The 57,671-nt window shown below is 34.8% G+C and carries 51 protein-coding genes (1 of these 51 only partly in view); 21 read left to right on the top strand and 30 right to left on the bottom strand.

The genetic code is table 11. The annotated features are described in order from the left end of the window. On the top strand, positions 1 to 900 hold the 3' portion of the coding sequence (locus tag FLB_RS00535) for a tRNA dihydrouridine synthase (RefSeq protein ID WP_064714006.1). It extends 48 nt beyond the left edge of the window; only the last 900 of its 948 coding nucleotides appear in the window; its start codon lies beyond the left edge, outside the window; the stop codon is at positions 898 to 900. A gap of 343 nt (positions 901 to 1,243) precedes the next feature. Here the strand turns inward: FLB_RS00535 and FLB_RS00530 are convergent, their stop codons facing one another. After that, on the bottom strand, positions 1,244 to 1,831 hold the full coding sequence (locus FLB_RS00530) for a glutathione peroxidase (RefSeq protein ID WP_064714027.1): 588 nt from the start codon (positions 1,829 to 1,831) through the stop codon (positions 1,244 to 1,246). 141 nt (positions 1,832 to 1,972) lie between these two features. Further along, positions 1,973 to 5,164, bottom strand: coding sequence for a cytochrome c biogenesis protein (ccsA, locus tag FLB_RS00525; RefSeq protein WP_064714005.1), 3,192 nt, complete (start codon positions 5,162 to 5,164; stop codon positions 1,973 to 1,975). A 201-nt stretch (positions 5,165 to 5,365) separates the two neighbouring features. Here ccsA and FLB_RS00520 point away from each other — a divergent pair, with 201 nt between their 5' ends. The 7 genes from FLB_RS00520 (at position 5,366) to FLB_RS14090 (ending at position 10,702) form a co-directional block, all read left to right on the top strand. Then, complete coding sequence (locus tag FLB_RS00520; protein WP_064714004.1) at positions 5,366 to 6,127, top strand: Rossmann-like and DUF2520 domain-containing protein; 762 nt, start codon at positions 5,366 to 5,368, stop codon at positions 6,125 to 6,127. Then, positions 6,111 to 6,638, top strand: coding sequence for a KdsC family phosphatase (locus tag FLB_RS00515; protein WP_064714003.1), 528 nt, complete (start codon positions 6,111 to 6,113; stop codon positions 6,636 to 6,638). Before FLB_RS00520 ends, FLB_RS00515 begins: the two co-directional genes overlap by 17 nt. Positions 6,639 to 6,778: 140 nt before the next feature. Next, positions 6,779 to 7,705 carry a geranylgeranylglycerol-phosphate geranylgeranyltransferase gene (locus tag FLB_RS00510; RefSeq protein ID WP_064714002.1) on the top strand — a complete coding sequence of 309 codons (927 nt, stop codon included), beginning with the start codon at positions 6,779 to 6,781 and terminating at the stop codon, positions 7,703 to 7,705. Next, positions 7,698 to 8,279 carry a Maf-like protein gene (locus FLB_RS00505; protein WP_064714001.1) on the top strand — a complete coding sequence of 194 codons (582 nt, stop codon included), beginning with the start codon at positions 7,698 to 7,700 and terminating at the stop codon, positions 8,277 to 8,279. Before FLB_RS00510 ends, FLB_RS00505 begins: the two co-directional genes overlap by 8 nt. An 11-nt stretch (positions 8,280 to 8,290) precedes the next feature. Then, complete coding sequence (locus FLB_RS00500; RefSeq protein WP_064714026.1) at positions 8,291 to 8,827, top strand: mechanosensitive ion channel domain-containing protein; 537 nt, start codon at positions 8,291 to 8,293, stop codon at positions 8,825 to 8,827. 43 nt (positions 8,828 to 8,870) lie between these two features. Further along, positions 8,871 to 9,854 carry a hypothetical protein gene (locus FLB_RS14095; RefSeq protein ID WP_082923178.1) on the top strand — a complete coding sequence of 328 codons (984 nt, stop codon included), beginning with the start codon at positions 8,871 to 8,873 and terminating at the stop codon, positions 9,852 to 9,854. After that, on the top strand, positions 9,812 to 10,702 hold the full coding sequence (locus FLB_RS14090) for a hypothetical protein (protein ID WP_082923177.1): 891 nt from the start codon (positions 9,812 to 9,814) through the stop codon (positions 10,700 to 10,702). The genes FLB_RS14095 and FLB_RS14090 overlap by 43 nt, the downstream gene beginning before the upstream one ends. A 5-nt stretch (positions 10,703 to 10,707) precedes the next feature. On the opposite strand, the gene FLB_RS00490 is transcribed toward FLB_RS14090, so the two are convergent. Beyond that, positions 10,708 to 11,751 carry an alpha/beta hydrolase gene (locus FLB_RS00490; RefSeq protein WP_082923176.1) on the bottom strand — a complete coding sequence of 348 codons (1,044 nt, stop codon included), beginning with the start codon at positions 11,749 to 11,751 and terminating at the stop codon, positions 10,708 to 10,710. A 70-nt stretch (positions 11,752 to 11,821) separates the two neighbouring features. Here FLB_RS00490 and FLB_RS00485 point away from each other — a divergent pair, with 70 nt between their 5' ends. From FLB_RS00485 to FLB_RS00475, 3 genes are all read left to right on the top strand, one after another. Next, a complete protein-coding gene (locus tag FLB_RS00485; RefSeq protein ID WP_064714000.1) occupies positions 11,822 to 14,353 on the top strand; it encodes a PIG-L family deacetylase in 2,532 nt (843 codons plus the stop codon). A 120-nt stretch (positions 14,354 to 14,473) separates the two neighbouring features. Further along, complete coding sequence (locus tag FLB_RS00480) at positions 14,474 to 16,198, top strand: sodium:solute symporter (protein ID WP_064713999.1); 1,725 nt, start codon at positions 14,474 to 14,476, stop codon at positions 16,196 to 16,198. A 56-nt stretch (positions 16,199 to 16,254) separates the two neighbouring features. Further along, complete coding sequence (locus tag FLB_RS00475; protein ID WP_064713998.1) at positions 16,255 to 16,656, top strand: putative quinol monooxygenase; 402 nt, start codon at positions 16,255 to 16,257, stop codon at positions 16,654 to 16,656. Between the two features lie 80 nt (positions 16,657 to 16,736). On the opposite strand, the gene FLB_RS00470 is transcribed toward FLB_RS00475, so the two are convergent. From FLB_RS00470 to FLB_RS00450, 5 genes are all read right to left on the bottom strand, one after another. After that, entirely contained in the window at positions 16,737 to 17,582 is an 846-nt protein-coding gene (locus tag FLB_RS00470; RefSeq protein ID WP_064713997.1) for a DUF2911 domain-containing protein, read from the bottom strand. Between the two features lie 58 nt (positions 17,583 to 17,640). After that, positions 17,641 to 18,306, bottom strand: a complete 666-nt coding sequence (locus FLB_RS00465) for an HAD family hydrolase (protein WP_064713996.1) — start codon at positions 18,304 to 18,306, stop codon at positions 17,641 to 17,643. Between the two features lie 76 nt (positions 18,307 to 18,382). After that, on the bottom strand, positions 18,383 to 19,096 hold the full coding sequence (locus FLB_RS00460) for a ThiF family adenylyltransferase (protein WP_064713995.1): 714 nt from the start codon (positions 19,094 to 19,096) through the stop codon (positions 18,383 to 18,385). Positions 19,097 to 19,421: 325 nt separating this feature from the next. After that, a complete protein-coding gene (locus tag FLB_RS00455; protein WP_064713994.1) occupies positions 19,422 to 20,078 on the bottom strand; it encodes a TatD family hydrolase in 657 nt (218 codons plus the stop codon). After that, complete coding sequence (locus FLB_RS00450) at positions 20,079 to 20,681, bottom strand: DUF1684 domain-containing protein (RefSeq protein WP_064713993.1); 603 nt, start codon at positions 20,679 to 20,681, stop codon at positions 20,079 to 20,081. It lies immediately after the preceding gene. A 93-nt stretch (positions 20,682 to 20,774) separates the two neighbouring features. Between FLB_RS00450 and FLB_RS00445 the strand changes: the two genes are divergently transcribed. The 3 genes from FLB_RS00445 (at position 20,775) to FLB_RS00435 (ending at position 24,303) form a co-directional block, all read left to right on the top strand. Then, entirely contained in the window at positions 20,775 to 21,992 is a 1,218-nt protein-coding gene (locus FLB_RS00445; RefSeq protein WP_064714024.1) for an MDR family MFS transporter, read from the top strand. Positions 21,993 to 22,111: 119 nt separating this feature from the next. Then, positions 22,112 to 22,468 (top strand): BlaI/MecI/CopY family transcriptional regulator, encoded by a 357-nt coding sequence (locus FLB_RS00440; RefSeq protein ID WP_064713992.1) that lies wholly within the window; start codon positions 22,112 to 22,114, stop codon positions 22,466 to 22,468. A gap of 5 nt (positions 22,469 to 22,473) precedes the next feature. Beyond that, positions 22,474 to 24,303 (top strand): M56 family metallopeptidase, encoded by a 1,830-nt coding sequence (locus tag FLB_RS00435; RefSeq protein ID WP_064713991.1) that lies wholly within the window; start codon positions 22,474 to 22,476, stop codon positions 24,301 to 24,303. A gap of 204 nt (positions 24,304 to 24,507) precedes the next feature. Here the strand turns inward: FLB_RS00435 and FLB_RS00430 are convergent, their stop codons facing one another. The 3 genes from FLB_RS00430 to FLB_RS00420 all read right to left on the bottom strand — a co-directional run bounded on the left by FLB_RS00430 (position 24,508) and on the right by FLB_RS00420 (position 26,425). Next, positions 24,508 to 25,059 carry a hypothetical protein gene (locus FLB_RS00430; RefSeq protein ID WP_064713990.1) on the bottom strand — a complete coding sequence of 184 codons (552 nt, stop codon included), beginning with the start codon at positions 25,057 to 25,059 and terminating at the stop codon, positions 24,508 to 24,510. A 2-nt stretch (positions 25,060 to 25,061) separates the two neighbouring features. Further along, the gene (locus FLB_RS00425) at positions 25,062 to 25,766 is read right to left on the bottom strand and encodes a hypothetical protein (protein ID WP_064713989.1); all 705 of its coding nucleotides are present in this window, start codon (positions 25,764 to 25,766) and stop codon (positions 25,062 to 25,064) included. Positions 25,767 to 25,828: 62 nt separating this feature from the next. Further along, the gene (locus tag FLB_RS00420) at positions 25,829 to 26,425 is read right to left on the bottom strand and encodes a DUF2589 domain-containing protein (protein ID WP_064713988.1); all 597 of its coding nucleotides are present in this window, start codon (positions 26,423 to 26,425) and stop codon (positions 25,829 to 25,831) included. A 256-nt stretch (positions 26,426 to 26,681) separates the two neighbouring features. Here FLB_RS00420 and FLB_RS00415 point away from each other — a divergent pair, with 256 nt between their 5' ends. From FLB_RS00415 to FLB_RS00400, 3 genes are all read left to right on the top strand, one after another. Further along, complete coding sequence (locus FLB_RS00415; protein WP_064713987.1) at positions 26,682 to 27,110, top strand: hypothetical protein; 429 nt, start codon at positions 26,682 to 26,684, stop codon at positions 27,108 to 27,110. 749 nt (positions 27,111 to 27,859) lie between these two features. Then, complete coding sequence (locus FLB_RS00405; RefSeq protein WP_231891020.1) at positions 27,860 to 28,528, top strand: sensor histidine kinase; 669 nt, start codon at positions 27,860 to 27,862, stop codon at positions 28,526 to 28,528. Continuing rightward, a complete protein-coding gene (locus FLB_RS00400; RefSeq protein ID WP_064713984.1) occupies positions 28,512 to 29,156 on the top strand; it encodes a response regulator transcription factor in 645 nt (214 codons plus the stop codon). Before FLB_RS00405 ends, FLB_RS00400 begins: the two co-directional genes overlap by 17 nt. Before the next feature lie 275 nt (positions 29,157 to 29,431). Here the strand turns inward: FLB_RS00400 and FLB_RS00395 are convergent, their stop codons facing one another. From FLB_RS00395 to lon, 8 genes are all read right to left on the bottom strand, one after another. After that, positions 29,432 to 31,618, bottom strand: coding sequence for an OmpA family protein (locus FLB_RS00395; protein WP_064713983.1), 2,187 nt, complete (start codon positions 31,616 to 31,618; stop codon positions 29,432 to 29,434). Between the two features lie 11 nt (positions 31,619 to 31,629). Further along, positions 31,630 to 32,565 carry a type IX secretion system membrane protein PorP/SprF gene (locus tag FLB_RS00390; RefSeq protein WP_064713982.1) on the bottom strand — a complete coding sequence of 312 codons (936 nt, stop codon included), beginning with the start codon at positions 32,563 to 32,565 and terminating at the stop codon, positions 31,630 to 31,632. A 28-nt stretch (positions 32,566 to 32,593) separates the two neighbouring features. Continuing rightward, positions 32,594 to 35,233: a gliding motility-associated C-terminal domain-containing protein gene (locus tag FLB_RS00385; RefSeq protein ID WP_064713981.1), complete on the bottom strand. Its 2,640-nt coding sequence runs from the start codon at positions 35,231 to 35,233 to the stop codon at positions 32,594 to 32,596. 169 nt (positions 35,234 to 35,402) lie between these two features. Beyond that, positions 35,403 to 37,178, bottom strand: a complete 1,776-nt coding sequence (rpsA, locus tag FLB_RS00380) for a 30S ribosomal protein S1 (protein ID WP_064713980.1) — start codon at positions 37,176 to 37,178, stop codon at positions 35,403 to 35,405. Positions 37,179 to 37,574: 396 nt separating this feature from the next. Then, the gene (locus FLB_RS00375) at positions 37,575 to 38,951 is read right to left on the bottom strand and encodes a nucleoside permease (protein ID WP_064713979.1); all 1,377 of its coding nucleotides are present in this window, start codon (positions 38,949 to 38,951) and stop codon (positions 37,575 to 37,577) included. Positions 38,952 to 39,019: 68 nt separating this feature from the next. Continuing rightward, a complete protein-coding gene (gene cmk / locus FLB_RS00370) occupies positions 39,020 to 39,715 on the bottom strand; it encodes a (d)CMP kinase (protein WP_064714023.1) in 696 nt (231 codons plus the stop codon). Between the two features lie 78 nt (positions 39,716 to 39,793). Continuing rightward, complete coding sequence (gene porQ, locus FLB_RS00365; protein WP_064713978.1) at positions 39,794 to 40,819, bottom strand: type IX secretion system protein PorQ; 1,026 nt, start codon at positions 40,817 to 40,819, stop codon at positions 39,794 to 39,796. Positions 40,820 to 40,965: 146 nt separating this feature from the next. Next, on the bottom strand, positions 40,966 to 43,419 hold the full coding sequence (gene lon, locus FLB_RS00360) for an endopeptidase La (RefSeq protein ID WP_064713977.1): 2,454 nt from the start codon (positions 43,417 to 43,419) through the stop codon (positions 40,966 to 40,968). Positions 43,420 to 43,874: 455 nt separating this feature from the next. On the opposite strand from lon, the gene FLB_RS00350 reads away from it, so the two are divergent. From FLB_RS00350 to FLB_RS00335, 4 genes are read left to right on the top strand one after another with little or no spacing between them, the layout of a single operon-like run. Then, complete coding sequence (locus FLB_RS00350; RefSeq protein WP_064713975.1) at positions 43,875 to 44,429, top strand: RNA polymerase sigma factor; 555 nt, start codon at positions 43,875 to 43,877, stop codon at positions 44,427 to 44,429. Continuing rightward, positions 44,426 to 44,971, top strand: coding sequence for a hypothetical protein (locus tag FLB_RS00345; RefSeq protein ID WP_064714022.1), 546 nt, complete (start codon positions 44,426 to 44,428; stop codon positions 44,969 to 44,971). Before FLB_RS00350 ends, FLB_RS00345 begins: the two co-directional genes overlap by 4 nt. Then, positions 44,955 to 46,016 (top strand): hypothetical protein, encoded by a 1,062-nt coding sequence (locus FLB_RS00340; protein WP_064713974.1) that lies wholly within the window; start codon positions 44,955 to 44,957, stop codon positions 46,014 to 46,016. The genes FLB_RS00345 and FLB_RS00340 overlap by 17 nt, the downstream gene beginning before the upstream one ends. Positions 46,017 to 46,034: 18 nt before the next feature. Continuing rightward, positions 46,035 to 46,769 (top strand): head GIN domain-containing protein, encoded by a 735-nt coding sequence (locus tag FLB_RS00335; protein WP_064713973.1) that lies wholly within the window; start codon positions 46,035 to 46,037, stop codon positions 46,767 to 46,769. 34 nt (positions 46,770 to 46,803) lie between these two features. Here the strand turns inward: FLB_RS00335 and FLB_RS00330 are convergent, their stop codons facing one another. The 11 genes from FLB_RS00330 to FLB_RS00280 all read right to left on the bottom strand — a co-directional run bounded on the left by FLB_RS00330 (position 46,804) and on the right by FLB_RS00280 (position 57,446). Beyond that, positions 46,804 to 48,129, bottom strand: coding sequence for an MFS transporter (locus tag FLB_RS00330; RefSeq protein WP_064713972.1), 1,326 nt, complete (start codon positions 48,127 to 48,129; stop codon positions 46,804 to 46,806). A 135-nt stretch (positions 48,130 to 48,264) separates the two neighbouring features. Further along, entirely contained in the window at positions 48,265 to 49,080 is an 816-nt protein-coding gene (locus FLB_RS00325; RefSeq protein ID WP_064713971.1) for a M48 family metallopeptidase, read from the bottom strand. Positions 49,081 to 49,290: 210 nt separating this feature from the next. Beyond that, positions 49,291 to 49,713 carry a hypothetical protein gene (locus FLB_RS00320; RefSeq protein WP_064713970.1) on the bottom strand — a complete coding sequence of 141 codons (423 nt, stop codon included), beginning with the start codon at positions 49,711 to 49,713 and terminating at the stop codon, positions 49,291 to 49,293. A 73-nt stretch (positions 49,714 to 49,786) separates the two neighbouring features. Continuing rightward, positions 49,787 to 50,659, bottom strand: coding sequence for a succinate--CoA ligase subunit alpha (sucD, locus tag FLB_RS00315; RefSeq protein WP_064713969.1), 873 nt, complete (start codon positions 50,657 to 50,659; stop codon positions 49,787 to 49,789). An 85-nt stretch (positions 50,660 to 50,744) separates the two neighbouring features. Further along, entirely contained in the window at positions 50,745 to 51,107 is a 363-nt protein-coding gene (locus FLB_RS00310; protein ID WP_064713968.1) for a hypothetical protein, read from the bottom strand. A gap of 1 nt (position 51,108) precedes the next feature. Beyond that, positions 51,109 to 52,038, bottom strand: a complete 930-nt coding sequence (locus FLB_RS00305) for a UDP-3-O-(3-hydroxymyristoyl)glucosamine N-acyltransferase (RefSeq protein WP_064713967.1) — start codon at positions 52,036 to 52,038, stop codon at positions 51,109 to 51,111. Positions 52,039 to 52,212: 174 nt separating this feature from the next. Beyond that, the gene (efp, locus tag FLB_RS00300; RefSeq protein WP_064713966.1) at positions 52,213 to 52,779 is read right to left on the bottom strand and encodes an elongation factor P; all 567 of its coding nucleotides are present in this window, start codon (positions 52,777 to 52,779) and stop codon (positions 52,213 to 52,215) included. Between the two features lie 28 nt (positions 52,780 to 52,807). Then, on the bottom strand, positions 52,808 to 53,593 hold the full coding sequence (gene lpxA / locus FLB_RS00295) for an acyl-ACP--UDP-N-acetylglucosamine O-acyltransferase (protein WP_064713965.1): 786 nt from the start codon (positions 53,591 to 53,593) through the stop codon (positions 52,808 to 52,810). Between the two features lie 70 nt (positions 53,594 to 53,663). Continuing rightward, positions 53,664 to 55,052: a bifunctional UDP-3-O-[3-hydroxymyristoyl] N-acetylglucosamine deacetylase/3-hydroxyacyl-ACP dehydratase gene (locus FLB_RS00290; RefSeq protein WP_064714021.1), complete on the bottom strand. Its 1,389-nt coding sequence runs from the start codon at positions 55,050 to 55,052 to the stop codon at positions 53,664 to 53,666. After that, entirely contained in the window at positions 55,045 to 56,085 is a 1,041-nt protein-coding gene (lpxD, locus tag FLB_RS00285; RefSeq protein ID WP_064713964.1) for a UDP-3-O-(3-hydroxymyristoyl)glucosamine N-acyltransferase, read from the bottom strand. The genes FLB_RS00290 and lpxD overlap by 8 nt, the downstream gene beginning before the upstream one ends. A gap of 131 nt (positions 56,086 to 56,216) precedes the next feature. Beyond that, complete coding sequence (locus FLB_RS00280; RefSeq protein WP_064713963.1) at positions 56,217 to 57,446, bottom strand: HD domain-containing protein; 1,230 nt, start codon at positions 57,444 to 57,446, stop codon at positions 56,217 to 56,219. Positions 57,447 to 57,671: the final 225 nt, after the last annotated feature.

Raw genomic sequence — 57,671 nt, 5'->3', positions numbered from 1 at the left:
CGCTTTCGAAATGCACAACAAAAATATTTTGGCGGTATCGACACTTTTTATTCGCCTTACATTCGATTGAATGGAAAATTGGTTATCAAAAACTCCTATCACAGAGATTTACTTCCTGAGAATAATGATACGCTTGAAGTAATTCCGCAAGTAATCACGAACGATGCCGAAGAATTTTTATTTGTTGCCCGCTACGTAAAAGAATTAGGGTACAAAGAACTCAATTGGAATTTAGGTTGCCCCTACCCGATGGTGACAAAATCAGGTATGGGTTCTGGACTTATCAGCAATACCGAAAAAATCAATCACATACTCGACAGGGCGCATACCGAAACGGATATTATTGTTTCAATGAAAATGCGTTTGGGCTATGAATCACCACAAGAAATACTAGACGTCCTTCCTATTTTGGACCAATATCCTATAAAAAACATTGCCATTCACGCTCGTTTAGGAAAACAATTGTACAAAGGAGGTGTCGATTTGGAAGGGTTTCAAAACTGTATTGATAACACAAATCATAAACTATATTATAACGGAGACATCACTTCGGTGGCGCAATTTCAAAAGATGCAGCAACGTTTCCCAAGTATCGACCACTGGATGATTGGTCGCGGATTAATTGCAGACCCTTTTCTTCCCAATATGATCAAAAACAATACTTTGGAATACCCAAAAAACAAAATGGAAGTGTTTAGTCAGTTTCATGACACACTTTATGAAGGCTATAGCGAAACCTTGTCTGGGACTACTCATATTTTATTGAAAATGCACCATTTGTGGGAGTATTTTTCGGTGCTTTTTTCTAATCCCCAAAAAGTGCATAAGAATATCAAAAAAGCCAAAAGCATCAAAAATTATGAAGCTACTGTAAAAGAAATCATAGCTAAAGAGTCGTAATTTTACCGCAAATTCGCAAATTATATTGTGTTTCATTCGTTTAAAAATGGAATACGGATGACGCCATAGTAATCGCTTTTCAAAAAGTAGCCACGAATTCACAAATTGTTTCCATAATACCATCGAAATAGATGTAAAATTTCTCAAATAGTAGGGTTTTAAGAATTTGCGGAATTAGAACTTCATTAAAATCTGGGTTTAATTAGTGAATACGTGGCAAAAATAAAATTTGCGAATTTGCGGTAATTTTTTTTCAAAAATTTCTCTTTATTTCAAAAAAAAGAGCTTGCCAAAGCAAACTCTTTTTCAAATTAAATTACTAAAACTACTATATAATAACAAACTAACTTTTTATCCAATTTATAATTTTTGGGTCGGTTGGTAAGGTTCTAGGCGAAATAACCTCAACTAACTCCCCTTTTTCATTCAATAAGTATTTTTGGAAATTCCATTCAACTTCAGAATCTTTCAGTCCATTTTTAGCTTTTTGAGTTAAAAACTGGTACACAGCACACATATCACTTCCTTTTACTGAAACTTTGTCCATCATCGGGAAAGTCACCCCATAATTTTGTTGACAGAAGGTAGCAATCTCTTCTTTGGTACCTGGCTCTTGAGAGGCAAAATTATTCGCTGGAAAACCTACAATTACAAATCCCTTGCTGCTGAATTCTTTGTATAAGGCTTCTAAATCTTTGTATTGAGGTGTCAAACCACACTTAGAAGCGGTGTTGACGATCATGATTTTTTTTCCTTTCAACGTAGCGAAATCAAAAGTTTCACCAGATAAATCGGTTACTTTAAATTGATAAATGGTTTCTTTGGCAAGATTGGTAGTCATAACTGTAGAATTAACTTTTGAGGTTTGTGCTTGATTTTGACAACTAAAAAATAGTAATGCTACGCTTACTATGGAAACTAATTTTTTCATCTTATAATTTTTCATAAAAATAACCATTTATTTGTTTCAAAAAAAATCTTGATTAGATCAACAAAAGTTAATCTTTTATCAAAAAAAAAAAAAATCAGCTGATGGTAAAACAGCTGATTTTGAATTTAAATGGGAATAAGGTTATTTTTTATAAAACTTCTTATATTTTGGATAGGTCAAGGCTCCGATGAAGGTAATCGTTCCTAAAGAATACCAAATCCAACTCAAGGATTTTGCTTCACCACTTGCATAAGAATGTAATCCTACCAAGTGGAAATTTACACCGTAATACGTGAATAAAATGGAAAGAAAAGCAAACATACTCATCAAATTAAAAATCCATTTTCCTCTTAACGAAGGAACGAATCGCATGTGAATTACAAAAGCATACACCATTATACTGATCAAAGCCCAAGTTTCTTTTGGATCCCAACCCCAGTAACGTCCCCAACTTTCGTTGGCCCATTGTCCGCCTAAGAAGTTTCCTATGGTTAACATTATCAAACCAATAGTCAATGCCATTTCGTTGATGTACGTCAACTCTTGGATGTTCAAGTCCATTTTTGCTTTATTCTTTTCGTTGGTAAAGAAAATCAACAACAAAGAAACAAATCCTAGAATCATCCCTAGCGCAAACGGTCCATAACTCGCTACAATTACTGCCACGTGTATCATTAACCAATACGAATTCAAAACAGGTTGCAGGTTTGCAATTTCTGGATCAATCCAATTGGCATAAGCGGCAGCTAAAATCATGGCGGTAACAAAGGCTGATGAAGCTACGGTTAATTTTGATTTTCTATCAAAAGCCAATCCAAAAAACATGGTGGCCCATGCGATATAAATAATCGATTCGTAAGCGTTACTCCAAGGTGCGTGCCCAGAAATGTACCATCTCGCAATCAATCCTATTGTATGCACTGCAAATAAAAGCCCAATAAAAACATGGAACCCATTAATTATTATACGCAACGCCTTTCTGTCTTTAAAAATTTGAATGATGGTAAAAATTAACATCATAACTGCTGCAAATAAATACAAATACGGTAATTTTTGAAAGACATCGTATTTGTTATATGCAATTTCTAAGTCGATTTTTTCTTCGGTAGGTCTTACTTTTGCACCGAACTTCTTTTGAAACCCATTGATACTTTCTAGTAATTCATCCGAAGTGTCATAGGATTGGGTCTTGATAGCATTATTCAAGGTGCCAAAATACAGCGGTAAAATGCTTTTGGTATAGGTTGAATCCATTCCTTTTAATCCCGCTTCATTCAATTCAAGAAAAGAGACCCATTTTGAATTTTCATGATTAGGTATAGGGAAAATTTTCAAGATGCGTCCACTCAACGCTGATTCCAGCAAGTTGACTTTTTTATCCGTTTCGATAAAATCTTTTTCAAACTGATTCGGGTTAGCGGCTTTATAGGCAGCATCCAAATAAGGAGACAATTTGTAATTTCCTTTTTCGTCAAAAAACTTGATGAATGGAACTAATTTAGCTTTACTATCAACACCTATAATTTTGCGGATACTATCGTTTTTGGGGGTGATGTAAATCAAAGGTACCTCTAGCCAAATATTCGCAAATTGTGTCATTGACAAAAACACTTGATCCGAGTTCATCCCTTTAAAAGTATCATCGTGACTCACTTTTCGCAACAATTCAGACGAAAACGTATTGATCGGTTTCATCCTTCCGCCGGCATCTTGAATAATCAATCGACCAAATTTAGCCGCGTGTGCTGCTTTGACCGTATTGGTTTTCAAAAGCTTGTCTAATTCCGCTTCGGTTGGCGCTTTTCTAGTATGTATGGCAGATTGCTCAGCCTCATGCCCTTCACCAGGCGCGTGATTATGTCCTTCATGACTTTGTGCAAAACCTTGTAGTCCAAAAAACAACAAGAAGATAGAAAGTAATTTGGCTTTTTTATTCTTTACTATTTCTAATTTTCTTTTCAAATCTCCAAAACGAGAATGTTTGGTAAATAAAATGGCCATCATTGCAAAATATAATAAAAAGTAACCCAAATATGTAATGTTGGTTCCCCAGAAATCATGGTTTACTGAAAGAATAGTTCCTTTTTCATCAGGATCAAAACCCGACTGAAAGAATCGATATTGTTTGTGATCCAACACATGATTCATATAAATACGTGCATCAAAATTTTCTTTACCATCCAAAACAGTTACTTTACTTTCAAAAGCCGAATAACTCTTTTCTGTTCCAGGATATTTGGTCGCGATAAAATCGTTTAGTTTTACTTTGAAAGGTAACAGGTATTCTTTACTTCCGTAGGCGATGGCAAAATCCAATTTACCAATTTTAACCGTTTTAAAATCTCCTGTTTTTCCTTTAGAACCTAAAACGGTGATTTTTTCGGTTTTCCCTTGAGAAGTAATACTCAACTCTAATGCATCTTCATGCGTTTTGGCTTTAAAATCATTATTTGACTCATAAGCGATTACTCCTCTAACGGCTGGCTCAGGAAAAACCAAACGTTTTTCACCAATAGAATAAAGAGAACGCATCATCAAAGGTTGCACCACATCTTTGGCAACACTCCCTTCCAATTTATCCGCCATTCGCATAAAGTTTCCTTCAAATGGGGTTTGAATGGTGTATTCTTTTCCCGTAGTCGTAATATTGATCGCTCCTTCGGTATATTTATTCAAAGCATACAAAACGTTATGAATGTTTTGCACTTCGCCTTCTTTCAAGAAATGTTCTTCTCGCCCACCATCTCCGGCTTCCACAATTTTTAAGTACAAAATTCCTTTAGGATCGGGTTTGATGTATTCTTTGGCTCCCATGATAAAGTTTTCATAATTCACTTCAAAAGGGATTTCGTCAAAATTATCAGCAATAGAAAAATTATTGTTGGTTACTGGAGACAACAACACATTTTTCTCAAACGTACGACGTTTCATTTCTCCTTTGTATTCGCCATCTACGAAAACGGTGACAAACGTTTTATCAGAATAAATACGGTTTTCAGTAGCGCCTTCACGGATCGGCATCATACCCTCGTAACTAATATAACGCGTAATAAATGCCCCAATGATGATAAAAATAAAAGCCAAATGCAGCAATAAAGTTGCCCACTTTTCTTTTTTTAATAACTGATATCTTTTGATGTTTCCGAAGAAATTAATCAAGAAAAACACATGAATGGCTTCGAACCACCAAGCATTATAAATCCAAATTTTGGCCGTATCGGTGTTGTATTTACTTTCGATAAAAGTTCCGGTAGCCATGGCTACTGCATAGGCAATGAACAATATCGCCATCAAACGAGTAGAAAACAAAAAGGAGTAGATTTTTTTATCCATTTAAAAAGGAATTGAATTTTGGTAAAAGTGTAGCAAAAGTACTTAAATATTGTTGATTTGAAACGAACACACTTGTTAATTTAATCTAAAATTAAGCTTACAAATTAACTCCAAAAACGTTTGAAATTGTGCCTCCAAAACCAAAGTCTCCTTCAAAAACAATCCCTTTTATCACTATAAAAAAATCACTATTTTTGCGGGATGATCAAAGTAACACTTATTGGCGCTGGCAATGTAGCACAACATCTTATTTCGACCTTTCTAACCGCAACGGGCATAGAAATCGCGCAAGTGTATTCCAGAAATTCAACAACCGTAATCCCTGGAATTAGTGCAAACAAAATCGTTTCTAATTTTAGCGATTTGAAAGAAGCTGATGTCTATATCATTGCCGTTTCTGACGATGCCATAGCCATTGTTTCATCACAATTGCCTTTCGAAAACCGCTTGGTCGTTCATACCTCAGGAGCTGCTCCTTTAGACGCTTTGAATGACAACAATCGAAAAGGGGTTTTTTATCCCTTGCAAACCTTTACGAAAGGAAAACAGGTAGATTTTAAGAAGATACCCCTGTGTTTAGAAACATTAGAACCTCAGGATTATTTTATAGTAGAGAAAGTGGCAAGAGCTATTTCAGATGATGTTCATGCGATTAATTCCCATCAACGAAAAGCATTGCATGTGGCGGCAGTTTTTGTAAATAACTTTACCAACTATTTATATCAATTAGGTCATGAAATTTGCATAGAAAACCATGTTCCTTTTGATATCCTAAAACCTTTAATTCTGGAAACGGCCGAAAAATTGTTGACATTATCCCCAAAAGAAGCCCAAACAGGACCTGCCAAGCGCCATGATGTTTCTACCATTCAAGCGCATGAATCTTTTTTATCCAATGAAAATCAATCGACTATATATAAAATCTTAACCCAATCTATACAAAATCATGGCAAAAAGTTATAAAGAAATAATGAATGATATTACTACGTTTGTGTTTGACGTTGATGGCGTACTTACTGATGGCTCTGTATTTGTAAACACCACAGGCGAAATGCTAAGAACGATGAACATTCGTGATGGCTACGCACTAAAAGCAGCTGTAGACAACGGCTACCATGTTTGTATTATTTCTGGCGGTAGCAATGAAGGCGTTCGAGTGCGCTTGAGAAATTTAGGCATCACCGACATTCATTTAGGTACCCCCGATAAAGTGGCTACCTTTGATGAATATACCGATGTCTATAATATTCTGCCTGAACACGTTTTGTACATGGGAGACGACATTCCTGACTATCACGTGATGCAATTGGTTGGATTACCTACTTGTCCTCAAGATGCAAGTCCAGAAATAAAAGCGATTTCAAAATACATTTCTCATAAAAATGGCGGTAAAGGAGCCGTTAGAGATGTCATAGAACAAGTCATGAAAGTACAAGGAAAATGGATGGAAAGTTTTGATGGGAAACATGATTAAAAGTAAGATGTTAGAAGTGAGATGTTAGAAGTGAGATGTTAGAAGTCAGAAAATAGAAGATAGAAGCTATAAAAAATAATTCTGAAGTTTCGGAATCAAAATCTAATCCAAGATTATAAAACTAAACCCATCCAAAAACAATGAAATACCTTCAATTACTACGTTATCAAAACTTACTTTTATTAGCTTTAATGCAATTGATTTTGCGTTTTGGTTTCTTAAAAGAACAGGATTGTAGCTTGGCTTTATCCAACTTTCAATATGTTTTGTTGGTTTTAGCTACGATTTGTATTGCGGCAGGTGGCTATGTAATTAACGATATTTTTGATCAAGATACCGATGCTATCAACAAACCCGAGCAAGTACTTATTGGCAAAACCATCCAAGAAAGTGTAGCATATAATTTGTATATTGGACTGACCGTAACTGGGGTATGCCTTGGTTTTTATCTTTCAAACGTGATTGACAAACCTAATTTTGCCGGATTGTTTATTTTAATTGCGGCTACACTTTATTTTTATGCTACCACACTAAAACAACTGCTTTTGATTGGGAATATTATTGTCGCTTTATTATTAGCCATAAGCGTATTAATTATAGGCCTTTTTGATTTGCTACCAGTAACTTATGCTGAGAATCAAAGGCAAATGATACCAATTTTCAGCCTATTGATAGACTATGCCGTTTTTGCTTTTCTGTTACATTTTATTCGAGAAATCACGAAAGACGTAGAAGATATTGAAGGCGATCAGCACCAAGGGATGAATACCTTAGCGATTCGTTTAGGTCTTTCGAAAACGACCAAATTACTTGCCGTTTTGAGTCTTATCCCGATTGGGTTACTTCTTAATTATATGTATCGCTATTTTGTTTTGAACGATTTGCAACTGATTACGATTTACAGCCTAATTTTTATCATCGCTCCTTTTTTGTATTTTACCATAAAAATTGCAGCAGCTACAACCAAATCTGAGTTGCATCACTTGAGTACTGTTCTCAAATGGATTGTCTTTTTTGGACTCTTTCTATTACCCCTACTCACCTACAATATTCATCACCATGCTTAAAAATAAACTAGCGCCATATCGTATTATTCTGGCTTCGGGTTCCCCTAGAAGGCAGCAATTTTTTAAAGACTTAGATTTGGATTTCGAAATTCGACTCAAAGAAGTTGAAGAAATTTTTCCCATTACGCTAAAAAGAGAAGAAATTACTAGCTATCTTTCTATCCTTAAGGCCAATGCTTTTGAAGGCGAATTACGGGATAACGAACTCCTGATTACTAGCGACACCATTGTATGGCACCAAAATCGCCCCTTGGGAAAGCCGAAAGATGCTCAGGAGGCCTTCGAAATTTTGCAATCCTTATCAAACAACACCCATGAAGTCATCACATCGGTATGTTTTAAAACAAAACACAAAACAGATGTCATTTCCGAGACCACAAAAGTCACCTTTAATGCCTTGAGTGATGAAGCTATTCGCTATTATTTAGACCATTACCAACCTTTTGACAAAGCAGGAGCTTACGGAATTCAGGAATGGATCGGTTTTGTAGGAGTTTCTAAAATAGAAGGTTCCTATACTAATGTTATGGGAATGCCAACAGACAAAGTGTTTGCGTATCTTAGTCAACTTTAAAATTAATGGATATGAATTTTTTTGATCAATATCTCAAAGAAGAAATCAGTACAGGAATACTTTTATTGCTTGTGTTTCTTATAAGAACCTTGGTTGCTAAACTCGTTAGAAGATATGCTAAAACGAGCGAAATTATTGAGAGAAGAACGAATTTGGTCATCAAATACATTAACATTTTGATTACTATCTTAGCCCTTATCACCATAATTTTAATTTGGGGTGTACAAGCCAAGGATATTTTCATCACCATTTCGTCTATAGCTACGGTGATTGGTGTTGCTATGTTTGCGCAATGGTCCATATTAAGCAATATTACCGCTGGAATTATTTTATTCTTTTCGTTTCCGTTCAAAATTGGTGATGTTATTTTAATCCATGACAAAGAATATCTCGTTGAAGGAGAAATTGAAGATATTGGCGCTTTTCATGTAACCATCCGATCCAAAGAAGGGGAAATGGTAATTTATCCCAATAATTTATTTTTTCAAAAAGGCATTTCAATCCTCAACAAGAGTTCCACCGATACGACTAATGAATTTACAGATTAGGCAAAGTTTATATCATTGAATTAACATAAAAAAAACAGGCAACATGCATCAAAAAAAAGCTTTTACTGTACTAGTCGTTTTGTTTTTTTTATCTCAGTTTGCTTTTTCCCAACAAGAAAAACCAAAGGCAGATAGTGCCAAAATTTATAAAAACATCCAACAGTTTTCACAAAGGAAAAAAGTAACAAGTTTTTTGCACCGCCTGGTCTTTAGACCCATTAAACCCAACCTTCCTGCCAAAAAAGTTTCCAAAATAGATTATCGTCCTTATCAAGGCAAAATAATCCGAAGTATTTCGATCATTACTCTTGATCCTTTTGGGAAAAAAGCACAGCAACTTGAAACAATTACGCCTCAAAAAAAACTCAATACAGTAGAAGAATGGGGAAACAAATTACATATTAAATCCAAAGACTATACGATTCGAAAAGTTTTATTACTTAAAGAAAATGAACCGTTAGATTCGTTATTGGTTAAAGAAAGTCAGCGTTTGATTCGAGCACAACGTTTTGTCAATAGTGTGGCAATCCATATAGAAATTGTAGCCGAAAACACCGATTCAGTAGATGTATTTATTCAAGTTTTGGATTCTTGGAGTTTAATTCCAAATGCCTCTTTTAGCAATACCGAAACCACCCTAAAACTTAAAGAGCGTAATTTTCTTGGTCAAGGTCATGAAATTCGAGGGGAATACACCAATCGTTTCAAAGAAAGTCAAAATGGTCATTTGCTTCAATACACGGTCAACAATTTTCGAAAAACCTTTATCAAATTACAAGCGACCCATCAAAAAGATGTAGACAATAATTATAACCGAAGTTGGGAAGCTTCTAGAATGTTTGTGTCGCCTTTGACCAAATGGGGAGGTGGAATTCTCTATGAACAACGTTTTAAACAGGATAGTTTGGCTGATAAAAAGGTGTTTTTGCGCAACAGCGCTTCAAATTCAATACCGATGATTACTGGCTTGGCCACGCTTTTTCGTTGGATAACGACAATTCAGAAAAAAGCAAAATTACCAACTTGATTGTGGCCGGTCGTTTCTTAAATATCAATTTTTTAGAAAATCCGAGTGTAGCTTATGACAGTGTTGGATTCTATACAGACCAAAAACTGCTACTCCTGAGCGTGGGGATCAACGCCAGAAACTTTGTCCAAGAACGCTATTTGTTCAACAACGGGATTATAGAAGATGTACCTATTGGAAAAACCTATAGTCTAACCACAGGTTATCAGCGAAAAAATCATACCGGGCAGTTGTATTTAGGCACAAGGGCTTCATTTGGAAACTATTACCGTTGGGGATTTTTTAGTATGAATGCCGAGTGGGGCAGTTTTTTTCAGCATTCCAAAACGGTTCAATCCGCTTTTTCATTTCAAGCCAATTATTTTACCAAATTATATGAGATTGGCGATTGGAAAATTAGACAGTTTTTAAAACAACAAGTTGTTTTTGGCAACCACCGATTGGCTGCAACTGGGGATCGACTCACCTTAAATGGTGAATATGGAATCCCTGGATTCAACAATGCTTTATACGGGACAAAAAAAATGGTTTTTAGTGCGCAAACGCAAAGCTATTCTCCATGGAATCTCTGGGGTTTTCGTTTGAATCCGTTTTTTAATTATACCCTTGGAATTATTGGAAATGACAAAAAAACCAAGCTTAAGAATCAAACCTACTCTAGCATTGGATTGGGGTTAATTATCAATAATGATTATTTGGTGTTTAGTTCGTTTCAATTGTCGTTTGCTTATTACCCGACTACCTTTGGCCCTGATGATAAGAATCTTAGAACAAATGCTTTTGAAACCAGTGATTTTGGTTTATTGGATTTTGAATTGAATAAACCTCGAACGGTGATTTATAAATAAACAAATCATTTTATAATTTGTGCCAACCACTCAAACAAAACAAGATATACACGTTCACGAACCCGAAGGGGTGACAAGATCAGATCATGCATACCCCCATGAACTTCGTGTATCTTACGTTTAGGCGCAAGGATCCTTTCTGCACCTGCTTTGATGTCTTTTACATTCAAAATGGCATCTCCTTCAAAAAAAGAAGCCTTCCAATCCTTGCTATAAATCGATTGATTTGAATGCATTACCAAAATTGGGCGAGTTAGAATTATTCCCTTTTTTATTTGGGCATGCCCTTGATATATCGCGTTGATCCATCCTGCATTTAAAGCGGGAACCAAATGCGGTTTCCATGCCAAGTTATAGTCCCACTCTCCTTTCTTTGCACTATGCAAGCTGTGGCCATACCATTCTGAAATCTTTCCAGGAAGTAACACCTCAGGAAAATACTTTCCGAAAAGGGCCACCAGTGGCAGCAGCAAGCGCTTTTGATAGCCTGGCATATTCATAGCATAAAACGGACTATTGCAAAAAATGGCTTCGAATTTTTCTTTCCCGATGCGTTGCGCTGCATATAAAGTCACCAATAAACCACCTGTAGAATGACCCGATAACACCACTTGTTTATTGCCCTCTTGCTCCATTATCTCTAAAGCAGCGTCTAAATCTTCAAAATATTCTATTAAGCTGCGCATGTTATTGCTCTTTTGATGCGGCAAAATAGAACGACCATATTTGCGCAAATCAATCGCATAAAAATGAAAACCTTGTTCATTAAATTTATGAGCCATTTCCGACTGAAAAAAATAATCATTAAAACCATGTACATACAAGACCGCTTTGGTACTAGGCCTACTGCTCTGTCTTCTAATTATTGTTGCCACTACTTTCCCCTCATAATCATCGGGTTGAGCAATAGTCGCATATTCAAATCCATTTCCTAAATAATCTGATTGATATATTATTGTTTTCATAGCATAAATAAGAAGTAACTCTAAAGTAGTAATATTATAAGTAAAAACATCAGTGTAGCTCATAAAATCATAAAAAATCTGCATTAACAAAAATTAACAAAAATTACCAACTCTTAATTACTATTTTTGAAATGTATCCATAACAAAAAATTCTATGCAGCAGTCAATAGTTAAAACGGCCTTCCTTTTATTACTATCCACTACCCTAGCTTTTGCACAAAAACCTACAAAACCTAACTCGGTTGAAATTTACAACCAAATTCAAAAACTTAATTTTCTGGGTTCTGTACTTTATGTAGCGGCTCATCCAGATGATGAAAATACCCGATTGATTTCGTATTTAGCCAACGAAACCAAAGCTAGAACCGCCTATTTGTCGCTAACTCGAGGTGATGGTGGACAAAATCTAATTGGAGCACAATTACGTGAACTGCTTGGAGTTATTCGTACGCAAGAACTTATAGAAGCGCGAAAAATTGATGGCGGAGAGCAACTTTTCTCTAGAGCCAATGATTTTGGTTTCTCCAAAAATCCTACCGAAACTTTAGCCATTTGGGACAAAGAAAAAGTCCTAGCCGATGTAATTTGGGCGATTCGTAAATTCCAACCCGATGTAATCATTAACCGTTTTGACCATCGTTCTCCAGGAACCACTCACGGACATCACACCGCTTCGGCAATGTTGAGTGTAGAAAGTTTTAATCTTACCAATAATCCTTCTGTTTATCCTGAGCAACTTAAATATGTTCAACCTTGGCAAGCCAAACGCCAATTCTTTAATACCTCTTGGTGGTTTTATGGCTCCCAAGAAAAATTTAATGCCGCGGATAAAACCAATCTACTTGCGATGCAAACTGGGGTTTATTATCCAAACCTTGGGAAATCGAATCAAGAAATTGCTGCTTTAAGCAGAAGTTCCCATCAATCACAAGGATTTGGAAGTACAGGAACTCGAGGTGAAGAAAAGGAATATTTAGAATTTTTAAATGGCGAAAGAGTCCCTACAAACGGTTCTCTTTTTGATGGCATTGATACGAGCTGGAATCGTGTCAAAGGCGGAAAAGCTATTGGAGAACTCCTTACTTCGATTAGCAAAGAATTCAATCATAACAACCCTGCGGCTAGCATTCCAAAGCTAGTTAAAGCTTACCAAATGATGTTGCAATTAGACGAAAATCATTGGTCAAAACAAAAAGCAGCCGAAACCAAAAAAATTATTGCAGCCTGCGCTGGATTATACCTAGAAGCCGTTGCTCCAACACAAGAAACGACACCTGGAAGTAGTTTAAAATTAAAAATAGAAGCCATCAATCGTTCTGCAATTCCGATGGTTTTAAAAAGTGTGACTACATTGCCCAACCAAATCTCAACGGTACAGAATACACCTTTACAATCCAACAAATTACTCAACTTTGCCCTTGATTTGCAACTACCAGAAACAATTGCTTACACGCAACCCTATTGGTTGGCAGAGGAAGCTACTGTGGGCATGTACAACGTGAGCAATCCTACTGAAATTGGACTTCCCGAAAAAGAAAGAGACGCAAAAGTGGTGTTTACTGTAAGTATTGAAGGCGTTGAAATTCCCTTTGAACGTACTGTAGTTTACAAATACAATGACGATGTAAAAGGCGAAATGTACAATTTCTTGGATATCGTTCCCGAAGCCACCTCAACGTTTACTGAAAAAGTTTTGTTGTTTACCAATGAAAAAAGTAAAACCGTTGGCGTGAAAGTCAAAGCTGGTAAAGATGCGGTTAAAGGAATCGTTCAGTTGGAATTAGGAAAAGATTGGAAAATAAATCCCGCTTTTATTGAAGTCGATTTGGATAAAAAAGGAAGCGAAAAAACCGTTTATTTTACCGTAATTCCACCTAAAAAAAATCAAGAAATTGTAGCCAAAAGCATCGTGGTTATTGGTAACAAACAATTCAACAAAAGCCAAATCACTATCGATTTTAATCATATTACCAAGCAACAGGTTCTAAAAAACGCTGAGGCTAAGTTCTTACGTGTAGATTTGAAAACCAATAATGAAAAAATAGCTTACATTATGGGCGCTGGTGATGAAGTTCCTGCAAGCTTAGAGCAAATGGGGTATCAAGTCACAATTTTGAAACCCGAAGAAATTACTCCTGAGCATTTGGCTACCTTTGATGTGGTGATGACTGGGGTTCGAGCTTACAATACCGTTCAGGCTTTGGCTAATAAACAAGCGCTTTTATTTGAATTTGTCAAAGAAGGTAAAACTATGATTGTACAATATAACACCACCGATGATTTGGTGACCCCTAACCTAGCTCCTTATCCGCTAAAAGTTTCTCGTGATCGCGTAACCGAAGAAGCTGCCGAAGTTCGTTTCCTAGCTCCTAATCATCCGATTTTGAATTATCCTAATAAGATTACTGCTAATGATTTCAAAGGTTGGAAACAAGAACAAGGGTTGTATTACCCCAATACTTTTGATCCCGCCTTTACACCTATCTTGTCTACTAATGACAAAGGCGAAACACCAAAAAACGGCGCTTTGTTAGTAGCTCCTTACGGAAAAGGCAATTATATTTACACAGGATTAAGCTTTTTTAGAGAACTACCCGAAGGCGTTCTTGGTGCTTTTAAATTGATGGCCAATACCATTTCTGTAAAATCAGAAACTAAAATGCCTGCTCCAAAAATTAACAACTAACCCCGCACTATGGAACCCAATAAAGAAAAAATTTGGAAAAAGGACTACACCTATGTATTGGTGGCCAATATTGTCTACATATTGATTTTTTGTCTCATCATGAATTTATACGCCTAACTCATGCAACTATTTGATTGGATTATTTTATTGTCTACCCTTTTATTCATCGTCATATATGGCGTATGGAAAACCAAAGGAAGCAAGAACGTTGAAGATTTCATTTTAGGGAATAACGAAACGCCTTGGCATGTGGTAGGGCTTTCGGTCATGGCAACACAGGCAAGTGCTATTACTTTCTTATCCACTCCTGGGCAAGCGTATCATGATGGTATGGGATTCGTGCAATTCTATTTTGGGTTACCCATTGCAATGGTATTAATATGTGTGACCTTCATTCCTATATATCATAAATACAAAGTCTATACAGCCTACGAATATTTAGAAAAACGATTTGATTTAAAAACACGTTCCTTAGCGGCAGTTTTGTTCTTAGTACAACGCGGATTAGGTACGGGATTAACCATCTATGCACCTGCTATTATTTTATCGGCTATATTGGGTTGGAATTTGACCTATATGAACATTTTCATCGGAATTTCGGTGATTATTTATACTTTTTCTGGAGGAACCAAAGCCGTAAACGTGACGCAGAAACAACAGATGTTTGTCATTATGTTAGGAATGTTCAGTACCTTTTTCTTGATTTTACACTATTTACCCAACGATATGACTTTTTCTAGTGCCTTGCATATTGCGGGAGCTAATGACAAAATGAACATCGTAGATTTCTCTTTTGACCCAGAGCAAAAGTATACGTTTTGGAGTGGAATTACAGGAGGCTTTTTCTTGGCTTTAGCTTATTTTGGAACTGACCAATCACAAGTAGGACGTTATTTGTCTGGAAAATCGGTTCGAGAAAGTCAGATGGGATTAATTATGAATGGGTTACTCAAAGTGCCCATGCAATTCTTTATTTTATTGACTGGTGTAATGGTTTTCGTCTTTTTTCAATTCAACCCTGTTCCGCTTAACTTCAATCCGAATAACAAAACGGTGATTGAAAATTCGAAATACAAAAAAGAATATCAAGCCTTAGAAAACAAGCTCAATGCTTTGTCGGAAGATAAAAAAGTCATCAATTTATTGTACATCGATCAACTGAATCAGGATTATGACAATCCCACTTTGAGAAAGGAATTGGTAGCTTTATCTAATAAAGAAAAAGATTTACGCGACCGAGCCAAGGACATTATTACCAAAGCCGACCCCGATAGCGAAACGAATGATAAAGATTATGTCTTTTTCCATTTTGTACTCAACTATCTTCCCAAAGGTTTAATTGGTTTGTTATTAGCGGTTATTCTTTCAGCAGCTATGTCTTCGACTGCTTCTGGATTGAGTGCTTTGGCTTCAACTACGGCAATTGACATTTACAAACGTAATCTCAAAACCGAAAAATCAGAGACCCATTATTTGAATGCAACGAAGTTTTTCACTTTGATGTGGGGCGTAATTGCTATTCTATTTGCTTGCATTGGTACCTTATTCGAGAACTTAATTCAATTAGTAAACATTATTGGTTCTATATTTTACGGGACAGTGTTGGGTATCTTTTTGGTTGGTTTTTATCTGAAAAAAGTACAATCACAAGCCGTGTTCTATAGTGCAGTGATTAGTCAAGTTACCATTTTTATCATTTATTATTTTGCCATTTACATCTATCCAAGCGACGAAGAAAAATTAGGGTATCTGTGGTTGAATTTTATTGGTGCGCTATTAACTATTGTACTATCTATTTTGATTCAAATGTTGTGCAAAAAGAAAATAGCCTTTGAGGCTGAATAACTAAATGATATAAAATCATTGAAAGCTATACTTTTTATAAACTAAATTCCCTACAGATGAAAGCTATCATAAAAAGGAAACTATTAGTAATAAGCATAGTCGTACTGTTTTTGGCTATGGCTGAAAATATTAGCGCCCAAGAAAAAAAGCAAATGGTTCGAATAGCAAAAATAAAAGTGAACCCAATATATCTTGATGCTTATAACAAAGCCTTAAAAGAACAAATGAATACCGCTATTCAACTTGAGCCAGGTGTACTTACTTACTACGCAGTTGCTGATAAAAAAACACCAACAAGCATTACCATATTAGAAATATACGCTGATACAATTGCTTATCAATCTCATATTGAAACCGTTCATTTTAAAAAGTATAAAACTACTGTAAAAGATATGGTACAATCGTTAGAACTCGTAGATGTTGACCTTATTGCAGCAGCAGTAAAAGATAAGAAATGAATTTTTACAGCAACTTTAAAAGCAAAAAAATCCCGTTCTATCTTCAAGAACGGGATTTTTTATAAGATAACAATTGCAGCTTATTTTTTACTCCACTCTGCAATACTGTCTTTATTCATTTTTACATAATCTTGATTTTTAGCAGCCTCAGCTGCTGCAAGAGATTGTTTTGCTGTTTCGATAGCCCCAGCTTTGTCTCCTTGTTTGGCTTGAATCAAGGATTTCAAACGCAAGAACCAAAATGGTTTTTCTGGGCTTAATTCTAAAGCTTTGTCAACATAAGTTCTTGATTTTACTATATCTCCATTCGCTTGGAATAAATATTGTGCAGATGAAAAATAATCATTAGCTGTTGGACCCGCTAATACTTTTTCAATACTTGCCGTAGCTATTTTTTGAGTAGGTACTTCAAATTTCATAGAAACAGAAGAATTTTCCCAAGCCATATCCAAATGACCTGAATTCAAATCTAGATTATTGATTCCGATAGTGAAAGATTCCACTGCTTTTGGCAAAGCCTCTTCTTTTACAGTAGTTCTCAAAGCCACATTCGTTTCTTTGAATTCTTCTGGTAATCCCCAATTATCGGTAGTGGAATAGAAAATGATCTCCCAACTCTCAATTTTTGGAATGGTGTACAAAGCATATTTCCCTTTTTTCAAAGTTTTACCATCAATTACTACATCATCTGAAAATGAAATGGTAGTATTGGCATTTGCCCCAGTTCTCCAAAGCTTTCCAAAAGGAACTAAATTCCCAAAAACAGGTCTTCCTTTGGCTGCTGGTCTTGAATACACCACTTCTACATCCGTTAAACCCACTGTTTGCATAATGGTTGCTTTCGGACTAGGAGCTGGTGTTTTTACTTGTGCTTCGATAGTGAAATTGGCAATAAAAATCGCTAAAGCAAGAATAATTTTTTTCATATGTGTTTATTAAGTTAGTGGCTCAAATTTACAAATAAGATTCAGATATTTTCACCAATTACTTGTAAAAACCCAATTTTGAAACCGTTTTCGCGTTCAATTCATTAAAATCTTGAATAATACAATCAGCGGTTGCTAAATTTTGGTCTTTGGAATGAAAACTCTGGTACCCTACACAAAAAATTCCAGCGGCATTCGCTGCTTTTACTCCATTGGTACTGTCTTCGATCACCATACAATTTTCTTTTGGAGCTTTTGATAAACTGGCCGCGTGCTCAAAAATAGCTGGATGCGGTTTGGATTGTGGAAAATCTTCACCACTAACAATATGAGAGAAATATTGATGCAAATTGAAACGAGTAAACACCCTATCAATCGTAACTTTTGAAGCTGAGGAAGCAACAATTAATTGCTTTTCATTTTGGTGAAGATCTTTGATTAAATTTTCAACACCGGCCAACAATTCCAAATCTTCTTTGGTATCGAAAGCATCATTAAAAAGGTTCCGCTTACGTTGGATCAAATCCTCTACTTCATGGAATAAACCAAATTCATTTTTTAAAAACTGAAAAGTATTACGTGTTGAAAAACCTGTAAAAGAAGTATACATTTCCTCGGGAACGGTAATATTTAATTCATCAAATAATTGGTAATAGGCATAACGATGAACAGGTTCTGTGTCTACAATTACCCCATCCATATCAAAAATCACAGTTTGTATCATATTTTTTTTAAGTTGCTAAGTAGCTAAGAAGCTAAGTTTCTGAGTCGCTTGTTTGTATTGAACTAATTACTAAGGACTAATTCTTCAGTAAATAACGAATTACAGTTTCGGCGGCATGGAGGCCAAAAAGACCTGGCATATAGCTGTTAGTTCCGTAAAATGATTTTTTAAAATTGGAGCCATCTGTTAATTTCAAACTCGTAGGATCTTGAATTTCTGAAGAAAACACCACTTTCAATTTGAATAAATTATGTTCTTTCAAACGTCTTTTGATGGTACGAGCAAAACTACAATTGATGGTTTTAGAAATATCAGCCACTTTTACTTTTGAAGCTTCCATTTTGCCACCGGCTCCCATACTGCTGATGATTTTTACTCTATATCTTTTGGCTCCTAATATTAAATTTATTTTTGGGGTAACGCTATCAATACAATCTAAAACATAGTCATAGTCATTGTTTACAATTTCGAAGGCTCTCTCTGGTGATAGAAACTCTTGCACTCGGGTAAGGTTAAGTGCTGGATTGATGTCCATTAATCGGTCGCCGACCACGGTTACTTTGGGTTGCCCTACAGTGGAATGTAAAGCTGGTAACTGACGATTGATATTGGTAATATCTACCACATCGCCATCGACAATGGTCATAGTTCCTACGCCAGCTCTAGCCAAAAACTCGGCGGCAAACGAGCCTACTCCTCCTAGTCCTACGACTAATACCTTAGCGTTTTGTAATTTTTGTAATCCTTCGGGTTTAAATAAAAGCTCGGCTCTTTCGGTCCACTCTGCCATATTCTTTGTTTAAAGTTATTCTTTGTTATTTGATTATTTTATAAACATTTGAGTCATTTTAGTTTTTACTACTTATTATTTTAAGCACAGTGAAAGTGCATAAAAGTTAAACTTTCAATGACTGATATGTTTCTTTATTTTTATTTGAATCTATTTTTATTTTTTTAAATGTTTCCAAAAAATCACCAATCTTGCCTTCTAGCCCCGGTAGGAGCGGCATCCTTTGCTTTTTTTCTTTAAAAAAGCAAAGATATAGCGGATAACGGGACTTTGCTGGCTAAAATGCCTATTTTTTCTGCTCCTAAAAAATCATTTTATTCTAAAATCAATCGAGAGTTAGTCCAAAAACTCGCTTTATGTTTGCGTTGATTTGCTGCTGAATGGCTTTGACAGTTGTGTTTTTGTATTGGGCGGCCAAAACGTAGACTTCTTCTATCTCGTTTTCGATGGTATCGGTTTCTAAAAAAAAACGATCGTCTGGCACTTTTTGAAAAACACTTTTCAAGGCTGGATTTTGAACCAAATACTTCCCAAAAGATAGATAAAATCCATTGTTGAGTAACGATTGCGCCACGGTTTCGTTCTTTGAGAATCCGTGAATTAGTAATGGAACGCTGATTTTTAGCTTTTTACTACAAGCAATTACTTCCTGATAGGCCGCCACACAATGAATCACCACGGGTTTGTTGTACTTTTGCGCTAGCTGCAATTGTTGCTCAAAAACGGATTGTTGTACGTCCAGCGGAATGGCAATTCGTTTGTCTAAACCGCACTCTCCCAAAGCCAAACAATTGGGGTCTTGGAGTTGTTGTTCGATGATTTCTAAATCGCTTGCTATCCGTTCCTCCACAATATACCAAGGATGAATGCCTATGGAATAATAGGGAAAAGAGTCCCTAAACTCATTAGGATACTGATTGACCAACTCGATTCGGTTGGGATTTTGGGTGGCTTTGTGCGTATGTAAATTGAAATACTTCATTTAGTCGTGAAACTTTTTTACTCCCGCATTTATGGCTACTGGCAAATCATTTTCAAGCGGTACTTTCGGACAAGAATACTTGTGATTGTAGGCGCAATAAGGATTGTAAGCCGTATTGAAATCGATAAAAATGGTATCGCTTGTTGGGATTTTCAAATCGATGTAGCGTCCGCCGATGTAACTTTCTTTGCCACAAGTCAGGTCAGAAAAAGGTAAAAACAAGTAGTCTACATATTCTTTCTTTTTGGAAAGTTCGATGTTTTGATAAATATTGAGCACTACATCTTTCCCATCGATTTTGAAATGGGCTTCTCCGAATTTAACATACAAAGGTTTTCTTGTCGTAGAGGTTTTCATTTCGAACACCTTTTCATTCGGTGTGCGAACGAAACGAGCTTCCATTTGCAAGTTGGGATTGTAAGGAAAAAAATCCAAGCTTTTGAAAACGGCTAAATCCTCTTTGAGCAAAGGACTTTTTTCAGGGGAAGCATATTCTGCATTGAGTCCTTTTTGGAATTTTTCGACCATTTCAAAGCCTTTTTGAGTTTGTCCGAAAGTCCAATTACAGAAAATAATCATCAATACAAGCAGTGCTTTTTTCATCTTTAATTCGTTTTTGGCAAAAATAACTTAAAGTTATCAGCCAGCAAAGTGCTTCCGATCAAAGTTAGTACCTTTGGCAAAACGAAAAAAAAGATGCTGACCACTGCCATTCAACGCTATTTTGATAATTACCGAGGTTTTTCGAGAGAAATTTGGATCCTTACTTTGATGACTTTTATCAATCGAGCTGGAACGATGGTGTTGCCTTTTTTGTCCAAATACTTGAAAGAAGACCTTGGTTTTTCGTTTGGTCAGGTCGGTTGGATTATGGTCTGTTTTGGTTTGGGCTCTATGCTTGGTTCTTGGCTAGGGGGCAAATTATCTGACAAAATAGGCTTTTATAAAATCATGCTTTTCAGCTTGTTTACCACAGGTGTTTTGTTCTTTTTTATGCAATATGTGACTTCTTTTTGGGGACTGTGTTTTAGCATGTTTTTTATCATGTCTATAGCCGACATGTTTCGCCCTGCTATGTTTGTCTCCCTCGGTACTTATGCCAAACCTGAGAATAGAACTAGAGCTTTGACGTTAGTTCGTTTGGCTGTAAATCTAGGACTTGCCGCTGGCCCTGCGCTAGGTGGCTTAATTATTATGGGAATGGGCTATCAAGGGCTGTTTTGGGTGGATGGCGCTTCGAGTATTATTGCTATTTTGATATTTGGACTGATGGTAAAAGAGAAAAAAACGACTATCGATCATGAAAAAATGAAAGAAATCAATGCTACCCGTGTTTCCGTATTTAAGGATACCATCTTTTGGGTTTTCTTGTTTGTATGTTTCATTACAGCCGTTTTATTTTTTCAATTGTTTACTACTTTGCCCCTGTATCATAAGGAACAATTTGGATTGACTGAATTTCAAAGCGGATTACTATTGTCTTTGAACGGGTTGATCATCTTTTTTCTTGAAATGCCTATCGTAAGTGTCGCCCAACGAAAAAATGTGAACAAGCTCAAAATCATTCTTTGGGGTTCTATATGTATGTCCATCAGTTTCTTGGTATTGTTGTTTCAATTTTGGGTAGGTTTTTTAGTACTCAGTTTATTGTTGATCACTTTTGGTGAAATGTTCATTTTTCCTTTTTCGAATTCATTTGCATTGAGTCGAGCTCCCAAGGGGCACGAAGGTCGTTATATGGCACTTTTTACGATGAGTTTTAGTTTAGCCCATATCGTTAGTTCCAAAACTGGAATGGATATCATCAGTCGATTTGGTTATCAAAACAATTGGATATTCATGAGTATTTTGGGTGGAATCTCGATTATTGGTTGCATTTGCGTGGTACAATTGGTTCGAAAAGAAAACGAATAACTCCTTCTTTTCTTAGATTTTAAATCAAAACTTGTTTTTTAGTTGAATAACTATAAAAATAGTTTGTAAACTAAAAAAATAGTTGTAGGTTTGTTTTGTCATTAACTAAAACAATAGCAATGCAAAAACTAACCAACAAAGAGGAAGAAATTATGCATATTTTATGGAAGCTTAAAAAAGCTTTTGTAAAGGAAATTTTAGCAGAAATCACCGAAGAACAACCCCACTACAATACCCTTTCTACCATTGTCAGAAATTTAGAAGAGAAAGGTTATGTATCGCATACCGCTTTTGGCAACACCCATCAATATTTCCCAGTCGTTAAGATTGAAGACTATCGCAAGAAATTCATGTCGAATGCTATAGAAACATTTTTTGGCAGTTCCTACAAGAATATGGTATCGCAATTTGCGAAAGAAGAAAAAATATCAGCTGAGGAGTTACGAGAAATATTAGCCATGATCGAACAAAAATAAGCGCTATGGAAACCCTCTCTCCCTACTTACTAAAAGCAAGCGGTTTGATTGCTTTATTTTATTTGGCTTACTATTTCTTGTTACGAAAAGAAACTTTCTTCACAGCCAATCGCTTTTTCTTACTCGCTGGATTAGGAACAGCTGTGGTGCTTCCGTTATTTTACATTACAAAAATCGTTTGGGTAACCCCTACTCCACTCACTTTTCCGATTTCAGAACTGCCATTACAACAAGCCGCTCCTGAGGAAACCTTTGAAATAAATTGGTATTTGACTGCCATTGTGATTTATATTGTAGGTTCTGCTTTGTTTTTTATCAAATTCGGAATGGATTATTGGAGTTTGAATCGCGTGTTATATAAAACGAAAGCACAACAACAAGCCGACTTCAAACTGATTGATGTTCAAGAAAAGATAGCGCCATTTTCGTATTTCAACACGATTGTTTTCAATTCTTCTTTGTATTCGCCATCAGAATTGCAAAGTATTTTAGAACACGAAAAAGTACATAGCGAACAGCATCACACCATAGATGTTTTGATTATTCGCTTTTTTAGTATCGTATTTTGGTTCAATCCCTTTATTTGGCTATACCAAAGAGCCATACTACAAAACCTTGAATTCATTGCGGATAGCGAGGCTACTAAACGACTTAACGACAAAAAGGCCTATCAAATGGCACTTGTAAAAATAACAACACACGAAAATTGTGTTGCCCTTACCAATCATTTTTATCAATCATTAATCAAAAAACGAATCGTTATGTTAAACAAAAATCAATCAAAAAAATGGAATTCGTGGAAGTATGTGCTGATACTTCCTGTATTAGTTGCCTTTGTCTTTATTTTCCAAATCAAGGTTTTGGCGCAGGAGAAAACAATAACAAACACCACAACATCCAAATCAACAACAGAGGACATTATTTTGGTCATAGACAAAAATACTTCTGATGCCAAGTTAAAACAAGAAGCACAATTACTGAAAGACCTACACGGCATTAACCTAAAAGTGTCTAAAATTAATCGTAATGCTAATCAAGAAATTACAGGAATCAAAATACAATTTGATGACAATCAAGGAAAGAAAGGAACAAGTCAATTTCGTGGAGACAAACCAATTGACCCTATTACTTTTTCAAAAAGCACAGACAAAAATGGAAAAACTAGTATTGGACTATACACAGGCAAAAACAAACCAAATGCTAAAATCAATAAAAGAATAGTACTGAATTCTTCAGACGACGAAAAATCTAACTTTGCTTTTTCTTTTAGTGGTGACGAAGATGATTTAACTCCACCTGATGTACCAAGTATTCCTGATGCAGAAGATGCCCTAGACGCTCCAGATGCTCCAGATGCTCCAAACGTACCAAAAGTTCAAATCCAAAAAAGGGTAATTGTAACCAGAAGTAAAAATGGTGAAAAACCAATAGTGTACATCAATGGAAAAAAAGTGGATGTCAATATGGAAGAATTAAATTCCAAATTAGATCCAAATTCAATCGAAAGAATGGATGTTTACAAAGGAGACGTATCCATTGAAAAATATGGAGATGATGGCAAAAATGGCGTAATCGCAATTACGACTAAAGACGGAAGAACTGAAGTCAATGTTGACAAAATAATCAAAAGAGCTCAAGCAGATGTAGAGCGATCTTTTAACGAAAGAGAAAATATGCAGGCCGAAATGGAACGTGCTAGAAAAGAAATAGAGTTATCAAAAATTGAAATGCAAAAAGCAAAAGCCGAAATTGAAAAAGCCAAACAAGAGATCCTAAAAGCAAAAAAAGAAATAGAAAAAGCTAAAGCTGAAAGCCAAAAAAAGCAAAAAATCTAACAAAATCATGCTATTCTTCATCAATGAGCTCGAAAATATCGGGCTCATTTTTTTTGCATCAATAATAGCAAGCAAAAAATCAAAATTGTAAAAAAAAAAAGACAACCCCAAAATAGTTTTTTATTTTGGGGTTGTATAACTTTTACAAACGTAACGTAGTGTCTTCTTTTTCATTCTTTTCTATAAAAATAAATTAAATTACCATCAAAAATCTTCAAGATTAATTTCCTCTGCAATAAGCATTTGAATATCGGACATAATTAACATCGTTTTCAATTTTATTGCTCCCGCCTTTAATTGTTCATTCGACAGGGTAAACTTCCAAATGGTATCGACAAAATTTTCAAATGGTAGATTGGCATCGTACTTTACCACTTGTGCTTGACTGATGATCAATACTATCTGCTTGACTAATTCTCTACACTCCTCCACTTTCAATTCAAAGGGTTTCAAAACGGTCAATACCAAGCTTTGTAAATCATATAATATCTCCGAAGCGGCTTTTAATTGCGCTTTCTTGAAAGAAATATTTTTAGTATCAGAAAACCTTGGAATCAACAATTTGCTATACAATCCCGACAATTCTGAAACCTCGCTAATGGAATACGTGCTAAATATTTCTTCGTTTTTTTGGATCCATACCCCTAATTTCTCAACAAAAAACGGATCCTTATGTTCTAGACTTCTAGTTATTTTTGGGAATTCCAACAAATTGTTTTTTAGAACACTAACTAGATTCAATGTTGATTTTTTCATCGCTATTCAGGTAATAATTTTGATTCGATTTCTCCATTTGCATTTTCAGATCTACTCCACTCCATACCATTTTCAGAAATTTTTAATTTAATGAAGATTAAATTTTCAGACTTAAGTTCTCTTAATTTATTGGCCTCAACAACAATATTAAGATTGGCCAAAGCTTCAACTTCTTTATAAATAGTAATTTCTTTAGTTACAACAGCAATCAAATCTTTACTAATCAAATCAATATTCATTTTGGCTACTACTTCTTTGTTCACCAAAGCATATTTTTCGATTATTCTTAAATAAAATACTACGATTTCTTTTGAAAAACCCGAAACAGGATCGTGACTATTGGCTAGTTTGATTTGTTTTTCTAAAAGACCAACTTGTTTCGCTGTTTCCGTTTGTAGCAATTTGGCGGGTTCTTTTGTGATTTTTAAGACTCCTAATTTTTCTAATAGAAAACTATAAACCAACGTGTTAATCTTTGGACTATCAAAACCAATTACTGGAGGCTTTGAGATGTTTTCAATTTCATCTAAGGCAATTGGAATTGTCATTTCAACATCGTCAATTCGCATTCTTGGAATTGAAAAATGTTTTAAATAATCGTGTTTTGCATATTCTTCAGCCAATTTTACAGTTTGAAGGTCAGACATTATTTTAGCATTGGTAAAACTAGCCACAATACTTCCTAGGTAATCATTCAATTTTATCATAGTTTTTTATTTTTTAAATAGATTGGCCACCCAACAAGACAGCCAATCTATTTTAATAATTGTTACTCGTTTACACTCGTAATGCTATCTTCTAGCATAGTTAAGATTCGATCCAATCCAGCTGGAATTTCATCATTTACAGCACGAACGTGAACCCCTAGATTATAGGTTTTCTCAACATTAGAACCTGTAACCGAAGTTCTCTTGTAAGAAGCAGAAGCTTTGAAATTGACAATTTTGTAATTAATACCCAGTTCAGCACTTGCAGCAAACTCACTAGAAACACTTTTGGTCTCAGTAGAAGTAAGTTTGGCATTGAAATCAATGGTCATTTCCTCAATTCTGATACTTGGAATAGACAACATCGTCAAGAACGGAACTTTAATTTCTACTTCTTTCTCAAGAAACTTAATGCTATTAGGACCGGTTGTTGCCGTAGCATCATAATCCGGATTTGGAACTGATTTTGAGTAGTTAAAATCTACATAACGTAATTTTTTTGGATCAGTAGGAGAAGCGCCCTCTTCAAAACCTATAGATTGAATAAAATTAACTTGAGCCATAGAGGCTGCGTTTTGCGCTTGAACAGCTGCTTGCAATGGTCCACCGATGTAAACACTAAAATCTAAACTATTTAATTCTGCGACTAAATTTGACATACTTATAATTATTTAAAATTTAACTCTTACTCTCTTACTAAGGTTTTTCAGATTCCACCTCTCCATTTTGTGCACCAAATGGATTGATACAAAGTTGAGTCATAACAAGCTGGCACAAAAGAGTAAACACACCCTATTTTTCGTTTTGAATTTACCCTAAAAAAAAGGGGAAATTTCCCCTTGTCCTATCTCAAGAATTAAAATAGTTTTGTATTGTAACCTTTTACTATAAAATAACCTTAACTAAAAAAACATTATGGAACAAAAACAAGGAAAACCAAAACAACTTATTACGAAGGAATTTGCTAAATTGCTAAATGAAAATTACAACAAGACCAGATATCCTTTGATTAAAGAAGCGATCAAAAAAGAAGATGCCAATGCTATTTGGTTTTCTATCGAGGAATTAGAAAACTATATTGCTTATATCAAAGCTGAAGCAAAAAAGCAAAAAGGCGAAATCGACGGAATACGTTTTCATTTTGGCGCTTATCCTGAAGACAAAGCCTATGCTGAAAAAGCGGGATTAACCACAATCTTTTTAGCACCAACTGGGAAAAAGAAAATTAAAAAAACAACTGAGATAGCCAAAATGGAAAAATCTGCAGAAAGTGATGATTCCTTGAATATTGCGCCATTAAACTATGGCTCCATTGGTAACCCTCCTCCAATCACTTATAACTAATAGATGTTTGAAGATTTAAGATTTTATATTATTTATTTAGCTTTATTATCAAGTTTAGTAGGATTTCGATTCTATTATAAATTACCTAATAATAAAGCTAAATTTGTATTGTATATCATTGTATTCTCGTTTTTAACAGAATTTATAGGCAAGTATTTTACTTCATGGACAGGATTAGTCAATTTTCCTGTTTATAATTTCTATATGCTCGCTAGTTTTAGTGCCTACATCCTATTATTGTATGCACTCTTACAAAAATTAGCTTGCAAAAGAATTGCTATTAGCTTCTTAATCCTCTTTTATTTTTTCTACTTTTTTAACCTTTACTATTTTCAATACCAAAACGATACGGTTTTAACCAATAGTTTTGCTCTTGGTGTAATTTTTGTTTTGCTTTTATCGTGTTGTTTCTTCGTAGAAATCTTTAATTCCGAAAAAATACTTAATTTCAAGAAATCCATTTACTTTTGGTTTATCCTTGGAATTTTACTTTTTCACGTCCCTTTCTTACCTTTTATGCTGGCCATAAAATGGTTTTTAATAAAAAATGATGAATCAATATTTAGCCTAGTGCTTTTTATATTGAATCTATTAATGAACAGCTGTTTTATCATCGGATTTTTATGGAGCGAAAAGAGATACAACTATTAATTATTTCACTAAGTATAGTATTCTTTACTTTAATTGTAATACTACTGACTTTGTTCTTCTATTTTTCAAAGAAAAAGAATTCTTTTTTGATTGAACAAATGAAGTCCAAACACTACTTTCAATCCGAACTAGTAAAAACAAGGATAGAAATCAAAGATCAAACCTTATCCGAAATCAGCAAAGAACTCCATGATAATATTGGTCAAATTTTATCTGTGGCCATAATGCAACTTAATTTATTTCTACATAATGAAAAAAAGATTGTCAAACCCAAAGAGCTCAATGATCTGAAAGACCTTATTGCCAACGCATTAGATGAAATTAGAATTTTATCAACAATAATAAATAAAGAAAATACCTTACAATACAATTTTATTGAGGCGATTCAATTAGATTTAGATAAAATTAAAAAGTTAAAAAAAATCAAGTGCATCTTGAACTGGGATGGTCTTTCACCACCAATAAATTTCGAGCACGAATTATTTATTTACCGTATTTTTCAAGAAGCCATTCACAATAGTTTAAAACATTCGCATAGTGAAACTTTTGAAATCACCATTCAAACTTCAAAAGATTATTTCCTGTTAACCTTAACAGATTTCGGAATTGGATACGATACCAATGAATTATCTACTGGTTCTGGATTGAACAATATGAAACTAAGAGCCCAGCTTATTGGCGCATCAATAGATATAAATTCCAACAATAATGGCACCTCAATTAAGTTAATGTATCCTTTATCCCCAAACCATGAAGACTACCAATAAAATAATCATTGTAGATGATCATCTCCTCTTTTCTCAATCTTTAAAACTCTTAATCAATAGTTTTGATGATTTTGAAGTGGTAAACAGCTTTGAGAATGGTAAAGAATTTATCAATCATCTTCAGGAAAACCCCGATACCATTGTCGATTTGGTTCTTTTGGATGTAAATATGCCCATTTTAGATGGGTTAAGCACCATTAAATGGATAAAGGAAAACCAGCCCAACCTGAACGTTATAGCGCTCTCAGTAAAAAATGACGATGAAACCATCATAAAAATGATAACCAATGGAGCCAAAGGATATTTACTAAAGGATACCAGTCCAAAAATCTTTCAAGAAGCAATTATTACGGTAATCGAAAAGGGCTATTATTTCACCGAGTTGGTTTCCTCTATTTTGATTAATAAAATTGATAGTGACAGTAAAAAAATCACCTTAAAAGAAAAAGAACTCATTTTTATTAAATTGGCATGTAGCGAAAAAACATACAAGGAAATTGCTAACGAAATGTGCCTTAGCCCAAAGACAATCGATGGCTACAGAGAATCCCTATTTGAAAAATTAGAAATTAAAACTAGAATTGGATTAGTCCTTTATGCTATAAAAAACAGAATTGTTTTCATCTAAAGGAGTTCGTTTTTTTGGGTAATTTAGAGAGGTTTTGTTGACCTGTTTCTTTTCAAAAATCTGAACACGAATGAGTTTGAATTTTCGAGCTTCTTTTTGTACCAATAATTGCATCCTAAAAATCCAAATGGGAAAGAAAAAATAACCCCAAAATAGTATTTTACTTTGGGGTCATAAGATCTAAGCCAATTTCCTATATTATCGATTCTTTTCCTCTTTTTTACAATTATATAGCCAATTCCTTTTAAAATGAAAAATTAGGATTTCTGTTTTTATTATAAATTTTTAATCACAAATTCGCTTCTTCGGTTCAGTTCATGTTGTTCCTCATCACATGAATCTTCGGGGATACATTTCACTATAGGAACCGATTCACCATAGCCTTTTGCCGTAATTCTATTTTTAGAAATTCCTTGTTCTATTATGTACGCTTTGGTAGCATCAGCTCTTTTTTGAGAAAGCTCAGCATTAAATATCTGGTTTCCACGATTATCAGTATGCGAACCAATTTCTACTACCATTTCTGGATATTTCTTCATTAATTCAACCACACGATTCAATATTTTTTTTGATTCTTTTCGTATATACCACATAGTATAATCAAAATATATTGGATCCGTCTTGATCATTAATCTATCTTTTTCTTTTACAACATCTTTTTCTGCTGCAATAATAGCGGCCATTTTTTCTTTTTTCTTAGCAATTGCAAGTTTAGTAGCCTCTTTATCTGCTAATTCTTTATCCTTTTTCAATTGAGAAAGGGCTGCCAAATCTTCCTTCTTTTTATTTTCGAGTGCTATAGCCTCTTCTTTTTTCTTTTTTGCTAAGGCCACTAGTTCAGCCGCTTTCAATTGTTGTGCGATTAATAAATCATTTGCCTTTTTCTGGTCAATCATAAGTTGTTGTTCTTTTTTGATTGCTTCCAAAGAACGAATAGTCATAGATCCATCATTGCTCTTATTTCTTTCCGCAGTGCTCGATAAATTTCTAGAATTTTCAGTATAGTTTTCTTTTGTCACTTCTATAGAATACTTAGATTCACATTCAATGGTAAAACTAAACTTACCATCTAACGAAGTAGTAACTCTTTCTAATTCATTTTTATCCGCATTTTTAAGGATCACGAGCGCATTTTCGAGTACAAGATGCGAATCTTTATCAGTAATCGTTCCTGCAATATACTGTTTGCAATTCTCTATCAGTAACTCTTTGGTTTCTTTAAAGGAATATATATCATCTTTTCCTTTTCCACCGGGTCTATCCGAACTAAAATAGCCTTCTTTTGAATCTGAATTGATGTAAAAAGCAAAATCATCATAACCAGAATTGACTGGTAGCCCAACGTTCGAAGCTTTTAATAAACTAGCACTCAAATCAGAAACAAAAATATCTAAACCACCATATCCTTCATGTCCATTCGAAGAAAAATATAATTTATTATCATTGGAAACAAATGGAAATTGTTCTCTCTTAGCAGTGTTTATTTGTCTCCCAAGATTTACAGGTTTTCCATAAGTTGTGCCTTCAATAGTGACGCTAAAAATGTCTAAGGATCCCAAAGTTCCAGGCATATCTGAAGCAAAATACAAGGTTTTATTATCTGGACTCAGCGCAGGATGCTCTACGGAATACTCAGGACTATTAAATGGTAAAGATTGGATATTGGTCCATTTATTATTTACAAAATCAGCTCTAAAAATTTGAATATTCGAAACCTTAGCACTGTTTTTAACTCTCTTTCCATTTTTTGAATTGTTTCTAGTAAAATACATTGTTTTTCCATCCTTTGTAAAAACAGCATTCGATTCATGCAAGGCAGATTTTAAATCTTTAGAAAAATAATTCACTAAAGCTTCTTTTGAATTGACGTCAGCCAATGGAATACTCACCAAATTAAGATACGATTCGTTGTTCCATTTGTAGGTTTTGTCAAAAAGGTTTGGTTTTAATTTAACCGCAGCAAATACAAAATTATCGTTCCAAACCACACCTCCAAACTCAGAGTTCATGGTATTTAGAGCCAAATTCTTAATTACAAACCTTTCGCCTAATGCGGTTACGTTTTTTAGCTGTTTAATACCTTCGTCTAATTTTACAATGGCAACAGCATCATTGGCATTGGTATAATATTGGCGCAATAAAGAAGTGGCGTCAGCATATTTTCCGATGGCTTTTAAAGTTTGCGCATGTTTAAAATAAAACTCTTCAGTTAAAGCATTGTTTTTCGATAAAAGAGCATATTGACTTTCTGCTTTATCGTACTGATTCGTATAATAATAACAATCTCCCAATTTCTGAATCACTTCATTCGTTGGTCTTTTTTTGCTTATTTCTTCAAATAAAGGAATTGCGGCACTATAATAGGTTTTAGTAAACAAAATGTTAGCGCGTTGCAATTCTTGTTGTTGACCAATCGCAAATTGATATACTAACACGATTAGAATTATATAGATATTTTTCATGTTTGTATTATTTAAAAGAATCTAGGTGATTTGTCATAGCCTTTACCTAATAAATTGAGATTATACAAGAGTACAATTTCGTGTGAACCCGAATTAAATTGACTCAGACTAGAAGTAGTGTAATCATAAGAATAACCAATTCTAAGGCTAGGCGTAACATTAACATTCATCAAAAGACTTACCGAATCATTAAAACGGTAGGCTGCTCCTAATTCAAACTTTTCGTTGTACAAAACATTTGCCGTTAAATCTACAGATACAGGGGCTCCTTTCACAAAAACAGCCATAAAAGCAGGCTTAAATTTAAATGCTTCATTAATATCAAGCACATATCCGCCCGTAAAAAAAGTATGGATTTCTTGTGGACCAAAGGAATTTATAGTGGGTCTAAATTTGATATGTTCCGCAGAGAGCAAGTTGGGTATCGACAGTCCAACATAATATTTGTCCCCAAAAAAATAAGCGCCAACTCCAATATTAGGAACCGTTTCATTTATATTTTCAGCAAATGCATTATCAGTAGTGCTATTGCCACTATTTAATCGGAATCCATTAAAATTTGTAGTAATAGTGCTGACTCCCGCTTTAACGCCAAACGCTATTCGTTGCCTTTCATTCAATTGAAAGTTATATGCAAAATCTGCAAAAAAATTGGTTTCCTTCTTAGCTCCATCTCCAATATCATCTGAAATCAAAGAAAAACCACCTTCTAGTTTTTCGTAGAAAGGCATATGCGCAAATAAAGTTATCGTTCTTGGGGCTCCTTTAATTCCTGACCATTGATAGCGGTACAAACTTCCTAAATTGAGTACAGAAGCATTTCCTGTTGTATAAGCTGGATTAATCACGCTCATATTAGTCATATATTGAGTAAAATGGGGATCTTGCTGCGCAGAGGCTTTTGTTATAAAAAATAAAAAAAACACAAAAAGTATTATTTTTTTCATTGAATTTAGTTTAATGGTAAAGTATAAATTATCGATTTAAGTAAAGTTGTCCTTGTGTAGGAGGCAAATTATCTTTATTATAATGAATACTATAAAAATAAACTCCAGTTGCTGATTCGCCACTTATAAAATTGGAATTTTCATTTTTTCCGTCCCAAGCAGGTTTATTCACATCTCCTTTGAATACTATATTTCCATAGCGATTAAAAATTTCTATAGTATAATTGGGATACACAAATTCAATATTTTGAATTTGAAAGAAGTCATTTATCCCGTCTCCATTGGGAGAAAACCCATCTGGGATAAAGAAATTATCCGGTGTTGGGGTACAATCTTTTAGTGAAACCGTTACAACCAATGGACTTGAAGTACAATTTGTAGCATTATCAAAATTAAAACCATAATAAGTAGCCCCTTCTGAAAGCAATTTAGAATTCTCTAATAAATTTCCATTATTTAAAGCATCATACCATTGAATGGTTCCCGAAAAATTTGTCTTATTAGCTAAACTTAAAATAGTTGGTTTATCTATGCCACAAAAATTTTGTCCATTTGCGGCTAAAACTGGAATTGGGACATTAGTAATGATGACATTGACCAATGTTGGATTAGACTCACAACCGGAAACATTTCTTTCTCTTACATAGTATTTCCCTGTCATCAATTTTGTACTTATAACTAAGGGTTGTGTACTGGTAGGAGCATCATACCATATATATTGATTTCCTTTTGGAATTAAATTCCCCAAGGTTGCATTATCATTAGTACAAAAAGGCTGACTATTTGGCGCTAATGGTACTGATGGAATTAAATTAATGCTAAACGACTTAGAAAATGACGCTACAGTGGAACAACCCGTCGAAGCGTTTGTTACATTAGCAATGGTTATAGTTGTTGTTCCTATATTTGTTATCTCGGATGATGGAATAGTAAAACTTACAGCGCCGGCTATGACGTTTAATGAAATAGTTTTTGTTGCAACTGTATTAGATCCTGATATGGTATAGGCAAAGGTAGTTGCTAACAAATTTTCTAATCCCGTTAGTTTTACACTTGTGGGAGAACCTTGACAAACATCATTTACCGTCATAACCAAATTAGTCAGTATTGGTAAAGAATTTACAATAAATTCTTTTTTTAGGGTTGTACTATTGCTACAATTAGAAATTTTATTTACAATTTTAGTAATAGTGATGGTGGTGGTGCCAGCAACTGGAATCAAGTTGGAAGGAATAAGAAAACTTGAAGTCCCTCCTACTACATTGATGTCGGTTGAAATAGAAGTTGCTCCATTCAAACCACTTAAATTATATAAAATAGCATAAGTACCATTGGTAAGATTAGAAATCCCGGAGATTACAACTGTGGCATTTTCGCCTTGGCAAATGGGATCAATTTTGAGAGTAGCACTATTTATATTTGGTATTGCATAAACATGCAAAATATCTTCAACCGTACCAATATTAGCCTTACAAATGTTTGTGCTTGTCACTTGCTTAATCTCTTCTATTTTAACAGTATAATCATTAACATTTTGAAAATTGGTGCGTTCAATTGGAAAAACCAATTTGCCTCCAACAAAAGGTTGTATGGTTTTGATTGCCAAATTACCCGAAACGCTATAGGTAACTTCATAATTACCATCAGGAATTGGATTATTACCTTGTGTTAAAGTTGCAGTATAAGTAGCTGTAGTAATTTCATTTTCACAAATATCTGAGTTCACAAGTAAAGTAGTACCAGTATAATCACGTTGCTTTTCAATTGTAATTTCTACTTCTGATTTCTGATCAGCACAAACATTACTTTTAGATAACACCGTATAGGCAAAACGATAAACTCCAGGACCAAACTTGTTATAAATTGCTAGCAAATTCACCTTATTATCATCATCATCACTTATTTCTGAGGTTCCAAATTCAGTCCAGGTACCATCGTTATCTTCACCAACTAATAGATTGTTTAAGTTAAAATTGGTATTGGCACTTAATTCATTCGAACATAAACTGATATTTGTAGGTACTCCAGAAATTGGTGAACGATATATGGTTACAAAAACTGTCACTGGAGGTGGCACAGGGCAATTACCAACAACTGGAATTGTATAAGTATATGAATAAGTACTCCCTGGGTTTAATACCGAAGCATCTAATAAATTATCATTCAATCCTAGATTAGTTGTATTCCCTTTCCAAATACCTCCGGTTTGAGGCGATAAAAAATTACCATCAAATACTTGAAATAAATTAAAAGCAAGTTCGGTATTGCAAATTGAAGAATTTGGAGCAGGAACTCCAGCATAACCACCAATTGTTACCGTTAGCTCTGCTGTATTATCTGCGCAACCTGTAACATTAGGTACGGTATAGCTAAAATGATAAATACCGCTTTTCTTTACTTGTTGTGCGTTTAGAATCCCTGTAGTTTTGTCAAAGCCACCTGATTTATCAACATCCTTCCAAACGCCACCCGCTGACGGGTTTCCACTTAGCAAATTAAAAAGATTAACTGAGGCACTACTAGGATCGGTTATATTACAAATTTCTACAGCATTATCACCACCTGCACATTGTGCTTTAGCACTAGTAGACGATAGAAAAATGAATAATAAGGCTAAGAAAAAATAAACACTCCGAAAAGACGAAGAAAAAAGTAGCTTTTTTATCATAAAATTATTTTTTATTTATCAAAAATAAACATTTTCATACAAAAAATAAACAATTACTTGATTATTAATAAAAAACAGAAAAAATAAAAAAAGCTATGAGATTTATACCTAAAAAAAAATCCTGCCTTGTTTTACAACAAGACAGGATTTACATCATAAAATCAAGAAATTATTTTTTCTCAGATTTTTCCATTTTAGCTTTCAATGCAGCTAACACATCATTGTTATCTCCTAAAGTTGCAGCTGGTGCGTTAGTAGAAGCAGATGAAGTATTTTCAGTTGCAGCTTTCACATTTTTCTCTTCTTCTTCACGGAAGATAGCAGTGTGAGAAGCCACTACTCTTTTGAATTCTTTATTAAATTCAATTACTTTGAAATCTGCAGATTCACCTTTTTTCAATTTCTTACCGTCTTCTTTTTCCAAGTGACGAGTAGGAATGAAAGCAACGATATCATCTCCAAATTCTACAGTAGCTCCTTTGTCAACGATTTCAGAAATTTCACCATTATGGATCGTTCCTACAGCGAATGAATCTTCGTATTGATCCCAAGGATTAGCAGTAGTTTGTTTGTGACCTAAAGATAATTTACGTCCGTCAACATCTAATTCTAATACAACTACGTCTAATTTTTCACCAACATTTACAAATTCAGATGGGTGTTTGATTTTCTTAGTCCAAGAAAGATCAGAAATGTAGATTAATCCATCAATTCCTTCTTCTAATTCTACGAAAATACCAAAGTTTGTAAAGTTTCTAACAATACCTGTATGTTTAGAACCTACTGGGTATTTAGAAGTAATGTCAGTCCAAGGATCTTGAGTCAATTGTTTGATACCTAATGACATTTTACGGTCATCTCTATCCAAAGTTAAAATAACTCCTTCAACGACATCTCCTACTTTTACGAAATCTTGAGCAGAACGTAAGTGAGTAGACCATGACATTTCAGAAACGTGGATTAAACCTTCAACACCTTCAGCTACTTCAATGAAAGCACCGTAATCAGCGATAACTACTACTTTACCTTTCACTTTGTCACCAACTGCTAAGTTAGCATCTAAAGCATCCCATGGGTGAGCGTTTAATTGTTTCAATCCTAATTGTATTCTTGTTTTCTCATCATCGAAATCAAGGATTACAACGTTTAATTTTTGGTCTAATTCCAGCACTTCACTTGGGTGGTTGATTCTACTCCAAGAAAGGTCAGTAATGTGAATTAATCCATCTACACCACCTAAGTCAATAAACACACCATAAGAAGTAATGTTTTTAACCACACCTTCTAATACTTGTCCTTTTTGTAATTGACCGATGATTTCTTTTTTCTGTACTTCAATATCCGCTTCGATAAGCGCTTTGTGAGATACTACAACGTTTTTGAATTCGTGGTTGATTTTTACCACTTTGAATTCCATGTTTTTGTTTACGTATACATCGTAATCTCTAATTGGTTTCACATCAATTTGAGATCCTGGTAAGAAGGCTTCAATTCCGAAAACATCAACGATCATACCACCTTTAGTTCTGCATTTTACAAAACCGGTAACGATTTCACCTGTTTCGTTCGCAGCAATAACTCTATCCCATGATTTAATAGTACGAGCTTTTCTGTGAGATAATACCAATTGACCAGTTTTGTCCTCACGGATGTCAATTAATACTTCTACTTTGTCACCTACTTTTAAATTTGGGTTGTAACGGAATTCATTTAATGAAATAACACCTTCCGATTTAGCATTGATATCAACGATAACGTCTCTATCTGTAATTCTAACAACTACACCTTCAACAACTTCTTCTTGGTCTGTAGCGATGAAAGTTTTTGATACTAGTTCTTCGAATTCTAATAAGTTTTTCTCATCTACTGCATCGATCCCTTCTTCGAAGTTATGCCAGTTAAAATTTGCTAAAAACTCTTCTTGTGATTTTAATTGTTCAGACATGCTGATAAAAAATTTGTATTCTGTTTATCTTGAGTTTCTTAAAGCGAGAGAAAAAACAGAAGTTGTTTTACATAAATAGTTGATACCTAAAGGAAACTCTTATTCACCAAAAGGTGTGCAAAAGTAAAACAATTAATCAATATGGCAAAATATTTAACCCTAGATGTAGTCAACTAAAATCAAATGAGTCTATAAAACTATTTTGAAGCGAAAGATTAGGCTTTTTTGCTGGCAGGAATCCCGCTATCCGTTGCAATCTTTTATGTTAAAAAAAAACATAAAAGGATTTTCACTGCTATCGGGGCTATTGAAGTTAGAATAGGATTTATCGGTAATAAAAAATCCTAACAAGTCTACAACTAGTTAGGATTTCTACTATATCATACAAATTAAACCTTAATGGTTTAAATTCTCCACCTCTTTAGGATGATGCTCATGTTTGAACAACAAAGCAAAAGCAATAGCTATGATCAAAGCATAAACAGCAAAAGCCAACCAGATGTGATGCCAATCTTTCATTAATAAAACCGAATCTAATGTGCCATCAACAGCTACTTTTTTTCCTTGAGACCCAATAAACTCCATCATTTTAGGATTTGTAGTTTCCGTTTGTAAAAATCCAGCTAATTCCGTTGTTGTCTTGAACGACTTAGTAAAAAACTGATCAATAGCCCAACCCGAAGTAAAACTTCCTAAAACAGCCCCAATCCCATTGGTCATCATCATAAACAAGCCCTGAGCGGAAGAGCGATTTTTAGCATCCGTATTTGTCTCGACAAACAAAGAACCCGAAATATTAAAGAAATCAAAAGCCATTCCGTAAACCACACAAGACAAGATAATCATCCACAAGCCATTCACTGGATCCCCGAAAGCAAACAAACCAAAACGCAACACCCAAGCCAGCATACTAATTAGCATTACTTGTTTGATACCAAAACGTTTCAAAAAGAAAGGAATCGCCAAAATAAATAAGGTCTCCGAAATCTGTGAAATCGACATAATAATGGTAGAATATTTTACCACAAAAGAATCGGCATATTTTGGAAAATGTTTGAACTCATCTAAAAAAACATCCCCATAAGCATTGGTTAGCTGCAATGCTGCACCCAAAAACATGGAGAAGATAAAAAATAATGCCATTTTATAATTGGCAAACAATTTAAAGGACTCTAATCCCATTAGCTCCATAAACGAAGCGTTTTCTTTGATTAATTTTTGTGGTTTACACTTTGGCAACGAAAAAGAATACAATCCTAATCCTACCGCGGCAATTCCAGCAATATAAAACTGGTAGGCCGAAGCTTTATTCCCAGTTAAATTAGTAATCCACATGGCTACAATAAAACCAATCGTCCCAAAAACACGAATCGGTGGAAAATCTTTAACTACATCACAATTATTCAATTTTAAGGCAGTATAGGAAATAGAATTACTCAAAGCAATCGTTGGCATATAACAACACATCGCCAAAAGCATCACATAAATAAAGTTATCAGGAGTAGTAATTTGTGGCAAATAAAACAAAACCAAAGCATACAAAATATGCAAAACTCCATAAAGCTTTTCAGCATTAATCCATCTGTCAGCAATAATTCCTGTAAGGGTAGGCATAAACAATGAGGCGATTCCCATGGTACTGAAAACTAATCCAAATTGCGTTCCGTCCCAGCTTTTTGTGCCAAACCAAAAATTGGCAATAGTAATGAGCCAAGCTCCCCAAACAAAAAATTGAAGAAAACTCATTATGATCAATCTAATTTTAATTCCCATACAGTCGAATTGAATTTTAAAAAAAAGTAAGCGGTAAATCTACTATATTAAAAAGAGATTTACAAAACTTACTTAGCATTAATCACTTCGTCAACCAAATCCAAAACAATCTTAAATTGTTCTTCTTTACTTAAATCAGAATTGTCAATTTCTATGGCATCGTTAGCTATAATCAAAGGCGAATCGGCTCGATGTGTATCAATATAATCGCGTTCTTCAACATTTTGAAGCACTTCTTCATAACTCACTTTATCTCCTTTTTGTTCTAACTCGGCAAAACGTCGTTGTGCTCGTGTTGTAGCACTTGCTGTCATGAAAATTTTCAATTCCGCATCAGGAAAAACAACGGTTCCTATATCGCGACCGTCCATCACAATTCCTTTGTTTTTTCCCATTTCTTGTTGTTGCTCGACCAATTTAGCTCTAACTTCAGAAACCTCGGCTACTTTACTCACATAATTAGACACTTCAATCGTTCTGATTTGGTTTTCTACATTTTCATTGTTCAAATACATTTCGGCAAAGCCCAAAACTTCATTAAACTGAAACGACAACTGAATCGAAGGAAGCAAACCAATCAAAGCCGTTTTATCAAAACCCGAAGGCGAAATAATATTTTTTTGCATAGCAAAATATGCTACCGCCCTATACATGGCACCAGTATCTACATAAATATATCCTAATTGTTTGGCTAATTGTTTGGCTAAAGTGCTTTTACCTGTAGACGAAAACCCGTCGATAGCGATAGTGATTTTAGTATTCAAAATGAAGTCGGTTTTTGCAATCCTTTCCACAGAAAATGATTACTGATTTTTAAATAAAAGCACAAAGTTAGTAAACTCTTATTGCAAGTTCAAGGTCAAACCAAACAAACTTGTATTGGCTGCCAAAGTATATCTAGAATAGGAGTAATTGAATTTTAATCGATTCATTTTCAAACCAAAACCAACAGAAATTCCAGAGAAATGACGTTTATCCACTACACGCAATTCTTCGCCACGACGAAAATTATACCCCAATCTAACATTAAAAGCTCTTTTGGGAAACAATTCAACTCCAAAAATAACGTGGCGCAACGCATTATTTACAAAAGAAACTTTCTCTTCGGTTTGGCTTCCATCAATGGCTGTTTCTCCACGCACGGGATTGGAAAAAGCAATATTCCATTGCTGTAAATTCTCCAAGGTCAGATGCCATCGAATAGGGACATTGTCTAATTCTTGCGAAACACCAATCATTACTTCTAAAGGTAATTTTTCACGAACTCCTGAATAAGTAATAAATTGTGTTCCAATATTCCGAATCACCAAAGCCCAATTCACATCATTGCGCTCATCTCTATAAACCGCACCTATATCCAGCGCGCCCCCTAATGAATTATAGTTTTCTAGAACAGAAGAAATCACTTTAGCATTGACACCAAGATGTAAATTTGTAAAAGGCACATTATAAGCATAGCCCAACGAAACCGCCACTTCGCTTCCGGTAAAAGAGTTGGTAGCTTGACCATTTTCGTCATAGCCTTCAAATTTCCCGTAATTGATATAATTGATACCCGCTTGAAACGTTTGCAAATGCTGGTCGTAAGTATAAGCATAGGAGGCGGTACCATAACTCACTTCTCCGAAATAACTCCCGTAATTCAGCGCCAATTGATTATGCATTTCTGGATTAATCGAAGCTGGATTAAAATGCGCTTGATTGACATCCTCGTCATAAATCGTTACTGTTTTTCCACCCAAAGCAGCTTGACGTGGAGAAGTAACCAAATTCAAAAACTGATAGGTATACCTTCCTCCTATTTGCCCAAAAACAGGCAAACAAAGTAAAATTATGAGTACAACTAAAAGCTTTTTGAATCCCCTCAAGACGGTGTTTTTATTGATTAACTAGAACGATAAAACGAAGATAAAATTATATCTAGTAAAAACATGGTTTCCCGTATAAAAAAAGAAATTCCAAATTCCGAACTTGAAAAATAGCCGAAATTTGGAACAACTAGTAAGACTTCCCTTTATTTTAAATCTTTTGCGTTTTTAACTTTTTGATTCGTAATGGCAATCGCCAAAACTTCACTCATTTCTTTTACATAATGAAACGTTAAACCTTCTAAATATTCAGGCTTAATCTCATCAATATCGCTTTGATTTTCGTGACAAAGGATAATTTCTTTGATATTGGCTCTTTTGGCAGCTAATATTTTTTCTTTTATCCCACCAACAGGCAACACTTTACCACGTAAGGTAATTTCCCCAGTCATAGCTAAGTTTTTCTTCACTCGCTTTTGCGTAAATAAAGAAACCAAAGAAGTCAACATTGCAATACCGGCACTTGGACCATCTTTTGGAGTAGCTCCTTCAGGAACGTGAAGGTGAATGTTGTACTTCGAAATCACCTCAGGATTCAAGCCTAGTAATTCAGCATTGGCTTTGATATATTCTAAGGCAATCGTAGCGGATTCTTTCATAACATTCCCTAAATTCCCTGTAATGGTCATTGTGCCTTTCCCTGGAGAAATAAGTGATTCTATAAATAAAATATCCCCACCAACACTTGTCCAAGCCAAACCTGTCACTACCCCAGCCACATCATTGGTTTCGTATTTATCGCGCTCCAATCTTGGCACGCCTAATACTTTTACAATATCTTCGTCGGTTACTTTTTTGTTGTACTCCTCCTCCATTGCAACCGATTTTGCTGCATTTCGAACGATTTGAGCAATTTTATTCTCCAAACCACGAACACCAGATTCTCTTGTGTACCCTTCTATGATTTTTTCTAGTTGTTTTTTTCCAATAGTCAAATCTTTCGCAGTCAAACCATGGGCTTCTAGTTGTTTGGCAAATAAATGTTTTTTCGCAATTTCAACCTTTTCCTCAATGGTATAGCCCGACATCTTGATTACTTCCATACGATCTTTTAAGGCTGGCTGTATGGTCGACATCGTATTTGAAGTCGCAATAAACATTACTTTAGACAAATCGTACCCCATTTCTAGGAAGTTATCATAAAAAGCGTTGTTTTGCTCTGGATCCAATACTTCTAACAAAGCTGAAGAAGGATCTCCATTATGACTACTTGACAATTTATCGATTTCATCTAAAACAAAAACTGGATTAGAAGTACCTGCTTTTTTTAAGCTTTGAATGATTCGGCCTGGCATAGCTCCGATATACGTTTTACGATGCCCGCGAATCTCCGCTTCATCACGCAAACCGCCCAAAGAAATACGAACATATTCTCTTCCCAAAGCCTCTGCAACTGAACGACCAATAGATGTTTTTCCCACACCCGGAGGTCCAGTCAAACAAATAATTGGAGACTTCATATCGTTTCTTAATTTAAGCACAGCCAAGTGTTCAATCATTCGTTTTTTAACATCTTCTAAACCAAAATGATCTTTGTCTAATACTTTTTGAGCGTGTTTTAAATCAAAATTATCTTTTGAAAATTCGCCCCAAGGCAATTCTAAAAATAACTCCAAATAATTTCTCTGAATTCCAAAATCTGGAGCCTGAGGATTCATTCTACGCATTTTGGACAACTCTTTTTCGAAGTGTTGTTGCGTTTTTTCGTCCCATTTTTTGGTTTTGGCTTTCTGACTCATTTCGTCGATTTCTTCCTCCTGCGAAACGCCTCCCAATTCTTCTTGGATGGTTTTCATTTGCTGGTGCAAGAAATATTCTCTTTGTTGTTGGTCTAAATCAAAACGAACTTTGGATTGAATATCATTTTTTAGCTCTAGCTTTTGCAATTCGACATTCATGAAACGCAAGGTTTCTAGCGCGCGATCTTTTAAGCCATTGATAGCTAATAAATTTTGTTTTTCTTTAACTGAAAGATTCATATTGGAAGACACAAAATTCACCAAAAACGATTGACTTTCGATGTTTTTGATAGCAAAAGTCGCTTCGGTCGGAATATTTGGACTTTCTTGAATAATCTTGATTGCTAACTCTTTGATGGAATCAATAATTGCAGAAAATTCGGTATCGTTTTTACGAGGCCTTTTTTCAGAAACTTCTTTGATAGTAGCGGTGATATAAGGGTCTTCAGAAACTACTTCGTCAATTTCGAAACGTTTTTTTCCTTGTAAAATTACCGTAACATTTCCATCAGGCATTTTGAGCACTCGCAGAATTCGGGCAACGGTACCAATTTTATTGATGTCGTTTTTGGTAGGATCTTCGTCTTCTTCGTTGATTTGAGCGACTACTCCAATTACTTTTCCTGAAGCATTGGCATCATTGATTAGTTTTATGGATTTATCTCTTCCGGCTGAAATTGGAATCACCACACCTGGAAACAACACTGTGTTACGCAACGGCAAAATTGGTAAGGTTTCTGGCAAAGTTTCATTATTCATTTCCTCCTCGTCTTCACGAGTTAATAGCGGAATTAAATCTGATTCGGAATCAAATTCTTGAAGTGACAAGTTGTCAATTGTAAGTATTTTGTGGTTTGACATATCGTTATTAAGTCATTTTGTCATTAAATGAAAACTCATTTGATGCAAAGTTAATGTTTTATACTTTTTATTTGTCTGGAATTCAATACTTATACCCTGAAGCGAAGTAGAATTCAAGCTAACAAAGACAATCTTTGTGCCAGAGCTTTTAAAACGAAAAAGAGCAAGGTATATTTTATGGTTTGCTGGCAAAAGAGCAACAATACTTACTGCTAGCCCCGATGGTAGTGGCATCCTTTGCCTTTTTCCTTTAAAAAGGCAAAGATAGAACGAACAGCGGGACTATGTCTACAAAAAAGCCAAATCTTTCTGCTCCAAAAGAAAAGAAAGAGATTGAAAATGAACCTTTTCGTCCTAAATAACTTTATTTTGATACCTTTAAATTTATTTTTTTTTTCAAAAACTGTAACACTGCCAAAAAAGAAACGTCTTTCATTAAAACGATCAATAGCTACTTGTCCTATCAACAATTACATATCGAAGAATTGGTTACACTCTGCCAACAACAAAACCAAAAGGCTCAATTTGAAGTCTACAATAGGTATTGTAAGGCAATGTACAATGTGGCTTTTCGTATGGTGAAAGATGAGCATTTTGCAGAAGATGTGATGCAAGAGAGTTTTTTGAAGGCGTTTACCAAAATTGACTCTTACAAAAAAGAAGTGGCTTTTGGCGCGTGGCTAAAACGAATCGTTATTAATTACAGCATTGATTTTTGCAAAAAAAACAATAAGCTAAAAGCAGATGATTTTGAAAAAAACCTTTACAAAATTGAAGATAAAGAGGCTGAATTTACTGAAGTTGTCAACTTTGATGAGATAAAAATAAAAGAGGTTTTGAGTGCTTTACAGTCATTGAAAACCAGTTACAGTACAGTTTTGACTTTGTTTTACATCGAAGGTTACGATCAAGAAGAGATTAGCGAAATCCTAAAAATAAGTTATGCAAATTGCAGAACGACTTTGAGCAGAGCGAAGGAAAGTTTAAGAAACAAATTATGCGAAATATGAGCAATGAAGAGGAAAAATTAGACCAATTATTTGCAAAATTCGACTCAGATTGGGATGTTTTAGCGATGCCCAACAATCATGAGAGTCGATTTTTGAACAAGCTAGAAAACACAAGCATCAAAAGAAAGAAAAGGAATCTATACACCACTATTGCCATTGCTGCCACTTTGCTAGTGATGTTTAGTTTGTCGTTCTTTTTCAAACCTGAGGCAAAAACGAACAAGCTCACTTTTGCTTCAAAAGAAACCAAACAAACGGATTCCATTTTTACAGTTTTGATCAAACATGAATTGAATAAATTAAAGGAGAAAAATTCGCCACGCAATCAAAAAATAATTGCTGATGCCTTGCAACAAATGAAAATTTTGGATAATGATTATCAAAAAATTATCAATGAAATTGCTACTAATGGAGAAAACAAACAAATTATTTATGCCATGATTAGTAATTTACAAACTCGAATTTCATTCTTGCAAAATGTATTGACTCAAATTGAAGCAACAGAACAACTTAATACTCAAAACGATGAAAAAACTCTATAAAACTATCATTGTATTTTTGCTATTTCCGATACTTGGTTTTGCGAATGACGATGCTATAATTTCAAAGCAAAAAAACATCAAAAAAGCCTTTATTGTCAACGCTGACGCAGGAATTGATATTACCAATTCTTACGGAACGGTGTTCGTAACGACTTGGGATGAAGAAAAGATTGAACTTGATATTTTAATAAAAGTAAGTGGGGACAGCGAAAACTGGGTGAATCAACGCTTAAACGACATTACCATTGATATCAATGCCTTGAAATCATTGGTCACGGCAAAAACTCAGATTGAAAACAATAATTACCGCTCTAAAGGAAGAAACAACAGTTTTGAAATCAATTATGTAATTAAAATTCCGAAAAATGGTAGCGTAACGATTGACAATAAATATGGGAATATCTCCACTACCGATTTGAATGCTCCAACAAACATCCTTTGCAAATATGGAAAAATTACTATGGGTAGATTGAATAGTGCTAAAAACAATATCACCATAGAATACTGCTCCAACTCCAGCATTTCTTATTTAAAAAATGGCTACATCACTGGGCGCTATTCCGGACTTAGTATTGATGCCCTCTCAAAAATAGATTTAATTTCTGACTATACAGATACTACGATCGGCGATGCTGGCGATGTAAAATACACCAGCAAATATGGAACGGTGAAAATCAAAGAAGTGAATTCGCTTGAAGGAATCGGGAACTATTTGACCATTAAAGTGGGAACGTTAAACAATCAGCTCAAATTACAAACCAAATACAGCAGTATAGACGTTGGGTTAGTGCAAGCCAAAGCCAATTCGATTACAATCAATGCTGGTTATACAGGAGTAAAAGTAGGTTTTAGCCCCAATTATGCTTTCGATTTTGATGTAACGCTCCGCTACGCCGACTTCAAATACGATAGTGATTTTGAATTCTTAAACAAAGCTGAAACCAATTACACTAAATCTTATAGCGGCTATTACAAGAAAAAAGGAGTAAACACCTTCGTAGTTACCTCTGAATACGGAAATGTTACCTTAACCAAAAAACTATAACTATAAAAAACAACACCTATGAAAAACCTATCGATTGCGAGTGTTTTAGTACTCACTTTTAGCTCTTTCTTGTCTTATGGACAATGGAATATGGGAAAACAAATTAAAGGCAACGGGAATGTGATTACAGAAACCCGAACTACAACAAGTTATGCATCCATAAAAGTTTCTGGTTTTTTTGATGTGGATTTGGTATCTGGAAAAGAAGGTAGCATCACCATCAAAGGAGAACAAAATATTTTAGATTATATTGATGTAGAAGTGGTCGATAATGTCTTAAAAATTGGAACTGAGAAAGGATACAATTTTAAACTATCCCCAGGAAAATCAGTACATATTACCATTCCTTTTGAATCCATTAATGGTTTGGTATTGAGCGGTTCAGGCGATATTGTAAGTAAAGATGTAATCAAAACAGATGCATTTGACGCAAAACTTTCGGGTTCTGGTGATTTAAAATTGGCGGTAGATGCTCAAAAATTCAATATGAGCTTAAGCGGTTCAGGAGACATCGTTTTAAGCGGAACTGCCGATGACTTCTCTAGCAGTATTTCAGGTTCAGGAGACATCAATGCTTCTGATTTAAAATCAAAAACAGTAAGTGTTAGCATTTCAGGTTCTGGTGACACTAAAGTAAGTTGTTCCGAAAGCTTATATGCGCGTGTGTCGGGTTCCGGAGATATTGTGTATTATGGAAATCCAACTAAAAAAGACACCAAAGTGAATGGCTCAGGTGAGATTTCTAAAGGATAATTATTTTTTTTTTAGTAACCAAAAGCGTCTTTATTTAAGACGCTTTTTTTGCAGGCACTCGTTTTAACAAAAGCACCGCGATGAAGAAGAATAAAGCCAAGAAAACAATGGCAAATCTAGGACTTCCTGTCACTTGGTCGATTATACCATACACACACATTCCAATGACGATTCCAATTTTCTCGGCTACATCATAGAAACTAAAAAAGGAAGCGGTATCTGTAGTTTCTGGCAAAAATTTAGAATAAGTAGAACGCGATAAAGACTGAATCCCTCCCATTACTAAACCAACAAAAACCGCCATTATATAAAACTGAATCGGAAGTGTAATTATAAAAGCACCTATACAGAGGACTAACCAAATACTATTAATAACGATTAGCGTTTTTATATTTCCGAATTTTTCAGAGGCTTTTGAGGTCAAATAAGCACCTAGAACAGCTACCAATTGAATCAACAAGATGCATATTATCAATCCTGTAGTGCTATCTTCTTTTGCTTTCCATTCAATTTCTTGTGCCCCAAAATAAGTAGCTACTAGCATCACAGTTTGAACCGCCATACTTGAAACAAAAAAACCATATAAATAGCGTTTCAACGGAAGGTTTTCACTCAAAATGAACCATACTTTTTTCAATTCCTTGAATCCATTGAAAATAAGATTTGTCTTGATGATCTCCTCTCCAGTTTTTTTTGCACCTTTTGGTAGAAAATAATAGGTATACTGACTGAATAGTATCCACCAAACTCCTACCATTACAAATGAATAACGCATGGCTTTCATTGCTGCCACTCCTTCGGCTCCAGTGATTCCAAACCATTTTGGCTTCATAATCATCGCCAAATTGATAAGTAATAAAACCACACTACCAATGTATCCCATAGAATAGCCTTTGGCGCTTATTGCATCTTGCTGTTCTGCAAAAGCAATGTCTGGCAAATAGGAATTATAAAAAACTAGACTGCCCCAATACCCAATTAAACCAAAAAAATAAAATAATAACCCTGAGTATATTGCATCTAAATCAAACCAATACAATCCCATACAAGATAGTGCACCTAGGTAGCAAAAAAACTTCATAAAGCTTTTTTTGTTTCCCACATAATCTGCAATTCCAGATAACAAAGGAGACATGAAAGCTACTACCAAAAAAGCTAAAGCCGTAATAAAACTTATCAAAGCTGAGTTTTTTAAATGCATTCCAAAAACGTCAATATAATGACTCTTATCAGTAAACAAAGCCTCATAAAATATTGGAAAAACCGCCGATGCAATGGTTAAAGTATATACCGAATTTGCCCAATCATAGAATGCCCAAGCATTTAGTAATTTTTTATCTCCTTTAGGTAAGTTTGCCATAAATTATAGGTTCTTATTTTAGTTGTGTAAATGTATCTTTTTTCTTGAATTCAAAAAATAAATTCACTTTAAATAATTGCAAAAAAAAGCCAAGTCTATGCTTGGCATTATGCGATAACCTAATTGAATTTTGGTTTAATATACTTTTCCAAATTTAGCTGCAATAGCTTTTGCTTCAGGGATAAGGTTTTGTAAATTAGCTACTCTCGTGGCGTCAGATGGATGTGTGCTCATGAATTCAGGTTGTGATTTCCCTCCCGATTGTGCTGCCATTCGCTTCCAAAATGCTATGGCTTCCTGTGGATTATATCCTGCAATCGCCATTAATGTTAATCCAATTTTATCAGCTTCACTCTCATGTCCGCGACTAAAAGGCAACATTACACCTACTTGTGACCCTACTCCATATAATTGTTGCCACATGCTTTGACTTTCCGCAGATTGACCTCCTGTAAGTACGGCTACTCCAACGGCGCCAACACCTTGCAATTTAGCGGCACTCATACGTTGTGCCCCATGATTAGCTAACGCATGAGACACTTCATGAGCCATAACGGTGGCTAATCCTGCATCATCTTTAGTTACAGGTAAAATACCCGTATAAACAACAATCTTGCCACCTGGCAAACACCACGCGTTTACATCTTTACTTTCTACCAACTTATATTCCCAACGATACTCTTTTAAATATTGATTCTGTCCAATTGAGGCTAAATATTTTTCTGCGGCATCTTTGATTTTTATTCCAATGGTTTCCACTCGTTTAGCATCTACTGTTCCTTGAACTACTTTATTTTCTTTCAGAAATTGACCATATTGTTGAAATGAAGCTGGAAACAATTCGCTATTCGAAACCAAATTTAATGTTTTCTTTCCTGTCATCGGATTAGTGGCACAAGAGCTCCCCATCAACAAAACAAGAATTGGAAGTAAAGAAGTATATTTTTTCATGATTTATATTTTTTGTAGCACACAAAATTAATGCTTTATTTAGGCTATTTACAAGTATTAAGCCGTGATATACAACTTTATTTTTTGAACTTTATTATAAAAAGCCCACTCCTACTGTTTACAACCAAAAACAAAAAATCTCATAGCTTTATGAAAAACTATGAGATTGTTATATAGATAAAATTAGCTATTCTTTTAAATTCTATACAGTTAAAAAGCAACATTCCATCTGGGTAATGTTCCATTTTTATCAAAAAAACTTTGTAAAACTTGTCCTTCTACACTTGTTGGAATTGCTTTCACCTCATTGTTAAAGGTTTCGTACCAAACGACTTCAAGCGATGTAATACCTTCCAATTTCATTTTTGCAGGCCAAGAATATTTTCTACCTGTTTTAGCAAATTGATGTCCTTCTACAATTTTATCTGCTAAACCACCCTTTTTAATTTTAAGAGTTCCATTGTTTTGAACGGTACCCGTAGAACCAACCATAATTAGTTCTTTAGCTGTGGTTAAATCATAAACCAAGAATACTCCGCAACCTTCAGAAGCATTACAAACTTGCTCTAGACTATCTTCCGGAGTAAACACAAAACTATTGGTAACTGCAAACTTTTCTAATTCTTTATACATTTCGTTTTATTTAAACAAAATGCCTCACCAAATCGTGAGGCATTTTGAGATTTATAATTTTGAAATCAGGAAATTATCCTAAAACTTCTTTTACTTTTTTACCTATTTCGGCTGGAGAATCAACTACGTGAATACCATTATCTCTCATAATTTGCTTTTTAGCAGCAGCAGTATCATCAGATCCTCCAACAATTGCTCCGGCATGCCCCATTGTTCTACCTGCTGGTGCTGTTTCTCCAGCAATAAAACCTACAACAGGTTTACGGTTACCATCTGCTTTAATCCATTTAGCAGCATCAGCTTCTAACTGACCACCAATTTCACCAATCATAATGATAAGTTCAGTCTCAGGATCGTTCATTAATAATTCTACAGCTTCTTTAGTAGTTGTACCAATAATTGGATCTCCACCAATTCCGATAGCAGTTGTGATTCCTAAACCTTGTTTTACTACTTGGTCAGCTGCTTCATACGTCAAAGTCCCAGATTTAGAAACGATTCCAACCGTTCCTTTTTTGAATACAAAACCTGGCATAATTCCAACTTTTGCCTCACCTGGAGTAATGACACCTGGACAGTTTGGTCCGATTAATCGAGCGTTTCTTTCTTTAACATAAGCATTTGCTTTGATCATGTCTGCTACTGGAATACCTTCAGTAATTGCAATAATCACTTTAATACCCGCATCAGCTGCTTCCATAATTGCATCAGCCGCAAAAGCAGGTGGAACAAAAATAATTGTGGTATCGGCTCCAGCCTGATCTACAGCATCTTTAACTGTATTGAAAACTGGTAAGTCTAAGTGTGTAGATCCTCCTTTTCCTGGAGTTACACCACCCACAACATTTGTTCCATATTCAATCATTTGAGAAGCGTGGAAAGTTCCTTCACTTCCTGTGAATCCTTGAACAATAATTTTAGAATCTTTATTAACTAAAACACTCATGATATATTTTTTATGTAGTTTTTAAAATTGTGTTGCAAAAGTAAGGTTTTTGAAATTATTTCAAACCCATTTAGGGTCAAATTATTTAGGATAGTTGACTCATTTGATAGCCTCTGAATAATTTATTGTCTTTAATTTCCCAAATTGTCATAAAATGCGCCAAAAGAATCTCTTCTCTTGGGTTCTCAATCGTTTTTACAAAATGAGAATATCGTACAGCAATCATTTCATTTTCCTCTACGATATGGCTGATTCTTGCTTTTGATCTTACATACGCTTTATGCAATTGATCCGCTAAATTAATCAATGTCTCATAATTTAACTGAACAAATCCTTCTGTAGAATTCCAATCAATTCTAATTTCAGGATGAATAAAATCTTTTAAAACTGTACTATCAATTAAAGCATCCGACTTGTAAAATGCTTTGACAAAATCTTTTGCAGACATATTATTTTAATTTGTTTAAAATTTCTGGGATTTTTTTAATATTAGCCAATTGTTTTAATTTTTCACGAGATTCTTGGATGGGTGTTCCAAAATAAGATTTCCCTCCTTCTACTGACTTAGTGACACCTGTTTGCCCCATCACTACAGCTTTTGAGCCAATGGTAATTCCGCTTGTTGTTCCTACTTGTCCCCATAACGTTACCTCATCTTCAATGATAACACAACCTGCAATTCCAGTTTGAGAAGCAATTAAGCATTTTTTTCCAATTACGGTATCATGCCCTACGTGCACTTGATTGTCAAGTTTAGTTCCTTCTCCTATAGTTGTATCGCCTGTAACCCCTTTATCAATAGTACAAAGCGCACCAATACCTACATTATCCTCGATTACTACCCTTCCTCCAGAAAGCAATTGATCAAACCCAGTCACCCTTTTTTTGTAATAAAAGGCATCCGCTCCCAAAACCGTCCCTGCGTGAATAATTACGTTGTTACCAATAACGGTATGATCATAGATCGCTACATTTGAATGTATCAAGCAATTATCACCAATAACGACTTCATTTCCAATAAAAACATTAGGCTGTATTACTGTATTCTCTCCAATTTTTGCAGTTGGACTTATCGTCACATTTGAACCAACAAACGGTTTAAAATGCCTGGTCAAAGAATTGAAATCCCTGAAAGGATCATCAGAAATCAATAGTGCTTTTCCTTCTGGACAAACCACTTCTTTATTTATCAAAATGATAGTAGCTGCGGATTGCAAAGCTTTTTCGTAGTACTTAGGATGATCTACAAATACAATATCACCTGGTTCTACGACGTGTATTTCATTCATTCCTAAAACAGGAAACAGAGGATCACCTACAAATGTGCAGTCAATTAATGCAGCGATATCTTGTAAGGAATATTGTTTGTGGAATTTCATATGTGTATTTTTTGTTTGGTGATCACATATGGTATCGCCAAATTTTAATAGCCTTCGAGAAAATCTATTACGGCGATTTCATAATATCATTAGTTTAAAAAAAAAGTTTTCAATCTTAGTCACAATTCTATATCCAAATTGCAAATTAAGACTGAAAACCTAAGTTTTAAAAAATTATTCTTTTACACGTTCCATATAAGAACTTGTAGCCGTATCAATTTTAATTTTATCCCCTTCATTAATAAACAAAGGCACATTGATTGTTGCTCCCGTCTCAACAGTAGCTGGTTTTGTAGCATTAGTTGCTGTGTTACCTTTTACACCTGGCTCGGTATACGTAACTTCCAAAACCACAGATGGTGCCATATCAACTGAAAGCGGCAAATCTGTCTCAGTATTGATTTGAATCATAACATTTTCACCTTCTTTCAACAAATCTGGAGCGTCCAAAACATTTCGATTTAGGGTAATTTGTTCAAAAGTTTCAGCATTCATAAAATGAAACTGATCTCCTTCAGGATACAAAAACTGGAACGTGTGCGTTTCGACACGCACTACATCAATCTTATGTCCTGCTGAAAAAGTATTATCCAACACTTTTCCATTAGTCACAGACTTTAACTTTGTTCTAACAAAAGCGGGGCCTTTACCTGGTTTAACGTGAAGAAATTCAATAATTTTATAAATATCGTGATTGTGTTTAATACAAAGTCCGTTTTTAATATCTGAAGTAGATGCCATTTTTTTTTATTTAATAATTTATTTGTTTTTAATAATTTCCTGAGTAGCCTTTCATAACCCCTCTTGAAGAGTTACGAATAAAGTCGATGATCTCATCACGTTCTGGTGTTGCTTCCATTTCGGCTTCAATTATCCCTAAAGCTTGAGTCGTGTTGTAATTTTTTTGATATAAAATTCTGTAAATATCTTGAATCTCTTTGATTTTTTCGGTGGTAAACCCTCTTCTTCTTAATCCTACTGAGTTGATCCCAACATAAGACAAAGGTTCTTTTGCTGCTTTAGTAAAAGGTGGTACGTCTTTTCTAACCAAAGATCCCCCAGAAACCATAGCGTGATCTCCAATATGAATAAATTGATGGATAGCTGCTAACCCTCCGATTACCGCATGTTTTCCAACAATTACATGACCTGCTAGAGCCACTCCATTTACAATAATTGCATTATCACCTATATGACAATCGTGAGCAATGTGAGCTGTAGCCATCACTAAGCAATTATTACCTAAAGTGGTCTGACCCGAAGCAATGGTACCTCTGTTGATAGTCACACACTCTCTAATAGTACAATTATCTCCGATGATAGCCAAAGACTCTTCTCCTCCAAATTTTAAATCTTGAGGAACAGCTGAAATTACTGCACCTGGAAAAATATTACAATTTTTACCAATTCGAGCCCCTTCCATGATGGTCACATTAGAACCTATCCAAGTTCCATCACCGATAACTACATTATTATGAATGGTAGTAAAAGGCTCTATTACTACATTTTTGGCAATTTTTGCCCCTGGATGTACATATGCTAATGGTTGATTCATTTTTTTTGTTTAATCGTTTAGCTGTTGTATTGGTTAACCAGAAAAAAGATTAATCAACTCAACAAAAAAATTATTGTTTTCTAGCAATTTGCGCCATTAATTCTGCTTCTGCTACTAATTTTCCATTAGCATAAGCATTAGCTTGCATATGACAAATCCCTCTTCTGATAGGTGTAATCAAATCACATTTAAATATTAAAGTATCTCCTGGAAGTACTTTGTGTTTGAACTTAACTTTATCAATTTTCATGAAGAAAGTCAGATAATTTTCTGGATCTGGAACGGTACTTAATACTAAAATCCCTCCAGTTTGAGCCATAGCTTCCACAATTAAAACCCCCGGCATTACTGGTGCATTAGGAAAATGTCCTACGAAGAAATTTTCATTCATGGTGACATTTTTCATTCCTACAACATGAGTATCCGACATTTCGATAATGCGATCAATTAACAAAAATGGAGATCTATGCGGTAGAACCGACATGATTTTATGAATATCCATCAAAGGTTCTTGATTCAAATCATAAACAGGAACATAATTGCGCTGTTCAATTTTAATCAATTTTGCCATTTTCTTAGCAAATTGTGTATTTACATAATGTCCAGGCTTGTTGGCGATAACTTTTCCTTGAATTTTTGTTCCAATCAACGCTAAATCGCCCACCACATCTAAAAGTTTATGTCTTGCGGCCTCGTTTGGATAATGCAACGTCAGGTTATCCAAAATTCCGTTTGGTGTAACCGAAATGGTGTCTTTACCAAAAGCCATTTTAAGATTTTCCATGGTACTTGCAGATATTTCTTTATCTACATATACAATTGCGTTATTAAGGTCGCCGCCTTTTATTAATCCATTATCCAAAAGGGATTCTAATTCATGTAAAAAACTAAACGTTCTCGAATCGCTAATTTCAGTTTTGAAATCGGCTATACTTTTCAAAGTTGCATTTTGTGTTCCAAGGATTTTGGTTCCAAAATCAACCATTGTAGTTACAGAATAATGATCATTAGGCATAACCAAAATCTCACTACCCGTAGTTTCATCTACAAATGAGATGATTTCTTTTACAACATATACATTTCGATTAGCATTTTGCTCTTCGACACCTACCTTTTCGATAGCTTCTACAAAGTATTTTGAAGAACCATCCATTATAGGTAACTCTGAGGCATCTAATTCGATAATAACATTATCTAAATCACAACCTTCTAATGCTGCCAAAACATGCTCAGGAGTTTGAATTTTAACTCCTAATTTTTCTAAGTTAGTTCCTCTTTGTGTATTTACAACATAATTAGCATCAGCTTCAATAATTGGCTGTCCTTCTAAATCAACTCTTACAAATGTAAAACCGTTATTTACTGGCGCAGGTTTAAAAGTCATTGTCACTTCTTTACCCGTATGTAATCCAACACCCGTTAATGATATTTCCGTCTTGATGGTTTTCTGTTTAACCATTATTTCCATGTTTTTGATTTATTATTTTCTTTAACTCTTCTAGTTCGGCTACCAATTGTGGCAACTTTTTAAAATAAATATATGATTTGTTAAAATCGTTATAAGTAAATGCTGGTGTACCTTGAATGGTTTCGTCATCTTTGATATTTCTGGTCACCCCAGACTGTGCTTGAATGCGAACATTGTCACCAATGGTTAAATGTCCAACGATACCCACTTGACCACCTAGCATAGCATTCTTACCAACTTTCGATGAGCCTGCTATTCCTGTTTGAGCTGCTATTACTGTGTTTTCTCCAATCTCTACATTGTGGGCAATCTGAATTTGATTGTCTAATTTCACACCACGTCTGATTATTGTTGAGCCTAATGTAGCTCTATCGATAGTGGTATTTGCGCCAACATCTACTCCGTCTTCTAAAACTACATTACCTATTTGTGGGATTTTATCAAAAGTTCCATCTGGCTTTGGCACAAACCCAAATCCATCAGAGCCTAAAACCACTCCAGAATGTATAACGCAATCATTTCCAATCACAGTCTCTGAGTAAATATTAACGCCGGCAAAAATAGTAACATTATTACCAATGACAACATTATCACCGATAAAACAATTGGGGTAAATTTTGACGTTATCACCTATAACTACATTTTGACCAATGTAACTAAAACTTCCTAAATACAAATTAGCTCCATATTTTACAGCATCAGAAATAACAGAAGGTTGTTCTATTCCAGATTTATTTCTTTTGACTTCATTGTAAAATTCTAAAAGCTTAGTAAAAGAAGCATAAGCATCTTTTACTTTAATCAAGGTGGTTGTTATTGGAGATTCAGGCTCAAAAGTATCATTAACAATAGTGATAGAGGCCTGAGTAGAATATATATAATTCAAATACTTCGGATTGGACAGAAAAGTCAAGGACCCTTCTGTACCTTCTTCAATTTTTGATAATCTAGATACTGAAGCACTTGGATTCCCCACTACTTCACCTTCTAAAATACCTGCTATTTGTTCTGCTGTAAATTTCATCTTATTGGATTGTATTATTCATTGGAATAAGATGTAACTCACTAGAGGATGTATTGTTTATTTTAAAAAATAACTTACTCGTTCGTTTCATCGCGACAAAAATATAAAAAATAGGTTTTAATTGTTATAAATTACAACAGTTGTTTTGGGAAACAGATGTAATACTTCGTTACAAACTTAGATACTGACTTAAAATTCAATTGGTCTGAGGCGTCAACAATATCCTCTATGGTTTTATCTTTTTTCAAAATCCTAATAGGTTCTGCTGCTTTACTATAGGCCTGATTTTTAATTTTTCCTCTAAAAATAAAATAATTCGCTTCTGTTAAAGAAATCCCATATTCTGAAACAACTCTTTCCTTTAATGGCAATAAATCTTCCGAAGAAATTTTTTCGCTACTAAGTTTTATTTTCAACAAATCACGATTAATAATCATTTTACTCAAGGAAGAGAGAACAAAATCCGGATGATCTTGCCAAGATTTTAAGGCACTAATAATATCAAAATCGTCTAATTTGGAAAACAAATTCAAGGTCTCTGCATCAAAAGTCTCCATTGTTACCTTGTGATGCATAAAAAAGGACAAAGGCGAACTGGCTTTCAACTCCTCACCTTTCAATGTAAGTTCTTTAGCTCGTTTTAGTATTTTGGTCAAAATAGATTCGGCAACCAAGCTCGTTTTATGAAGATACACTTGCCAATACATTAAGCGACGAGACATTAAAAATTTTTCTACCGAATAAATTCCTTTTTCTTCGATTACCAAAACATCATCCACCACATTCATCATTTGGATAATTCGCTCAGAATTGACATTTCCCTCAGACACGCCCGAGTAAAAACTATCTCTTTTTAAATAATCCATTCGATCCATATCCAACTGACTCGAAATCAATTGCAACATAAACTTTCGATGGTATTCCCCTTTAAAAACTTGAATTGCTAAACTTAATTTACCCTCAAATTCCTTATTTAATTGTTGCATAAACAACAAAGAAATTGCTTCATGGTGCACATCTTCTACAATACTACTTTCCATGGCATGAGAAAAAGGGCCATGACCAATATCGTGCAACAAAATGGCAATATACAATGCATTTTCCTCCTCAACCGAGATTGAAACACCTTTAAAACGAAGCGATTCAACAGCTTTTTGCATAATATGCATACATCCTAAAGCGTGATGAAAACGCGTATGATTAGCGCCAGGATACACCAAATAAGACAAACCCATTTGAGAAATCCGACGGAGGCGTTGAAAATATGGATGTTGAATTAAATCGTAAATGAGCGCATTGGGGACGGTAATAAAACCATAAATGGGATCATTGAATATTTTAAGTTTGTTGATTTGACTCACCTCTTGTTATTTTTTTAGGACGACAAATATAAGTAATTTAGATGTTACACCCTTTATTTCGAGAAAGTAAATCGTTCCGAGCACGCTGTAAACCAATACAAAAGTTGCTGTTTCGATACATAAAAGTCATATAAATAGCTAAAAAAATCACAATACCACTCCAAAGCCTGATATATTTAATTAATTTGGCTAAAAGTTTTACTAATTTTGAATATTTTACCACCA

Origin of the sequence: Flavobacterium succinicans (assembly GCF_001662485.1) — a bacterium.
In the GTDB taxonomy this organism is placed as follows: Bacteria; Bacteroidota; Bacteroidia; order Flavobacteriales; family Flavobacteriaceae; genus Flavobacterium; species Flavobacterium succinicans_A.
Note: the sequence above shows the minus strand (reverse complement) of the source record. Positions and strands in the feature narration are given on the sequence as shown.

Excerpts from the sequence above, each read along its gene's own strand:
- FLB_RS00530 (WP_064714027.1), bottom strand. The coding sequence starts at position 1,831 with ATGAAAAAATTAGTTTCCATAGTAAGCGTAGCATTACTATTTTTTAGT.
- ccsA (WP_064714005.1), bottom strand. The coding sequence starts at position 5,164 with ATGGATAAAAAAATCTACTCCTTTTTGTTTTCTACTCGTTTGATGGCG.
- FLB_RS00520 (WP_064714004.1), top strand. The coding sequence starts at position 5,366 with ATGATCAAAGTAACACTTATTGGCGCTGGCAATGTAGCACAACATCTT.
- FLB_RS00515 (WP_064714003.1), top strand. The coding sequence starts at position 6,111 with ATGGCAAAAAGTTATAAAGAAATAATGAATGATATTACTACGTTTGTG.
- FLB_RS00510 (WP_064714002.1), top strand. The coding sequence starts at position 6,779 with ATGAAATACCTTCAATTACTACGTTATCAAAACTTACTTTTATTAGCT.
- FLB_RS00505 (WP_064714001.1), top strand. The coding sequence starts at position 7,698 with ATGCTTAAAAATAAACTAGCGCCATATCGTATTATTCTGGCTTCGGGT.
- FLB_RS00500 (WP_064714026.1), top strand. The coding sequence starts at position 8,291 with ATGAATTTTTTTGATCAATATCTCAAAGAAGAAATCAGTACAGGAATA.
- FLB_RS14095 (WP_082923178.1), top strand. The coding sequence starts at position 8,871 with ATGCATCAAAAAAAAGCTTTTACTGTACTAGTCGTTTTGTTTTTTTTA.
- FLB_RS00490 (WP_082923176.1), bottom strand. The coding sequence starts at position 11,751 with ATGCAGATTTTTTATGATTTTATGAGCTACACTGATGTTTTTACTTAT.
- FLB_RS00485 (WP_064714000.1), top strand. The coding sequence starts at position 11,822 with ATGCAGCAGTCAATAGTTAAAACGGCCTTCCTTTTATTACTATCCACT.
- FLB_RS00480 (WP_064713999.1), top strand. The coding sequence starts at position 14,474 with ATGCAACTATTTGATTGGATTATTTTATTGTCTACCCTTTTATTCATC.
- FLB_RS00475 (WP_064713998.1), top strand. The coding sequence starts at position 16,255 with ATGAAAGCTATCATAAAAAGGAAACTATTAGTAATAAGCATAGTCGTA.
- FLB_RS00470 (WP_064713997.1), bottom strand. The coding sequence starts at position 17,582 with ATGAAAAAAATTATTCTTGCTTTAGCGATTTTTATTGCCAATTTCACT.
- FLB_RS00465 (WP_064713996.1), bottom strand. The coding sequence starts at position 18,306 with ATGATACAAACTGTGATTTTTGATATGGATGGGGTAATTGTAGACACA.
- FLB_RS00460 (WP_064713995.1), bottom strand. The coding sequence starts at position 19,096 with ATGGCAGAGTGGACCGAAAGAGCCGAGCTTTTATTTAAACCCGAAGGA.
- FLB_RS00455 (WP_064713994.1), bottom strand. The coding sequence starts at position 20,078 with ATGAAGTATTTCAATTTACATACGCACAAAGCCACCCAAAATCCCAAC.
- FLB_RS00450 (WP_064713993.1), bottom strand. The coding sequence starts at position 20,681 with ATGAAAAAAGCACTGCTTGTATTGATGATTATTTTCTGTAATTGGACT.
- FLB_RS00445 (WP_064714024.1), top strand. The coding sequence starts at position 20,775 with ATGCTGACCACTGCCATTCAACGCTATTTTGATAATTACCGAGGTTTT.
- FLB_RS00440 (WP_064713992.1), top strand. The coding sequence starts at position 22,112 with ATGCAAAAACTAACCAACAAAGAGGAAGAAATTATGCATATTTTATGG.
- FLB_RS00435 (WP_064713991.1), top strand. The coding sequence starts at position 22,474 with ATGGAAACCCTCTCTCCCTACTTACTAAAAGCAAGCGGTTTGATTGCT.
- FLB_RS00430 (WP_064713990.1), bottom strand. The coding sequence starts at position 25,059 with ATGAAAAAATCAACATTGAATCTAGTTAGTGTTCTAAAAAACAATTTG.
- FLB_RS00425 (WP_064713989.1), bottom strand. The coding sequence starts at position 25,766 with ATGATAAAATTGAATGATTACCTAGGAAGTATTGTGGCTAGTTTTACC.
- FLB_RS00420 (WP_064713988.1), bottom strand. The coding sequence starts at position 26,425 with ATGTCAAATTTAGTCGCAGAATTAAATAGTTTAGATTTTAGTGTTTAC.
- FLB_RS00415 (WP_064713987.1), top strand. The coding sequence starts at position 26,682 with ATGGAACAAAAACAAGGAAAACCAAAACAACTTATTACGAAGGAATTT.
- FLB_RS00405 (WP_231891020.1), top strand. The coding sequence starts at position 27,860 with ATGAAGTCCAAACACTACTTTCAATCCGAACTAGTAAAAACAAGGATA.
- FLB_RS00400 (WP_064713984.1), top strand. The coding sequence starts at position 28,512 with ATGAAGACTACCAATAAAATAATCATTGTAGATGATCATCTCCTCTTT.
- FLB_RS00395 (WP_064713983.1), bottom strand. The coding sequence starts at position 31,618 with ATGAAAAATATCTATATAATTCTAATCGTGTTAGTATATCAATTTGCG.
- FLB_RS00390 (WP_064713982.1), bottom strand. The coding sequence starts at position 32,565 with ATGAAAAAAATAATACTTTTTGTGTTTTTTTTATTTTTTATAACAAAA.
- FLB_RS00385 (WP_064713981.1), bottom strand. The coding sequence starts at position 35,233 with ATGATAAAAAAGCTACTTTTTTCTTCGTCTTTTCGGAGTGTTTATTTT.
- rpsA (WP_064713980.1), bottom strand. The coding sequence starts at position 37,178 with ATGTCTGAACAATTAAAATCACAAGAAGAGTTTTTAGCAAATTTTAAC.
- FLB_RS00375 (WP_064713979.1), bottom strand. The coding sequence starts at position 38,951 with ATGGGAATTAAAATTAGATTGATCATAATGAGTTTTCTTCAATTTTTT.
- lon (WP_064713977.1), bottom strand. The coding sequence starts at position 43,419 with ATGTCAAACCACAAAATACTTACAATTGACAACTTGTCACTTCAAGAA.
- FLB_RS00345 (WP_064714022.1), top strand. The coding sequence starts at position 44,426 with ATGAGCAATGAAGAGGAAAAATTAGACCAATTATTTGCAAAATTCGAC.
- FLB_RS00340 (WP_064713974.1), top strand. The coding sequence starts at position 44,955 with ATGAAAAAACTCTATAAAACTATCATTGTATTTTTGCTATTTCCGATA.
- FLB_RS00335 (WP_064713973.1), top strand. The coding sequence starts at position 46,035 with ATGAAAAACCTATCGATTGCGAGTGTTTTAGTACTCACTTTTAGCTCT.
- FLB_RS00330 (WP_064713972.1), bottom strand. The coding sequence starts at position 48,129 with ATGGCAAACTTACCTAAAGGAGATAAAAAATTACTAAATGCTTGGGCA.
- FLB_RS00325 (WP_064713971.1), bottom strand. The coding sequence starts at position 49,080 with ATGAAAAAATATACTTCTTTACTTCCAATTCTTGTTTTGTTGATGGGG.
- FLB_RS00320 (WP_064713970.1), bottom strand. The coding sequence starts at position 49,713 with ATGTATAAAGAATTAGAAAAGTTTGCAGTTACCAATAGTTTTGTGTTT.
- sucD (WP_064713969.1), bottom strand. The coding sequence starts at position 50,659 with ATGAGTGTTTTAGTTAATAAAGATTCTAAAATTATTGTTCAAGGATTC.
- FLB_RS00310 (WP_064713968.1), bottom strand. The coding sequence starts at position 51,107 with ATGTCTGCAAAAGATTTTGTCAAAGCATTTTACAAGTCGGATGCTTTA.
- FLB_RS00305 (WP_064713967.1), bottom strand. The coding sequence starts at position 52,038 with ATGAAATTCCACAAACAATATTCCTTACAAGATATCGCTGCATTAATT.
- efp (WP_064713966.1), bottom strand. The coding sequence starts at position 52,779 with ATGGCATCTACTTCAGATATTAAAAACGGACTTTGTATTAAACACAAT.
- lpxA (WP_064713965.1), bottom strand. The coding sequence starts at position 53,593 with ATGAATCAACCATTAGCATATGTACATCCAGGGGCAAAAATTGCCAAA.
- FLB_RS00290 (WP_064714021.1), bottom strand. The coding sequence starts at position 55,052 with ATGGTTAAACAGAAAACCATCAAGACGGAAATATCATTAACGGGTGTT.
- lpxD (WP_064713964.1), bottom strand. The coding sequence starts at position 56,085 with ATGAAATTTACAGCAGAACAAATAGCAGGTATTTTAGAAGGTGAAGTA.